We start from the raw sequence: 56,614 nt of genomic DNA on the forward strand, positions 1-56,614 counted from the left end.
CGTCACTTTCGACACGCCCGCCTCGGCCGCGATCGCGTCCATGCCGACGCCGAACCCGTCCCGCAGGAACAGGGTCCTGGCCGCCGCCACGATGGCCTGGCGCTTAGCGGCCGCCCGGGGGCCGCTGGGCGGCCGCTTGCCGCCGTCCGCGCTCCCGTCGCGGTCGGCGTTCGTGTCGCCCTCGTGCTCGGTCTCCGCGCTCATGGGGCCGAGGTTAGCAGGACAACTGAACAGTTGAGTTCATGTGAACTGCACCGTACAGTTCAGTTCATGGCTCATGCTCCCGCACACCCCCAGCCCCAGGGCGGCCACGGCGCCGCGCACGGCACGCACCACGGCCACGGCGGCCACGACGCGCACCACGGCCACGGCGGCCACGACGCGCACCACGGCCACGACGCGCACCACGGCCACGGCGGCCGCCCCGACGCGGCCGCCCCCCGCCGCTGGTGGGCGCTCGCCCTCATCTGCGCCGCCCAGTTCATGCTGGTCCTGGACGTGACCGTGGTGAACGTGGCGCTCCCCGACATGGCCGCCGACCTGCGGCTCGACCGCGCCACCCTCACCTGGGTCGTCACCGCGTACACCCTCTGCTTCGGCGGCCTCATGCTGCTCGGCGGACGGCTCGCGGACGCGCTCGGCGCCCGCCGCACCCTGCTCGCCGGGCTCGCCCTGTTCACCGCCGCGTCGCTGGTCGCCGGGCTCGCCGACAGCGCGCCGACCCTGCTCGGCGGCCGCGTCGCCCAGGGCGTCGGCGCCGCCCTGCTGTCGCCGAGCGCCCTCGCCCTCGTCACCACCGCGTTCCACGGGCCCGAGCGCAACAAGGCGCTCGGCGTCTGGGCCGCCATCGGCGGCACCGGGGCCGCGGCCGGGGTGCTCATCGGCGGCGCCCTCACCGCCGGGCCCGGCTGGCCCTGGGTGTTCTACGTCAACGTCCCCGTCGGCCTCGCCCTGCTCGTCGCCCTGCCTGCGGTCGTACCGGCCCGCGCGCCGCGCCCGGCCCGGCTCGACGTCCCCGGCGCGCTGCTGGTCACCGCCGGCACCGGCGCCCTCATCTACGGCCTGGTCCGGGCCGGCGACTCCGGCTGGACGTCACCGGCCGCGCTGCTCCCGCTGCTCGGCGCGCTCGCGCTGTACGCCGTGTTCGCCACCGTCGAGCGGGCGAGCCGCGCCCCGCTGATGGACCCGCGCGTGTTCACCCGGCGGCCGGTCGTCGCGGGCGCCTTCCTGATGCTGGTCGCCACGGCCCTGCTGATCGCGTTCTTCTTCCTCGGGTCCGTGTACCTCCAGCACGTGCGGGGCTTCAGCGCGCTGCGCACCGGCCTGGTGTTCCTGCCGGTCGCCGTCACCACCGGTCTCGGCGCGCACCTGGGCTCCCGGCTCGTCGGGCGGCTCGGCAGCCGGCCGACCGCCGTGGCGGGCATGGCGGTCGCCGCGGCCGGCTGCGTACCGCTGACCGGGCTCGCGGGCGGGTCGGGGGTGTACACGAGCCTCATGCCCGGTCTGGCCGCCGCGGCGCTCGGGCTCGGGGCGGTGTTCGTCACGGCCACCACGACGGCCCTGGCGCTGGTCGGTCACGAGGAGGCGGGGGTCGCCTCCGGAGTCGTCAACACGTTCCACGAGGTGGGCGGTTCGATCGGAGTGGCGGTCATGTCCACGGTGGCCGCCGCCGGGATCGAGCGGGGCACGGCCGGCGGGTTCGCGGACGCGTTCACCGTCTGCGCGGTCGCGTCGGCGGCGAGCGCGGTCGTGGCCATCGGCCTCGTACCGTCCGTGAAGCCGGAGTCCACGGGCGGCCCGCACGTGCACTGACACGCGACTCCGCCCGAACCGGGTTGACTTGACGTGCGCTCCAACGCACAGACTGCCCCGTACCGCCCGCCGCGCCCGGCGGGCCGTACGAGGGGAACCCGCATGCGCTACCGCACCATCGGCACCACTCCCGCGACGCGCCGCGAGGTCAGCGTGATCAGCCTCGGTGCCATGCTGTTCGGCACCGCCGTCGACGAGGCGACGTCCTTCGCGATCCTCGACCGGTACGTCGAGGCGGGCGGCACGTTCATCGACACGGCCGACAACTACGCGTTCTGGGTCGGCGGCAGCCGGGGCGGCGAGAGCGAGCAGCTGCTCGGCCGGTGGCGGCGCAGCCGAGGCATCGGCGACGAGGTCGTCATCGCCACCAAGCTGGGCGGCCGGCCGCTCACCCCGAGCACCCGGTTCAGCCGCGACATCGAGGGGCTCTCCGCCACGACGATCCGCGCGTCCGCCGATGCCAGCCGCGAACGCCTCGGCATGGAACGGCTCGACCTGCTGTACGCGCACGTCCAGGACGTGCGCGTACCGCTCCAGGAGACCGTCGAGGCATTCGCCGGGCTCGTCGCCGACGGCGCCGTGGGCCTGCTCGGCGCCAGCAACCACTGGGCGTGGGCGGTCGAGCGGGCCCGCGGCTTCGCCCGCGCCGCCGGGCTGCCCGGCTATGACGTCCTCCAGTACCACCACACCTATCTGCGCCGCCGCACCGACGCACCGGGGCTGCGCTCCCCGGACGGGGAGATCGGTGTGGCCGACGGCCATGTGCTGAGCTATGTGCGCGCCGAACCGGAACTGGCGCTCGTCGCCTACAGCCCTCTGCTGGCGGGCGGTTACGTGCGCGACGACAAGCCGCTGGACCGTGCTCTGGACCACGCGGGCACGCCCGTCCGCCTCGCCGCGCTGCGTGCGGTGGCCGCCGAGACCGGCGCGACGGTCAACCAGGTGGTGCTGGCCTGGCTGATCGGCGCGGACGTCCCGTCCATCCCGCTGATCGGCGCCTCCTCGGTGGCACAGCTCGACGAGAGCCTGGCGGCGGCCGACCTCGACCTGACGGTGGATCAAAGAGCCCGGCTGGACGCGGCGGTGTGAGGGACGCGGGAGCGGCGATGACAACAGTCACAGAGAAACCGGCGCGTGCGGAGGCAACTGCGCCGATTGCCCTTTTTCGGAGGGTGGTGGAGGGGGAGATTCCGCTGGTTCGCCGAGTAACCGGTGCAAAAGCCCCTTCACTGTGCTTCCGCAGCGCTTTACGATCACGTGCATCTCTGACTTGACATCTTCCGCTCCCAGAAAAGGGCACTTGTGAAGATCCGCCGTACTCTCGCAACGGCAGTCGCCGTTGCTCTCACCTCTCCCGTCGTCCTGCTCGCCGCCGCCCCCGCGATGGCCGCCCCCGCGCTGCTGCCCGCGTCGGCGCTCGCGTCGGCGCCGGCCTCCCCGCTGGCGGACAAGCCCACGGACGCCGAGATCGAGAAGCTCGCGCAGGCCGTCGCCGATGCCAAGAAGGCGTTCGAGGCCGCCGTCCTCGCCAAGGCCGCCGCCGAGGCCGCCGTGGAGGCCGCCGTCTCCGACACCGCCCCGCACGCCCTGGCCGTCGCCGCCGCCAAGAAGGAGGCGGAGGCCGCCGGGACCGCCAGGACCGCCGCCGACAAGGCCCTCGCCGACGCGAAGGCCGCGCTGGAGGCCCTGGACGAGACCGCCACGGAACAGCAGAAGGCCGACGCCGAGAAGGCCGTCGCCGAGGCGGCCACGGCCGCCGACGCCGCCGCCACCGCCAAGACCGAGGCCGACGACAAGCTGGCCAAGGCCGCGCAGGCCGCCGCCGACATCCGCGTCGCGGCGTTCCGGGAGCTGCACCGGGCCACCGAGGCGCACAAGACGGCGTACGCCGCCCTGGTAGCCGCCGAGAAGGCCCTCGCCGACGCCAAGAAGGCAGCCGACGGCGACGGCGGCGACGAGGGCACCTGCGTCGACGCCGACATCAGCACCGCCGTCATCGGTATGCCGACCAAGGTCGCCGCCGGGTCGACCGTGAACTTCTCGCTGCGCCTGACCAACGACTCCAAGGAGACGATGGACAAGGTGCACGCGTTCGCGACGGTCTACGCGTCCGACAAGAACGGTGACAAGGACCTGGACCACCTGCTGAAGCTCCAGTGGTCCACCGCCGCCTCCCCGAAGTGGCAGAACTTCGACCGGGACGGGCGCACGGCCTCCCTCGGCTCCCTGGCGAACGGCAAGCACACCGACGTGAAGCTGCGGCTCACCGTCGACGCGAAGGCCCCGGCCGGTGAGGGCGTCGCCCTCGCCGCGGGCGACTTCGTCAACGACGACGGCACGTGCGGCGAGGCGCCGGGCCTGGAGGTCGAGGAGTTCGAGATCACCGCGGCGCCGGGCAAGCCCGGCGGGGGTACCAAGCCGGGCACGACCGTGCCCGTCACCTCGAACCCCACGCCGCAGGGCGGTACGTCCACCCAGGTCGTGACCACGACCGCGAAGGGGCAGCTCGCCTCGACCGGTTCGGACTCCGCGCTGCCGCAGCTCGCCCTCGCCGGCGGTGCCGCCGTGGCCCTCGGCGCGGGTGCGATGTTCGTCGTACGCCGCCGCGCGGCGGGCTCCGGCGCCTGACGCGTCCATGAGCACGAGGTGAGGCCCCGGCCGGGTTCCCGGCCGGGGCCTCATCCGTCGCCGTGCGGACCGGTCAGTCGGCGACCGCGAGGACCCGGGTGAACGTACGACCCGCGTCCTTCGACTCGTACACACCGCTCCCGGTCGCCGCGAGGACGCGGTCGGCCGTCACCGCGGTGAGCGCCTGCGGCCGCCCGCCCGGTACGGAGCCCGTGCGCTGCCAGGTCGCGCCGCCGTCGTCGCTGCGGTGCACCGTGCCGGACAGGTCGACGCCGAAGAGGGCGTCGGGCTCCGCCCAGGACAGGTACGCCAGGACCGGTCCCGTCCCGGGAGCGAACGTCCTGCCGCCGTCGGACGACCGGGCGACGCCCCGCTCCGTCGTCGCCAGGATGGTGTCCGGGTCCTTGGGGCCGACCGCGATGTCGAGGGCGCCGATCTCGGCGCGGTCGTCCCAGTCGACCCGGTTCTCGCTGACCCGGAGGCGGCCGTTGGTGCTGTCGTAGCCGTACACGGTCCCGTCCACGTGGTCGAGGGCGTGGAAGTCGACGCCCGCGAGGGACCTGACCTTCCAGGTCTTGCCCGCGTCGGTGGACTCGACGAGCCCCCGGTTGGCCGGCTCGTCGTCGTTGCCGTGCCCGGGGTGACCGCTCGCGACGAAGGTGTTCGGACCGGCGACGGTGAAGCCCATGAAGTCGTCGTGACTGTCGCCGACGCGCTGCGCTGCACCGTTCTCGCCGGGCGTGACGATGCCCTCGTGGGTGGCGACGTAGAGCCGCCCGTCGGCCGGGTCGATGCCCAGGCCGTGGACGTGGCTGACGGAGACGCCGCCGGTCGCGGCGCCCGCGTCGGTCGCCTTGTCCGTGTCGGCGCCGCAGGCCCCGAGGACCAGGGCCAGGGCGAGGGAGCCGGCGGCGGCCGCCGCCGCGTGCCGCTTCCGGTCGTGCCGCTTCCGGTTGTGCTGCTGGTGGTTCATGTGTCCGTCCTGATGGGTCGCTGCTGTGGTGCGGGCCGGTGCGCGGGGGCGCGCGCGTCGGCCTAGATCCGCAGGACGGACAGCCTGGCCAGGTCGGGGCGCGGGGGCGGCGGCGCTTCGGCGTGGGGTACGGCGGCGTCCGGGGCGCGCGGCCGGCCGGACCGGGCGGGGCGGCGGGTGGCCGCTCTGACGAGCGCGGCCAGCACCCACGTACCGAGGAACACGGCGACGCACAGGGTGGTCGCGTCGGCCGGAGCGAAAGGCTCGGGGTCCGCCGCGGCCTGACCGTGCCCGGCGGCGGGATCGTGCGCGGCGGGCCGAGTGAGAGGGGAGCTGAGCTGCGCGGCGGTGGACTGCGCGGCGGTGGACTGCGCGGTGTAGGGCTGCGCGGTGACGGACCGCGCGGCGTGCGAGCCGTGGGCCGGAGCGATCGCGTGTGCCTCGTCCGGGTGCCCGACGGTGTGCATCGCGAACACGCCGAGCGCGAGCACGGCGACGAGCAGCAGGTACCCGACGGCCCCTGCCGCCCGTAGGTGTCCACGCGCGGTCACTGGTGCTCCTTCCGCTTCGAGCCTAGCGAAGGGGGCGGACGAGCCGTTCCGCTGTCCGTGACGCGCGCTGACGTATGCGCGACGTTCGCGCTGGCGCTGGCGCTGGCGCTGGCGCGGGCCGGGTGCGCCGGCCCTCATGCCCGGACCGGACGGGGACGGGCTCCGCCGGGGCGGGCGCACCTGGCCGCGACGACAGGACATCACTCCGTACCGCCGCCTACCCAGAGGCCGACGGACCCCTGAGCCGGGGCCGTTCGGCCCCTGCCTCGGCCGCGACCGCGCGTGTTCACTTCGCTACCGGGCCCGCCCGCGCGACACCGGGCGGGCCCTCACGTTCAGCAGTGCGCAGACCACGGACGGAGGCGCCGTATGGCGGGGAATCGAGCGGAACGGTGATCGCGGCGGTGGGCCACGCCGACCTGACCCCGGACACCCTGAGGCTCGTGCAGCACGAGCTGCGCGGACGGCTCGAGCGCCTGACCGAGGGCGCGACCGGCCTCGTACGGGTCGGGGCCGGCCTTCCGGTCGCGTTCGGCCGTGCCGTTCGGGAGGCGGGGCGGCGGCTGGTGGTGCTGCTGCCCGCGCAGGGTTCCGTGCCCGCGACCCTGCCCGGCCAGGATCGGGCGGCGGCCGGCGAACTGCTGCTGCTGGCCGAGCACATGCGGCTGCTGGCGTACGACCCGCGGGGCCGCGACGCCTGCGTCGGCGCCGACGAGCGCCTGATCGACGGCAGCCGCCGGGTGCTGGCCGTCTGGGACGGCTCGCCGACCGACGGCCGGGACGCCACGGCCCACCTGGTGGCGTACGCACGGGCGCGCGGCATCCCGGTGGAGGTCGTGTGGCCCACCGGCGCGGCCCGTGCCGCCCGTGCCTCCCGCGCGGACGGTGCCGCCCACGCCCCGGGGGGCGCTCGCACCGGGCGTGACGCCGGTGGCGCTCGCACCGGGCGTGACGCCGGTGGCGCCGACCGGCCGAGCGGTACGGCCGGTTCACGGTGACCGCGCGGACCCGGAAGGCGGGGGCCAAGAGGACCGGGGGGACCAGGGGGGCCGGGGGGACCGGAGCCCGAGGGGTGGGGGTCGGGCCCGGTGTGGAGGGGGACGACGGGGCCGGGGGTGCCGGGCCGGGGGGTGACGGGGGCGGCGGTATCGCGGCCGGGCGGGCTTTCGCCTGGCTGCTGGTCGTCACCGGCGCGCTCGGCACCCTCGCCTCGTTCGTCATCACGCTCGACAAGTTCACGCTGCTCCAGGACCCCGACTTCGTCCCCGCGTGCAACCTCAACCCCGTGCTGTCGTGCGCCAGCGTGATGAGCAGCGACCAGGCGTCGTTCCTCGGCGTCCCGAACCCGCTGTTCGGCCTGCCGGCGTACGCCATGGTCGTGGCCATCGGCTTCGGGGCGCTCGCCGGGGGCCGGTACCGCCGCTGGTTCTGGCTCGGGTTGAACCTCGGGACGGGTGTCGGCGTCGTGGTCTCGATGTGGCTGATGACGCAGGCGCTGTACGCGATCGGATCGCTGTGCCTGTGGTGCTCACTGGCGTGGGTGGCCACGATCTTCATGTTCTGGTACACGACCGTGCACAACCTCCGGCACGGTGTCGTCCGGGCGCCGCGCGCCCTGGTCGGCGCGGTGCGGGAGTTCCACTGGGTGGTGCCGGTGGTGTGGTGCCTGAGCATCGCGCTGCTGATCGCGACCCGCTTCTGGTCGTACTGGCAGACCCTGCTGCCCTGACGGGAAGCACCAGACCGGAAGCCCCTGACGGGAAGCACCTGACAGGAACCACCTGAGGGGAAGCACTTGACCGGAACCACCTGATGGGAAGCGCTTGACCGGAATCTCCTGACGGGAATCTCCGGTGCGGAACCTCCGGGCCGGGAAGCCGGGGCCGGGACCTTCGGGCCGGGACCCTGGGCCCGGCCCGGGACTGTTCGGCCCTATTCGGCCCCTACACCCCCGCGCCGATCATTGGGCGGCGGCCCGGGAGGCGCGTCGCTGTGCCCCGTACACATCACTCACGATCCGTCTCCCGGCTCGTCGCCGATCAACCGATGACGTCGATGTTGGGGAGGGCACCGTCCGGTGGACGAGGCAGAGGAAACGAAGCAGTCGGAGGCCGGCGGTCGGCAGGCCGCACGGCCCTCGTGGGTGGAGTGGCTGACCACCACCGATCACAAGCGGATCGGCACGATGTATCTGGTCTCCGCCTTCGTCTTCTTCATCGTGGGCGGTGTGCTGGCGCTGCTGATGCGCGCCGAACTGGCCAGGCCCGGCACGCAGATCATGTCGAACGAGCAGTTCAACCAGGCGTTCACCATGCACGGCTCCATCATGCTGCTGCTGTTCGCCATGCCGCTGTTCACCGGGTTCGCCAACTGGCTCATGCCGATCCAGATCGGCGCCCCCGACGTGGCGTTCCCCCGGCTGAACATGCTGTCGTTCTGGCTGTTCCTGTTCGGTTCGCTGATCGCGGCGGCCGGGTTCCTGACGCCCGGCGGCGCCGCCGACTTCGGGTGGTTCCTGTACGCGCCGCTGTCGGACGCGGTGCACTCGCCGCAGCTCGGCGCCGACCTGTGGATCATGGGCGTGGCGCTGTCCGGGTTCGGGTCGATCCTGGGCGCGGTCAACTTCATCACCACGATCATCTGCATGCGCGCCCCCGGTATGACGATGTTCCGGATGCCGATCTTCACCTGGAACGTGCTGCTGACCGGTGTGCTGATCCTGATCGTCTTCCCGGTCCTCGCGGCGGCGCTCTTCGCCCTCGAAATGGACCGGAAGTTCGGCTCGCACGTCTTCGACCCCGCCAACGGCGGCGCCCTGCTGTGGCAGCACCTGTTCTGGTTCTTCGGCCACCCCGAGGTGTACGTCCTGGCACTGCCCTTCTTCGGCATCGTGTCGGAGATCGTCCCCGTTTTCGCGCGCAAGCCGATGTTCGGCTACATCGGTCTGATCGCCGCGACCATCGCCATCGCGGGTCTTTCGGTGACGGTGTGGGCGCACCACATGTATGTCACGGGCGGTGTCCTGCTGCCGTTCTTCTCCTTCATGACCTTCCTGATCGCCGTGCCGACCGGAGTGAAGTTCTTCAACTGGATCGGCACCATGTGGAAGGGCTCCCTGTCCTTCGAGACGCCGATGCTGTGGGTCGTCGGCTTCCTGATGACGTTCACGTTCGGTGGCCTGACCGGCGTGATCCTGGCGTCGCCGCCGATGGACTTCCACGTCTCCGACTCGTACTTCGTCGTCGCGCACTTCCACTACACGCTGTTCGGCACGGTCGTGTACGCCATGTTCGCCGGGTTCCACTTCTGGTGGCCCAAGTTCACCGGCAAGATGCTGGACGAACGGCTGGGCAAGATCACCTTCTGGACGCTCACGGCCGGCTTCCACCTGACGTTCCTGGTCCAGCACTGGCTTGGCGCCGAAGGCATGCCCCGCCGGTACGCGGACTACCTGGCCGCCGACGGCTTCACCCTCCTCAACACCCTGTCGTCCGTGGGGTCGTTCCTGCTCGGCATGTCGTTCCTGCCGTTCTTCTACAACATCTGGAAGACGGCCAAGTACGGCGAGCGGGTCGAGGCCGACGACCCGTGGGGCTACGGCCGCTCACTGGAGTGGGCGACGTCCTGCCCGCCGCCGCGCCACAACTTCCTGGTGCTGCCGCGCATCCGCAGCGAATCCCCCGCGTTCGATCTGCATCACCCGGAGATCGTCGCGCTGGAAGCCGGCTCCGGCTCCTCGCTTCTGACCCCGGCCCTGGCGTCCGCCTCGGTAAACGCGGGTCCGGGCTCTGCGGGTCCGGGCTCGGGTTCGGCGGGTCCGGGCTCTGCGGGTCCGGGCTCGGGTTCGGCGGGTCCGGGCTCTGCGGGTTCGGGCTCGGGTTCGGGTTCGGGCTCTGCGGGTTCGGGCTCGGGTTCGGGTTCGGGCACGAAGGCCGCGGGCGCCTGACGAGGCCGGGAAGGAGCATCACGATGGCCCATCTCGTACCGGCCCTCGGTGTCGGCGTGCTGACGGTGTCGGGCTGCGTCTGGTACCTGCCGGCGCTGGCCGACCTCCGGGCGGGCGACGACCGGCCGGTCTCGCGCCGCACCGCCGCCACCGCGTGCCTGACCGGCTGGACCGGCTGCGCCGCCGTCGCCCTGCTCCTCCTCGTGGGCGGCCCGTGGTGGCTGCCCGTCGGTGCCGCGACGACCGGGGGCGCCGCCACGGCGACCCTCCGCGTCCGTGCGGCGGTGCAGCGGCGGCGGGAGGCGGCGGAGGAGGCCCACCGCTGGGCGGCGCTGCACCGCGTCACCGGCGAGGCGGACGCCTGGGGTCGGGCGGGCGTCGCTGGGCGCGGCATGTGGGCGCCGTACCGGTTCGCCGCCTGGGCGGGGGCGGGGCTGGTCGCCGCGACCGCGCTGGCGGCGGTGCTGATGTCCGGCGCGGCCGGCCGGCTCGCGCCGGTGGCGATCGGCGGGCCGCCGGTCCTGGTGGCGGCGGCGTTCCTGGCCGTCGCCGGTGTGGCCGCGACCCGGGGCCGGTGAAGGGCTCGCCCCAGGGGGCGGCGGCCGGAAACGCGGACCGGTCGGGCGGTCAGCCGAGGTTGCGGGCCAGCGCGGTGACGTAGTTCCGCATGAAGTGGTCCCGCACCCCGTCGCCCGCGGGGGCGAACGGGTCGCCGGTCAGGCCCTTCGCGCGGTCGGTGAGGGCGCCGATCAGCGGCATGGAGTCGCGGAGCTTGCCGGCGGAGTCGATGTAGCGCAGCGTCTCGACGTGGGTGTAGACGGGCTCGGGCGGCAGCTGCGGCACGATGTCGTTGTTGTTGACGAAGCGGTGCACCCGGTCCCTGAACTCCTTGTTGCAGGCGGCCGCGAGGAGCCGGTCGCAGGTGCGCGGCTGGCCGTAGGTGTACACCCCGTCCGCCCGGAGCCTCGGCTCCTCCAGGTACAGGCGGCAGCCCGCGAGCATGGCGAGGGCCCCGCCGAGGCTGTGACCGGCGAACCACACGGTCTGCCCGTTGTCCCGGAGCTCGGCGAGGCTGTCCCGTACGGACGGGAAGACCGAGTCCAGGGCCTTGCCGAAGCCGTAGTGCACGTACCCCGTCTCGCCGGGTCCCGGCCAGGGCGGGGTGGTGGCGTCCGAGAGCCAGTCGCGGATCCGTGCCGGCTCGGTGCCCCGGAACGCCGTGATGATCATGCGGTCGCTGGCCAGCGTGTACGCCTGGGTGTCCTCCAGCGGGAACGGCGGCGTGAACCGGGTGTGGTGGTGGCGCACCTTGTTGAAGCCCCACTGACGGGCCTGCCGTTCGATGGTGGCCTCGTCCTTGTAGGTGAGGTCGGCGGCCTGCGCCATCCAGTAGGCATGGGTGAGGCTGTATCCGGTGGCGCGGTGGTCGATCGTGGACGGTACGGGCACGGTCGCTTCCTTCCGGGCGGTGACGGCATCGGTGTGTTTCGGTTCGTTTCCACCGATACGGCCCCGCAGACGGGGACCCGCCCGCCTTCACCCGGAAGAGGCCGCCCCCGGCGGGTCGCCGACCTGGTCGTCGTCCTGTATGAACGGCTCCGCGCGCCGTACGCCCTGCTCGGAGCGGAGCCGCACGCCCGGGGCCGCGAGCGGTCGTACGAGCCGCTCCACCAGGTCGTACCAGCCGGCTTCCAGCCGCTCGACGGGCATGCCGCGCTGGGTGAGCAGATGCTGCACGACGGCGGTGTCGAGGTAGCCGAGCAGGGTCTGCGCGAGGAGCGCGGTGTCGCCGCCCGCGTCGGTCTGGCGCAGCAGCACGCTGAGGTGGGTGTGGCGGACGCGGTACGGGGGGATCGTGTAGCGCCGTAGGGCGTCGGGTTCCGACGCCACGTACAGGTCACGGTGGAGCGACTCGTGGCGGATGACCGCGGGCCCGAACGCCCGCAGGCGTTCGACCGGCCCGGCGCCGGGGCCCAGCGGCGGCGGCCCGCTGAGGAACGCGGCCTGGAGCTGCTGCTCCACATGGTCGAGCAGGGCGAGGAGCAGCCCGGTGCGGTCGCCGAAGCGCCGGAAGACGGTGCCCTTGCCGACCTGGGCCGCGCAGGCGACGGCCTCCATGGTCAGGTTTCCCGCGCCGTGCTCGGCGGCGAGCCGGGCGGCGGCCTCCAGGAGCCGCGCCCGGTTGCGTTCCGCGTCGGCCCTGACCGGCGTGGCCTCACCGACAGGTGTCAGCGGCAGGGAGGCCCGGCCGCCGACGGGGTCTGCCGGGTGGGGGGTGGGCGGCGGAGCAGGGGTCATGCCTTCCAGCGTAGCCCCCTCGGGAATCAAAGTGGACCGTGGTCCGTTTGGGTGGTAAGAATGAAAACGGACCACGGTCCGGTTGCCTTCATCCGCTCTTCCTGTCCCTTCCTGCCTTCTTCCTGCCAAGGAGTTCCGTCCATGTCTGTTCGCATCCTCGCGCTCGTCGGCAGCCTCCGCGCTGGTTCCCACAACCGTCAGCTGGCCGAGGCCGCTGTCAAGCTCGCCCCCGAGAACGTCGAGGTCAGCGTGTACGAGGGCCTTGCCGACGTGCCCTTCTACAACGAGGACATCGACGTCGAGGGCGGCGCCCCCGCGGCCGCCGTCCGGCTGCGCGAGGCCGCCACCGATGCCGACGCGTTCCTGCTGTTCTCGCCCGAGTACAACGGCACGATGCCGGCCGTCCTGAAGAACTCCATCGACTGGCTGTCCCGCCCGTACGGCGCCGGGGCCCTGGTCGGCAAGCCGGTCGTCGTGGTCGGCACCGCCTTCGGCCAGTACGGCGGCGTGTGGGCGCAGGACGACGCGCGCAAGGCCGCGGGTGTCGCGGGCGGCGCCGTGCTGGAGGACGTCAAGCTCGCCATCCCGGGCTCCATGACGCGCTTCGCCGAGACCCACCCGGTGGAGGACGCCGAGGTCGCCGCCGAGCTCGCCGCCGTCATCCAGCGCCTGGCCGACCGCGCCGCCACGCCGGTCGCCTGACCCCGGCCACCGGCCATCGGCCCCCGGGGCTGCCGGCCGGCGGGTGGACGCTGACACGATGGGCACATGAGTGCTCCACGTCCTCGAAGTCTTCGAAGTCCTCGGAGTGTGAGGGAGCTGCTGGCCGAGGCCGAGCGGCTGCGTGAACAGGGACGTCTTGAGGAAGCCGCGGAACACCTGCTGACGGTGTCCGCGGCTTTCCCCGATGACGCCGAGGTGGCCTATCTGACGGCGTCGGCCCATGACCGCCTGGGCCGCGAGGCCGAGGCCGTCCCCTTCTACGAGCGCTCCCTGCGGCCCACCGGAGGGCTGTCGGACGAGGACCGCCGCGGCGCCTTCCTCGGCCTGGGGAGCACCTACCGGGTCCTCGGCCGGTACGAGGACGCCGTCGACACGCTCCGCCGGGGCGTCGCCCGGTACCCGGACGACGGTGCTCTCCGGACGTTCCTCGCCATGGCCCTGTACAACACCGGGCGGCATCACGAGGCGATGCGGACCCTGCTGACCCTGCTCGCCGCCACCAGCCGCGACCCCGGCGTCCAGGAGTACCGACGTGCCGTCGAGCACTACGCCGACGACCTGGACGGCACCGTCTGAGCACCTCAGGGGCGAGAGACGGACAGGCCGCACGGGTGGGACGATGACGACCCGCTACCGGGTTCCGGCGGAGGCGAGGCGACCGAGGGCGGCGGCGCTGCGCCGCGCGTCCCGGAGCCGTACGTGTGCGAGCCGAGCCGAGCCGCCCGCGTCCCGCTGACCGCGTCCCGCGATCAGCTCGGACCGGAACCGGGGCCGTGGCGCGCTTCGCTCGCGGCGCGGCGGTACTCGGCGTTGATGCGCTGAGCATCCTCGAGCTGGTCCTCGAGGATGACGATGCGGCAAGCGGCCTCGATCGGGGTTCCCCTGTCCACGAGCTCGCGGGCGCGGGCGGCGATCCGCAGCTGGTAGCGGGAGTACCGGCGGTGTCCGCCCTCGGAGCGCAGCGGAGTGATCAGCCGAGCCTCACCGATGGCTCGGAGGAAACCGGGGGTGGTGCCGAGCATCTCGGCTGCCCTGCCCATGGTGTACGCGGGGTAGTCGTCGTCGTCCAGACGACTACCGAGTGGGGTATCTGCTGCCATGTCACCTCGTTGTACAACGCGTCGAGGGGCCCTGGTGCCGTACGGCACCAGGGCCCCGAAGGAAATTCAACACCATCTGTCGGCCCTCATGCTGTGCCGACCTTCTGTTTCCACTACCCGGCCCGCAGAGGGGAGGGGTGTGGGGATCGCGGCTGCGTGACCGGGGACCACCATCCATTCCGGGGTCTTGCGGTACCCGAACCGAGGGCTTCCCCGGGCCGGGCGATCCTGATGGCGTCTGCTCCTCCGTCCTTCCTCTGAACCAACCGATGGGTGAACGGGTACTGCGTACTGCGGTTCTGCTACCCGCCAGTTCGTCTCTGCCGGGTCTCACTTGACCGTGTTGACGAGAAAAAGATTAACGACGCGAGGAGCCGATGTCTACTCTGACAAGAGGAGATTTTGGTGCTCGGAAGCCAGAGGTATCCCTGAGGCCCCCGGATAGCCGACGACAGGGTCCCGCACCCACAGGAGGACGACAGTGAGGCCCTGCCGACGCGCGTCGGCAGGGCCTCACTGGTCTCTGGTGGCGGTGTTGTTCCGCCTGTGTCTCACGCCGCGCTGGAAGCAGGGCCTCCGAGCAGCGCGGACGCGGTCTGGAGCGCGGTGGGAACACGCGCCGGCGCCGCCTCGGGGTGGTCGTGGCAGGTGAAGCCGAGGCGGGTCATGGCCCGGACGACCTCGCCGGTGGTGAAGTCGCGGCGGTTCTGACGAGTGATGACCTGGCCCACCTGCTTGACCGGGTAGCGGCGGCGGCCGATGGTCACGGACTCACCCGCGACGAGCTCGGGCCTGACGCCCTTCATCGAGGCCAGCACCCCGCTCTTGGTCAGCTCGAACGGGTAACGGGCGATGACACAGCGCATGATGCCTCACAGACGGAAGAGAGGGGACGGGCCGGCCGCGCGGGTGGATCGGCGGCCGAGATGGATCAGCGGGCGGGACGGATCAGCCGCTGAGGGTGAGGACGCCCGTGGCGCGGCCATGCTGCCCGACGGTGCTGGGCCGCGTGCCGGAGGAGGCGAACGGTACGGCGAGGACGTCCCGCAGCCGGATCCGGTCCGTATAGGCGGGGCTGTCGCGGAGAACGGCGAGCCGGTTCCGAGTGATCATGCCCGTGCTCTGGTCGTCCTCGTCGCAGAGGACCAGATGGTCGACGCGGGCACCGGCCATGAGGGACAGGGCCACCTCGACCGTCATGTCGTCACGGACCCGGGGTCCGGACGCGTGCCCGTCGAGCTGGTCGTCGGTCACGTCCCGGGAGCGGTGCCCCCGTGCGTGGTGCTGCTGCGTTCGAGCCGGCGTCATAGGTCTCCAACGGAAGGGGGCGGGCGGGCTGGTGATCACACGCTCGGGGCTCGGGGCTCGGGGCTCGGGGCTCAGGGCGACAGGCTGCGGCCCCGGCTTCCGGGCTGCGGACTCCTGGCTCCCAGCTTCCGGGCCCCGGGCACCCCGGCTTTCGGGTTCCGGGCCCCGGGCACCCCGGCTTTCGGGCTCCGGGCCCCGGGCACTCCGGCTTTCGGGCTCCGGGCCTCGGGCACTCCGGCTTTCGGGCTCCGGGCCTCGGGCACTCCGGCTTTCGGGCTCCGGGCACCCCGGGTTCCGGGCCCCGGCTTCCGCTAGGCGGCCGAACCGACGCCCGGCCGCCGCCGGGCACCGCGGCGCGCCGCTTCCCCGACGGGCCGGCTCTGGCCGGTGTGCGCCCGGCGGCGCCGCCGGCCCTGGGAGGGGGAGGACGCGCCACGCGGGCGCTCTGCGGCCGGCGTGGTGATGACGACCGGGACTCCTGAGGGGGCCTGGGCTCCTGTGATGCGGTTCAGCTCCGCCTCCCCCGAACGTACCTGGGTGATCCGGGGGGTGATGCCCGCCGTGGCCATCAGCCGGCTCATACCGCGACGCTGGGCGGGGGTCACCAGCGTGACCACGCTGCCGGACTCGCCCGCGCGGGCCGTACGACCGCCGCGGTGCAGGTAGTCCTTGTGGTCGCTGGGCGGGTCCACATTGACGACCAGGTCGAGGTTGTCGACGTGGATCCCGCGCGCCGCGACGTTGGTCGCGACCAGGACCGCCACGTGCCCGCTCTTGAACTGCGCCAGGGTCCGGGTGCGCTGCGGCTGGGACTTGCCGCCGTGCAGGGCCGCGGCGCGTACACCGTTGCTCAGCAGGTGCGTGGTCAGCCGGTCCACCGCGTGCTTGGTGTCGAGGAACATGATCACTCGGCCGTCCCGCGCCGCGATCTCGGTGGTCGTGCGGTGCTTGTCCGCGTCGTGCACATGGAGCAGGTGGTGCTCCATCGTGGTGACCGCGCCGGCCGACGGGTCGACGGAGTGGACGACCGGGTCGTGCAGGTAGCGGCGGACCAGCAGGTCGACGTTGCGGTCCAGGGTGGCCGAGAACAGCATGCGCTGCCCGCCGGGACGCACCTGGTCGAGCAGGGCGGTGACCTGCGGCATGAAGCCCATGTCGGCCATCTGGTCGGCCTCGTCGAGCACCGTGACGCCGACCTCGTCCAGCCGGCACTCGCCCCGGTCGATGAGGTCCTTGAGCCGTCCGGGTGTCGCCACGATCACCTCGGTACCGGCGCGCAGCGCACCGGCCTGCCTGCCGATGGACATTCCGCCCACGACGGTGGTCAGCCGCAGACTCACGGAGCGGGCGTACGGGGCGAGCGCGTCGGTGACCTGCTGGGCGAGCTCGCGGGTGGGTACGAGGACGAGCGCGAGCGGCTGCCACGGCTCGGCACGCCGCCCCGCTGTACGGGCCAGGAGGGCGAGACCGAAGGCCAGGGTCTTGCCCGAGCCGGTGCGGCCGCGGCCGAGTACGTCACGACCGGCCAGGGAGTTCGGCAGGGTCGCCGCCTGGATCGGAAACGGCACGGTCACGCCTTCGCGGCCGAGTGTGGCCAGCAGTTGCGCGGGCATCGTGAGGTCGCCGAACGCCTCGACGGCGGGTAGCGCGGGCGTGATGGTCTTCGGGGGCGCGAATTCGCCCTGTACGGTCCGTCCGGCCTGTCGGTTTCCGTAGCCCTTGGAACGGCGCGGACCGCCGGAGCGGGCGGCGCCGCCGCCTCCCGCGAAGCGGTCATATGTTCGGGATGTGTGGGCACGCTTCATGCGGGACCTTCCTTGTTGGGCGCGTGGCAAGGAATTCCCGCAGCAGTTGAGCGGCGCAGAGAATCGCGAGACGAGCCGAAGTCGTTGGGCCTGGTCGGCCCGGTCGGGAAATACGTCGCACGTCACCTGTCGGTGACGCGGTGGGCCGTCCCGTCGCGCCCTGAAAATGCGGCGAGCCGGGGCCCGCACCCCCAGAGGTGCGGGCCCCGGCTGCGAAGTACGCGTGCGCCGGTGCGTCAGGCGGGAACGATGTTCTCGGCCGTCGGGCCCTTCTGGCCCTGCGCGATGTCGAACGACACCTTCTGGCCCTCGAGGAGCTCGCGGAAGCCCTGGGCGGCGATGTTCGAGTAGTGGGCGAAGACGTCGGCGCCGCCGCCGTCCTGCTCGATGAAGCCGAAGCCCTTTTCCGCGTTGAACCACTTCACGGTGCCAGTAGCCATGTCATTTCTCCTTCGGAGACGGTGTCAGGAATTCACCCTGTGTGAATTCCGTGTCGCCGTGATGATTACCCCGTCGGAAATGAACCCTCTGGCAACCACACCTGCAACTGAGATCGACAGTAGCACGGTGGGATCGGCCCTGCGCGGCAGATAATTCCATCCTGTTCGGCGGCCGAGGAATACTCGCGGTGCCCCGCGCCTATTTCTCATTTGGCGGGCACAGATATTGCGGTGCGCGGGGCGTGCTCTTCCTGCTGTGGGTGTCCGCCCGCAGCCCTGTGACCTCCGCCTACGGACGATGCGCCGCTGCCCCCGCCGTCACCGGACGGCACGGCGGCGATCGCGCCGGGACTCCGTCGGCGCGATGGAGGTCACATACTCCGGAAGGGTGCGGCCGGTGTGGCTGGAGGGGCCGGAGTCACCGCTGCGGCCGGTGTGGCGGTGCCGCCGGAGTAGCCACCGCAGCCGGAGCGCCGGCCGATGTCCCGCTCACACGGGCGCGGACGCGGACGCGGACGCGGGGGCGGATGCCGGCGCGGGCGAGGGGACGGACGCGGGCGAGGGGACGGACGCGGGCGCGGGCGAGGGGACGGACGCGGGCGCCGTCTCCGTCAACCCGGTGGCCAGCCACCGCACCACCGTCTCGGCGCTGTACCGCCCGCCGTCCGGAGCGATGTGCCGCAGGAACTCCAGATCCTGTCCGATGGTGACGATGGGCGGTTCGACCACGCCACGAGGGCGGCGCTGGCCCAGCCCGACGGCGGCGAGCAGACCGTTGCACAGGCACTGCCGTCCCTCCGTCTGCTCGGGGGCTCCGCCCTTGCGGACGTACGCCGCCGCGGGCTCCGCCGGGCAGCGATAGCCGATGGTGCCGCGATCGGTCCGGTACGGCGTACGGAGATAGCCGAGGTCGCAGACGCGGGCGCGGTGGGCGCTCGTATCGGGGTCGGCCAGCGTGCCGGGCAGGTCGGCGACCTTGAACGGGAAGGCGGTCGGTGAGGCCGCCGGATCGTTGTGCACCGTCAACTCGCCCGCGAGCTCGCGCTCGACCAGGTCCCGCCGCAGCCCCTCGTCCAGGCCCGACTCCTCGCAGAGCGCGAAGACACTGCCGAGCTGGACGCCGGCCGCGCCCATCGCCCTGGCCCGGCGGAGCTGGTCGGGTCCGCACTGGCCGCCGGCGATCCAGAACGGCAGGCCGAGGGCGGTCATCTTCGTGAAGTCGGGGGTGTCCCGGGGTCCGTAGACGGGATCGCCGTGCTCGTCCAGGCGCAGGGGCCCGCGCGGCGGGGCGCTGTGGCCGCCCGCGCTGTGGCCTTCGATGACGAATCCGTCCGGCCTGGTCTCCTCGTCGCGGTTCAGGTACGCGGCCAGGGCCGGCAACGAGACGATGGCCAGGACGCGAGGGCGGCGCAGCGGGCCCGGCCCGGCTCCCCGCAGTACGGCGGCCGGGTCGAAGCGCAAGGTGAGGGGCTGCTCGTCGCCCTCCACGGTCGCCCGCGCGGTGACCGGCTCGCACCGGGTGAGCTCGTCGGCGATGCGGGGGATCTGCGCGGGAATGCCCGCCCCGACCAGGACGTAGTCGACGCCCGCCAGGATCGCCCCGAACATGGCCGGGAGGGTGGCGAGTTGGATCTTCTCCAGGTAGTTGACGCCGACCACACCGTCGTGTCCCTGCTTGGCGAGCCACACCTCGCAGAAGTTGGCGACGACGGTCAGCGACCGGGCCGGACACGCCTCGTCGGCCGTCAGCCGGGGAGTGGCCGCGAACCGCTCACCGGAGCGGACCCCGCCCTCGACGAAGTAGCGCTCCCTCACGGCGTCGGCGACTTCCGGTACGGGGAAGGCGGCCAGCGCCCGCCGCAGGTGACCGCCAGGGTCGCCGGTCTGCAGCACGCGGATCAGCAGAGTGTCGAGAGCGGTACCTGAGACCACCCCCAGCTGGCCGGTGCGCGCGACGGCCCGAGCGAGCCGCCACCCGGACACCCCCACACCCATTCCGCCCTGGATGAGCCAGGGCAGTTCGGTAGTCGTCCGGGATGTGCTCATGGGTCCTCGCAAACGTCGATGCCGTGCCGCGGAGGCAAACCTTCGGTTCCGTAACTTACGGTACCGTAGGTCAGGGGGCGCAATCGGACGAGTGTGCGCATTCCCCCAGGCTCGTACGGCGGTCCAGCGCGCGTTCACAGGTGCCCTGCACCGTGGCGGAGCTTCGACGTCCGCTCGGCTGACGGGGCACCGTCCTGCCGGACTCGGCTCCCGCATCGCTCGGCGGGGCGGGGCGGCAGCAGGCCGCCCGGGGCGCACGGTCCGCAGCAGACCGGCCGAGGAGCAAGGGCCGCAACAGGCCGGCCGGGGCGTACGAGTCGGAGGCGGCCGACTGCCACGAGCCACGACTGGAAGCGGCTGCTCCGAGACGCCGGGGTTCGGGGCGGCTCGGCTGCACGACGCCCGGCACGCGGCCGCCACGGTGCTCATGCTGCTCGGTGTCCCGGCCCGCGTCATCGACCAGATCATGGGCCGGGAGCCTGGCACCTCCGCGAGCATGCGGGCCCGGTACCTTCCGCGAGGGGACAACGTCGAAGGGCCCCACCTTGCGGTGGGGCCCTTCGACATCGTGCCCGGTGAGGCACTGGCGGAGGATGCGAGATTCGAACTCGTGAGGGGTTGCCCCAACACGTTTTCCAAATGTTCGTACGGGGGTCCGGCGGAGGTCGTGGGCGTCCTGACCTGCGGCGGCTCGTCCTGGGTGGCCTTGTCCGGACGGCCCCGGACGGAGGTGAACGCAACCAGAACCGCAACTACTGTTCGGCTACTTACGGCCCTCCGGGCCGTACCATTGGACGGGCTGGCCGGTCACTGCGGCGATGCAGTCGAAGTCGTGGTCACAGTGCAGGAGGGTGAGCCCCTGCAGCTCGGCAGTCGCTGCGACGACGAGGTCGACCGCACCTGCGCTGCGGTGCTTGCCTTGCTTGGTGAGGGCCTCCTGGACCTGCCAGGCGCGGTCGTAGGCGCGGTCGTCGACAGGAACCCAGCCGAAGAGCAGTCTCATGTCCTCGATGCCGCGCGCCCGGTCGGCTGCCGACCGGGCGCTGTAGAAGAACTCCAGCTCCGTGATGGGGCACGTGGCGATCAGGCCGGCGGCTGCCGCCTGGTCCCAGCCGTACTGCTCCGCGTCGCCCCGCATGAAGCGGGCGAGGGCGCTGGTGTCGATCAGGTAGAGCGCTGCGTTCACCGTCGGTAGTTCCGCTTGTCCTCGAAGAGCGACAGATCGAATGCGCCGTCGTCGGCTGCGGCGCGCAGGCGGGTCAGGGCCAGCGCGCGCCGCCTGCTCTCCAGCACCTCGCGCAGGGCGGTGTTGACCGTCTCCTTCTTGGTGCTGGTCCCCAGAGCCTTGGCCACGTCCGCGACCAGCTCGTCATCGAGATCGATCACCGTACGACTCATGGTGCACCTCCTTGATATCAAGTATGGAGAAAACTATACCTCCGATAGTTCATCGCTGTGCTGCGTCCTCTTCCTCGCGGCTGTCGGGTACCCGCAGCGGGCTCGGGTGGAGGTTCGGAGGCGTGAACGGGCCGCGCCCTGTCCGGGTGGGGGCGGTGTCGGAGTCCGTTCGGTGCGGAAGGGTGGAGCCTCCGGGTGTTCGTCGGTCGGGCGTGAGTCGCGGCCGGCTGGCTGCCTTCTGGTCCGCGGCTCCATGGGATGCGACGCCCCTCGTGCCGCGAGCGCCTGTTCCGGGCTCGTATCGGCATCGCGTGTGTGGAGTGCTCTCGACTTAGCGCGAGACTGTCGGCATGCACCTTATGCCGGATGTAAATGCAACCGGAACTGCGGCCAAGACCGCAGTCGCACACGTCGAAGGGCCCCACCTTGCGGTGGGGCCCTTCGACATCGTGCCCGGTGAGGCACTGGCGGAGGATACGAGATTCGAACTCGTGAGGGGTTGCCCCCAACACGCTTTCCAAATGTTCGTACGGGGGTCCGGCGGGGGTCGTACCCGTCCTGACCTGCGGCGGAGCGTCCGGGGTGGCCCCGTCCGGACGGGGCCGGACGGGGGTGAATGCAACCAGAACTGCAACCACGCGGCCGCCGCCGTGGATCACAGCGAACCGCTCTCCAGCAGGTCGCGGATCGCGTCTTCCTTCCGACGGACAACGATGCGCCCATCTCCGTCGCTGTACACGACGACGGCCGCTCCTGGCGACAGACCAGCCTCCGCGAGTACCCCCAAGGGGAGCTTGACGGTGCCGGCTTCGGAGACGGTGGTCTCGGCTGGTTCCCTGATCATTCCGTCAGTGTGGCACCGGCACTTTCGTGACATACGCCCGCCGACGGACGGGAATGAGGTTGATCGCGATCAGATCGCTCCGGGCGGTCGCCCCGCCGCGCTCGTCGGAGGCTTGGCGTGCAGCTTCAGGTGCTCGCGGATGGCCTCCCGGAGCGGCTCGGGCCCCGACGGCTGGGGTCGCATCCCGTCGGCCCATGGAACGCCGACGTGCACCTCATGCCACTTCGGCCGCATCTGTTCGGCCTGGCGCGGCCCTCCCTGGGGATTCACGCCGAAGCCCTCGAGTATCACGTTCCAAACAGGCTGGAGGTCCCTGATCATCAAGCGCTCGGCCATCGGCGTGAAGAGATCGTCGGCCGGGAGGTAGCGAATGTAGAAGTCCTCCACCTCCAGATCAGCAGCCGCTTTGAGCTTCCGCCGGTGGGTCGAGATCCGATTCCAGAGTGGGGTCCCTTCCCAGGCTTCCGCGACCTCCACACCCTTGCGGCCACCCTGAGGATCCGACTTGCCCACGTAGACCGGTACGTCGAAAGAGTCGGAGATCGGAGCGTAGAGCTCGTGGTCACCCCTGTAGTAGATCGCGTAGATCCCACAGCCATTGAACGACTGGACCCTGTCCATCCGAACAGGATCCCCAGAGGTGAGTGCCCAGAGCACACTGCGCCCGAGGTTCTCCCGGCGAAGCGGGTCGTAGATGCCGTCGGCACCTGACTTCGGCGGCTCCTCCACGGTGCCATCGAGCGGAAGTTGAGCGGTCACGGTGTCTTCTTCGCCTCTTGTTCGGGATGGTCGGCTATCGGCTATGGGCTATCGGCTGCGGTCTGGGTTGACTCTGCCTGGGGTGGCGCCCAGGAGTGGGCCAGGGGCGGGTGTCGGAAGCGCCTCACCGCCCGTCGCCTCACCGCCCGTCGCCTCATCGATCGGCCTGACGGCCACGCACTCGCGTGAAGGGGCCTCAGTCATCTGTTCCGTCATCCACTGAGGGTTGTTCGGCTTCGACATCCTCCGCCGGCTCTGCCTCGGGCACGGCGAAGATGCGCTGACCGTCGCGGTAATACCGCCACGCGCTCCTGTACGTATCGGGGCTGTCGTCATACATGATCACGTAGCCCATGAGAGCGGTGATCTGCCACCTGGCTGGTATCTCCGCGGAGACCAACCGAAAGACCTCGTCGGCTGTCATGTCAGCCGACGGCACATGGACGCTTCGGGTTTTGAACTCCGCCGACTTCCCGTACCGGAAGTTGTACGGAAGGCCGGTCTTGGTCGTCTCCAGGAGTTCGTGCAGCGTCGTCTCGCCGGGCGACAGCCCCTCGATGGGCCGGTCCAGGTCGATGGGGAACACGACGTCGAAGTGGTTCTGCTTCAGGACGGTGCTGTCCCGCTGGCGACCGGGGTCCTTGTTGCCGAAGCCGTTGTTGTTCCAGGGGATGTTCCCCATGCCCTTGTGGTGGCTGATAAGCAGTTGTTCCGGGGCGAGCGCGGAGAAGTCCTCGGCTACGTACAGGCACGAGAAGGTCATCTGGCCCAGGGAGATGTTGCGCCGCCCCGAGATCTTGCGGAGGTGGTTGCGGAGCCGGGTCGGAAGCGACTTGTCGGCCTTGCCGACGTAGACGAAGTCGTCGTTCAGGTACAGCTGGTAGACCCCGGGCTTCTCCTTGAGTCTCGCGATGTTCTCCTCCGCGAGTGGAGCCCTGTCGAGCCCATCGAGGGCGGCGGACAACTGGTCACCGAGCGCCTTGGTGATGCTCAGGGTGAAGTCCTTGTGGTACTGCGTACCGTCTTCGGGGCCCACCACCGGCGCCATCCGCCCCCACTCCCTTGGTCGACGTGATCCTAAAACCCTATCGGTGACCTGTGCGGACGGACGTACCTTCGCCGAGAAACGCCTTGATGATCTACAAGTCCGCGGTATGCTTTTGGAATGGCTGAACTGCGAGAAGAACCAAAGAAGGACCGCACGGGCGTCGAACTCTTCGCCGGCGCTGGCGGTCTGGCCATGGCCGTCCACCGCGCCGGATTCCGTCCCCTGCTCTTCAACGAGTTCGCCAAGCGGGCGTGCGAGACCCTGGAGGCCAACGGGGCTCAGCGACTGCCCGAGGGCCAGAAGCCGACTCGAGCCCCCGGACCTGACGAGAAGGTGCCCCTCGTCGCGGGCGATGTCCAGGGCCTCGACATGGACTACCTGGCGGGCCAGGTGGACGTGCTCGCCGGCGGTCCTCCCTGCCAGCCGTTCAGCCTCGGCGGCGTCGCCAAGGGTGACGAGGATAAGCGGAACATGTTCCCGCAGATGTTCAAGGCCGTCCGGCAGATCCAGCCGAAGGCCGTGATCTGCGAGAACGTCCGCGGCCTGCTCAGGCCCTCGTTCCGCCGCTACTTCGACTACATCCAGCGCGAGCTGGAACTGCCCTTCGAGGAGCGAGCCGAAGGCACCCAGTGGGAACAGCACTACGAGTATCTGTTGGAGCGGCGCGAAAAGGAGCCGGACGACCCCAGGAAGCGGTACGACATCGTCATGATGCCGGTGAACGCCGCAGACTACGGGGTGCCCCAGATCCGCAACCGCGTGATCATCGTTGCTTTCCGTCGCGACTTGAACGTCGACCGTGAGCTGTTCAAGGAGCTCGTGAAGCCGACGCACTCCGAGACCGCCCTTTTGCGATCCATGGAGGACGGGAGCTACTGGGAGCGGCACTCGAATGTGCCCGATCACGTGCGCGAGTGGGTCATGGCCCGCCTCCCGAAGACCATGCCGCTGGACGATGGCCTGCTCCCCTGGTACACCCTGCGCGACGCGATCGTCGGCATCGGTGACAACAAGCCGTTGCCGGACGTGCCGGACGAGTGGCTGGACCGCACCGAGCACTTCCTCGGCGGGTTCACGGACCACATCGGCTGGCCCGGTGCCCGCGTCTACGACGGGCACACCCCCAACGAACTCGACCGCCCAGCTAAGACGGTCAAGGCCGGTGTGCACGGTGTGCCCGGTGGTGAGTCGGTCATGCTCCTGGATGAGTTGGTGGCCGACAAGGCCGCTCAGGGAGGCCGCCGGTACAAATACAGATACATGACGGTCCGCGAAACGGCCCGCGTCATGACCTTCCCTGACACGTGGGAGCTCAAGGGGCCGCGAGGCGAGAAGATGCGCCAGCTCGGCAACGCTGTCCCCGTTGCTCTGGGCGAGGTCTTCGCCAAGGCCGTCGCCACCGTCCTGGACGAGGCGGAGGAGCGTCAGAAGTGACCGGGCCCACCAGCAGGGCGCAGAGCGGTTGGAAGCACGACTCACCGCCGGAACGGTCGTGGAAAGGGCGGCCCGGTAGAACCCGGGCAGCCATCGCGGCCGAACAGGACCGGGCCGCCGGTGGTCGCCACAGACGCTCTGTGGATCTCGGCGAGGGGCGGTTCGCCCGGGCGTCGGTGGAGCTGAAGGTACTTCCCGACACGCGACGCATCCGTGCGTACCTGCGCTGGTCCGACGGTGGAAAGTCTCCAGCCCGCTACCTCGGACAGGTTGAGCACGAGACCCGGGCCGCGAACCTTGCCGAGGGTTGGAAGATGGCCTGGGAGAAGGGCCTTCTCAGCGAAGAACCGCCGACGGAGGGCTCCTGGGCTTCCTCGCCGTCGGTACGCGCGGTGATGCGGGCCAATCGGAGTAAGGACACACGTCCCGAGCTGAGGCTCCGCTCCCTGCTGCACAAGCAGGGGCTCCGCTATCGCGTGACGGCGCGGCCGCTGCCCGACCTGCGGCGAACCGCCGACCTTGTCTTTCCTAAGCTCAAGGTCGCGGTCTTCGTCGACGGATGCTTCTGGCATGGCTGTCCAGAACACCTTCGCGAGTCGCACAAGAACGCTGAGTTCTGGCGCGCCAAGATTGAGGGTAATCAGGCGAGAGACGGGGAGACGGATCGCCTGCTGCACGAGGCTGGCTGGACGGTCGTTCGTGTCTGGGAGCACGAGGACCCTGACATGGCAGCCGCCCGAGTGATAAGTGCTGTGCGAGGTTCGCCAACGAACAACAAGCGTGAATCGGCCGAGACCGGGCCTCATGTGAAGAGCTAGCCGGTCTTTCATCCTGGCTGCCTGTGGATGCCCGGCCTTCGAGGAGACAGCCCCCGCGCGGCGGGTATGTGCCATGGGCTTGCGTGCGCCGCAGACCAAGGAGCTGTGGTCCACGGCGCACAGGGGCCCATACGGCCTCGTCAGCGAAGAATCGCTCGTCTCCGACGAACTCCGGGCGCGGGATCCCCCGTTCCCCGGCACAGGCGCGATCCAGCCTCGAGTTGGGCGGCCAGATCTGCGGGGCCGGTGTTCACCGTCGTCTCGTGGGGCGTCCAGCGCCGTGTACTCGCCGTGAATCCGGTAGTCCGCTTGGAGCGCTGCCGCTACCTGACCAGCCGCGTCCTCAAGGGCCGCCGCAGGGCGTCGGCCTCGTGTGGGGAATGGACCAGACCGAGGGGAGGGCCGCGCCGGAGGCCGGCCAGAGCCCCGTGCCCGCCGAGCTGGTGGTACACGTCACCCACCTCGGAGAGTGGCTGCCTTTGTCGAGGCTTGTGCACAGGCTGTGGGCCGCGCTCAGAACTCGCGGAAGTGCCGAGCCGCAGGTCGACCGTACCTGCTGGGCGGGAAAGGAGGGCTGGACCGTTAGCGACGGCCGGCCTCTCCGCGATCTTGACCAGCCGACCGGTGGCTTCATCCCGCCCCGCATGCCGGTCCAGCGATCCGGGGACCCGAGCTCGGGGTGTGCGTCGGCTGCGGCCGGCCACGCGGCGGTACGGGCGGAACGCCCCATGTACCGCAACGTGTGCGGGGCCGTCCTCAACGGTCGGTAGCCCGGAACTGCGGCCAAGACCGCATCCCCACACGTCGAAGGGCCCCACCTTGCGGTGGGGCCCTTCGACATCGTGCCCGGTGAGGCACTGGCGGAGGATACGAGATTCGAACTCGTGAGGGGTTGCCCCCAACACGCTTTCCAAGCGTGCGCCCTAGGCCTCTAGGCGAATCCTCCGCCGCAAACAATACAAGACGTTGAGGAGTGCTCGCGAACTCGTTCCCCACCCCGGGGATCAGGTACTCTGTGCGGAGCCCCTCACGTGGCGCTATCTGACTGAACTCCCCCAGGGCCGGAAGGCAGCAAGGGTAGGTCGGCTCTGGCGGGTGCGTGGGGGGCGCTTGCGTTGTGCGGACGGTCAGCCGGTCCGTACGGGTGGGGGCGGGTGCGACCGGCGGGGTCGGGGTCGACCGGCGGGGGCCTTGGTGCGGTCGTGGCGCCGGGTGTGGGCCGCGTGGCGCCGGGTGTGGGCCGCGTGGCGCCGGGTGTGGTCGGCGGGCCACGGGTGTGGCCGGGCGGGGCCCGGGGCGGCCGGGGTCGGGGGTGATCGCGGGCGGTGGTCCGGGGGTCTCGGGCCGGATCGTTTGTCGGTGGGGCCCGATATCGTCGTAAGCGTGTCGTCCCTTGCGCTGTACCGCCGCTATCGTCCCGAGTCCTTCGCCGAGGTCATCGGGCAGGAGCATGTCACCGACCCGTTGCAGCAGGCCCTGCGGAACAACCGGGTCAACCACGCGTACCTGTTCAGCGGGCCGCGCGGATGCGGAAAGACGACCAGCGCGCGGATCCTCGCCCGGTGTCTGAACTGTGAGCAGGGCCCCACACCGACGCCGTGCGGCGAGTGCCAGTCGTGCCGGGACCTGGCCAGGAACGGGCCGGGGTCGATCGATGTCATCGAGATCGACGCAGCTTCGCACGGTGGTGTGGACGACGCCCGTGACCTGCGCGAGAAGGCGTTCTTCGGGCCGGCGGGCAGCCGGTACAAGATCTACATCATCGACGAGGCCCACATGGTCACGTCGGCGGGCTTCAACGCCCTGCTGAAGGTGGTCGAGGAGCCGCCGGAGCATCTGAAGTTCATCTTCGCGACGACCGAGCCCGAGAAGGTCATCGGGACGATCCGTTCGCGGACCCATCACTACCCGTTCCGGCTCGTGCCTCCCGGCACGCTGCGGGACTACCTCTCCGAGGTGTGCGGCAAAGAGGGCATTCCCATCGAGGACGGGGTGCTGCCGCTCGTCGTGCGCGCGGGCGCCGGTTCGGTGCGTGACTCGATGTCCGTCATGGACCAGCTGCTGGCCGGTGCGGGCGAGGCGGGTGTGACGTACGCCATGGCGACATCGCTGCTCGGCTACACCGACGGGTCGCTGCTGGACTCCGTGGTCGACGCCTTCGCCGCCGGGGACGGGGCCGCCGCGTTCGAGGTCGTGGACCGGGTCATCGAGGGCGGCAACGACCCGCGGCGGTTCGTTGCCGATCTTCTGGAGCGGCTGCGCGACCTTGTGATTCTCGCCGCCGTACCCGACGCCGCCGAGAAGGGGCTCATCGACGGGCCGTCCGACGTGGTGGAGCGGATGCAGGCGCAGGCGTCGGTGTTCGGGGCGGCCGAGCTCAGCCGGGCCGCCGACCTCGTGAACACCGGCCTCACGGAGATGCGCGGTGCCACGTCGCCGCGCCTCCAGCTGGAGCTGATCTGCGCGCGCGTGCTGCTGCCGGCCGCGTTCGACGACGAGCGTTCCCTGTTGGCCCGCCTCGACCGGCTGGAGCGGGGTGCGCACTTCCAGGCCGCCGGGCCCGGCCCCGCCATGGGGTACGTGCCGGGGCCCGAGGCGCACGCGCCGCTCCAGGCAGACGGGCCCGCCGCCGCCCGCGCGGCGGTACGTGGACCGGGCGCCGCCGCCCCGGCCGCCGCTCCCGCCCCTGCCCCCGTGCCCGCCCCCGCCGTCGCGTCTCCTCCGGTCGCGCAGCCCGATGCGCCGGTGGCCGCCGCGCCCGCCGAGTCCCGCCCCGGGGCCTGGCCCGGTGCCGCCGCCCCCGCGTCGGCCGCCGCCCCCGCCGCTCCTCCGGCGCCCGCCACTCCGGCGCCCGCTCCTCCTGAGGCCCCCGCTCCGGACACCGGCGCCCGCCCGGGGGCCTGGCCCACCGGGGGCGCCGCCCGCCAGCCCGGCGGCTGGCCGACCGCGGCCGCGCCCGGCCAGGCACCGCAGGCCCCGCAAGCCCCGGCCCCGGCCGCCGCCCAGCCCGCCGCCCCGCCCGCATCGCCGCAGCCCGCCGCGCCCGCCCAGCCGTCCGCCGCGCCGGGCGGGGCCGCCATGGCCCAGGGCGCCGGTCAGGTGCGCAACATGTGGCCGGACATCCTGGAGGCCGTCAAGAACCGCCGCCGCTTCACCTGGATCCTGCTGAGCCAGAACGCGCAGGTGGCGGGCTTCGACGGGACCACCCTCCAACTCGGTTTCCTCAACGCGGGCGCCCGCGACAACTTCGCGAGCAGCGGCAGCGAGGACGTGCTGAAGCAGGCGCTCGCCGAGCAGTTCAACCTCCATTGGAAGATCGAGGCGATCGTCGACCCGTCGGGCGGCGCCGGCGCGCCCCCGGCCCCGCAGGGCGGCGGCTTCGGCGGCCGGCCGGCCGGGGCTCCGGCGCCCGCGGCGCACGCCGCGCCCCACTCCGTACAGCAGTCGCCGCAGGGCGCGCACGGGACGCAGGCATCGCCGGGAGCGCCGTACGCCTCAACCCCGCAGGGGCAGGGCGGCCGGCCGCACCAGGCCCCCGGCGCGGCGGCCTCCGGCATGGCGGCCACCGGCCCAGGTGCCGGCTCGAGCGCGCACGGCCAGAGTGGTCACGGCCAGGGCGGTCACGGGCAGGGCGGCCAGGGTCCGGGCGCCGGGGCGGGCTCGTCGTCGGGCTCGTCCTCGTACGAGTCGTCCCGGGGCGGCGGACACCAGCAGGTCGCCCCGGAGGACGACGTACCGGAGGAGGACGATCCGGACCTGGTCGACTCGGCGCTGTCCGGTCACGACCTGATCGTGCGGGAGCTCGGCGCGACCGTGGTGGAGGAATATACGAACGAGTAGCGGCGGCGGCCTCGGTGGCCCGCACAAAGATCACCCCACGCAGCGGGCTACCCTGGCTGGCGTGAAGGTCCTCGTCATCGGCGGCGGCGCCCGCGAACACGCCCTGTGCCGCTCTCTCTCCCTCGATCCCGACGTCACCGCTCTGCACTGCGCGCCCGGCAACGCCGGAATCGCGGAGGTCGCCGAGCTGCACCCGGTGGACGCCCTCGACGGCGCCGCCGTGGCCCGCCTCGCGGGTGACCTCCAGGCCGACCTGGTCGTCATCGGCCCGGAGGCGCCGCTCGTCGCCGGTGTCGCCGACGCCGTGCGCGCGGCCGGCATCCCCTGCTTCGGCCCCTCCGGGGAGGCCGCGCAGCTGGAGGGCTCCAAGGCGTTCGCCAAGGACGTCATGGCGTCGGCCGGTGTTCCCACGGCCCGCAGCTACGTCTGCGCCACCCCCGACGAGATCGACGCGGCCCTCGACGCCTTCGGCGCCCCGTACGTCGTCAAGGACGACGGTCTCGCGGCCGGCAAGGGCGTCGTCGTGACCGACGACATCGAGCAGGCCAGGGCGCACGCCCGCTCCTGCGACCGCGTGGTCATCGAGGAGTACCTCGACGGTCCCGAGGTCTCCCTCTTCGCGATCACCGACGGGACCACCGTCCTGCCGCTGACGCCCGCCCAGGACTTCAAGCGCGCTCTCGACGGCGACGAGGGCCCGAACACCGGTGGCATGGGCGCCTATTCGCCGCTGCCGTGGGCCGACCCCAAGCTGGTCGACGAGGTCATGGCGAGCGTCCTCCAGCCGACTGTGGACGAGCTGCGCCGCCGTGGCACGCCGTTCTCCGGTCTGCTGTACGCGGGCCTCGCGATCACCTCGCGCGGGGTGCGGGTCATCGAGTTCAACGCCCGTTTCGGCGACCCGGAGACGCAGGTCGTCCTGGCGCGCCTGAAGACCCCGCTGGCGAGCGTCCTGCTGAACGCCGCCAACGGCACGCTGGACGCGGAGCCTCCGCTGAACTGGCGCGACGACGCCGCCGTCACCGTGGTCGTCGCCTCGCACAACTACCCCGGCACGCCCCGCACGGGCGACCCGATCACCGGCCTGGACGAGGTCGCGGAGCTGGACGCGCCGCACGCGTACGTCCTGCACGCCGGGACCAGGCGGGACGGCGACGCGATCGTCAGCGCGGGTGGCCGCGTCCTGTCGGTCACGGCGACCGGCAAGGACCTCGCGCAGGCCCGGGAGCGGGCGTACACGGCGGTGGAGCGCATCCGTCTCGACGGTTCGCAGCACCGTACGGACATCGCCCGCAAGGCCGCCGGGGAGTAGGCGCCCGGAAGGCCGGGGAGCACACGCCCGCAAGGCCGCCGGGAAGTAACCGCCCGTAAGGCCGGGGAGCACACGCCCGCAAGGCCCAGGAGCACACGCCGGCAGGCCGGGGAGTACACGCCCGCAAGGCCGCGGGGAGTAAACCCGCAGCCCCCGGAAATCGTCCTCACCTTTACCCAAAGCCATTCCATCGAGTGACGGCTCACCCATCCGGATGACGCCTGCCGACGCCCCAACTAGGGTGCCGCGCAGGCGTTCCGGCACTTGGCCCACCGGCATTGCGATGTCAGTGGTGGATGCCACAGTGGGGGAGTGAGCAACACCGCCGCAGGGGACCCGAAGCGGGGTCGCCCGCCACTGGGCAGAAGGGGGTGAGGTAGGGCCGTGTCCGGTTCCGGATCCCACAGGGACAGCAGAGGCGCCACGGGCTCGCTGGGCTCGACGAGTTCGACGGGGCCGTCGGGGTCCCTGGGCGACGAGCGGGGCGCCCGGGTCGCGCGCGCCCGTGCCCTGGCCGTGCTGCGGGTGCGCAGCAGGGCCCTCGCCGTCGCGCTGCTCCCGGCCGCCGTCGCCGTCGTGCTCCTGGCCGGAGGCGCCATGGGCCGGCTCACGGGCCCCGGGTGGGACGCCGCGCGCTGGGTGGCGACGGTGCTCGCACTGATCGTGGCGCTGGTGGCCGCGGCCGTCGCGGCCGTGATCGCGCGCGCCAGGCCCGCGCTGACACCGACGGTGGAGATCGCCGAGGCCTCGGCGCCCGACCTGTACCGGATGGTCGAGGACCTGGCGGTGCGGCTCGCGGTGCCCGCGCCGTCGGCGATAGCCCTGACGCCCGACTGCGACAGCTGGCTGGAGGACCGTACGCACCCGGCGCACGGGATATCCGGCGGCATAGCCGAGCGGAGCGGGCGCGGGACCGCCGCCCCGGGCCGACGCGGCCGCTCGGACGCCGCTCCCGTGCTGGTCATCGGTTCGCCGTTCCTGTGGTGGATGCGGATCGGTGAACTGCGGGCGGTGCTGGCCCCGGTCGTCGCCGGTACGGGACCGTCCGCCCACCCCGACATAGCCGCCGCGCGCCGGTTCGTCCGGGGGCTGGACGCGGCTGTCGCCGTCCCCGGCCGGCCGGGCCTCGATCCGGTACGGCGCCTGGGCGCGCGGTTCGTGGGCCTGTTCGCCCGGGTGCTGCTGAGGGCGAGCGGCGAGCACGCCACGGAGATGGAGCGGGGCGTCGCCGCCGCCGCGTCGGAGCGGGCGCAGAGCGTCGACTACGGCCTGCGGATCGTCGCGCAGGAACAGGTCGGGCTCGCGTACGCGGGCTGGGACCGGCTGCTGACGCGGGTCGCCCTGCCCGCCTGGCGGATGGGCCGCTGGCCGTCCCGGCTGGACGCGGGCGTCGTCTCGGCGCTCACCGAGCTGTCCCGGCGCGACCGGCTCGCGGAGGGCTTCGCCTCCAGGCTCGGCGAGCGGCCCGCGTGCGACCTGCTCGAAGAGCCCGGGCTCGTGGACGAGGCCGCTTCGCTGCTCGCCGCCCGGCTGTTCCACGGCGGCCCCGCGGACTGCGGGCCCGGCTGGGCGCCGGTGGAGTGGCAGCGGTATCCGGAGGAGGTCGTCGACCGGAAGTGGCGCTCCGAGGCAGCCCGTCTGCACCGGGTCCTCGACCGCATGGGCGTTCCCTACGACACTGGTGCGGACACCGGGACCGGGCGCACGACCGGCGCGCACGAGGGCCCGACACTCGCCCGGGTCATGGACCATCTGCTCGCCGAGCGCAGCGGCGACACCCTGGCGGCCGCGATCACGGCGGAGATGGCCCGCGAGGAGGCCACGACGGCCACCCCGGGCCCGTCCGGTACGCCGAACCTTCCCCGTACGCCGAACCCGTCCGGTACGCCGGGCATATCGGCCACGTCGGCCACGTCGGCCCCGTCGGGGGCGGCCACCCCGTCCAGCACCTCGGCGTCCGGTGACGCGACCTCCGCTCCCGCCGAGGGCTCCGCTCCCGCCGAGGGCTCCGCTCCCGCCGTGGGCCGCACCGGTGCGGCCCACGACGCCGCGGCGGACCCTGTCGGCGGGGCCGTGCGAGGGACCGGGGGCGGGTGCGCGGCCGGGGCGGATCCGGTCGGAGTACCGGGTCCGGAGCCGGACTCCGGTGGCTCACCCGGCCAGGAGGCCGGCTCAGGTGGCGGTGGTGTGCCGCCGGTCGGCTCGTGGGGCAGTGAGCAGCTGCCGCTGTTCCCGCTGCAGCCGCCGCGCACCGGGCGGGAGCTGCTCGCCGACCATGTCACGGCCATGGTGTGCTGCGCCGCCGTCGACAGCGCGGGGGCCGCGCCCGGCCTGGACTGGCTGGACGGTCCGACGCTGCTGGTCGAGGGCGACGACGGCAACAAGCACCGTGCCGATGTGGCGGCCGGGGTGCTCGCGCTGATCGAGGACGCCGACCCGGGGCCGTTGCGCCACTGGCTGGCGACGGTCGGCGTACGCCCCGAGAAGCCGGTCCGCCTCGTCTGACCGCTTCCCGCCGCCTCCGACCCGTCTCTGACCCGTCTGCCACCGGTCCCCGACCCGTCCCTGACGGGCCTCCACCCGCCCCGACCCCACAAGGCCGCGTCCGACCCGACAAGACCGTCTCCGACCCGACGAGGCACCTCGGCCCCCACGAGGCCGCGTCCGGTCCCACGAGGCCACCTCCCCCAAGCCCCCTGACCCGCCTCCCCCCGCCCCTTGACGTGCCTCCGACCCGCCCCGACCCCCACAAGGCCGCCTCCGGCCGTCTCCGGCCCGCCCCCGGCCGCCTCCGGCCCCCACAAGGCCCCCTTGACCCGCCTCCGGCCGCCTCCCCCGCCTCCTGACGGGCCTCCGGCCGCCTCCGGCCGCCTCCCCCGCCTCCTGACGGGCCTCCGGCCGCCTCCGGCCGCCTCCGACCCCCACAAGGCCCCCTGACCCGCCTCCGGCCGCCTCCCCCGCCCCCTGACGGGCCTCCGATCCGCCCCTGGTGGGCCTCCGGCCGCCTCCCCCACCTCGGAATGCCTCATTCCGTTCACATCGATCGGCGACGAGCGGTGACGGAACGCATGCGTCATGTGATGTGCTGTGGACCGGCGCCGACCGACGGACGGGGGCGAGGGCCGAGGAACCGAGCGCCGGATCGCGTAGACGCATCGGGGGATCGAGGGAGGGGGCACAGGCATGGGGGCGGAACGGATGCGACGGTGGGAGTCGGGGGCGCTCGCCCACGCGGTGAACGATCCGTTCGGTCAGGGACCGCTGCCCTGGCTGCGCGGCAGGGAGCACTACGTCGACGAGACGGGCCGGCTCGTCCCCTGGTACGTGGAGCCCGCGCTCCCGGCGCAGGAGCGCACCCACGGCGGCGGGCCACGGCCCGCCGATGACGTGCGCCTCCAGATCAAGGGCTTCGCGTCGACCGGCGCGGTGGCGCCCGGCGAGGCGATCGACTTCCACGTCACCGTGGACCCGCCGCAGCAGTTCGCCGTCGACATCTACCGGATCGGTCACTACGCCGGGGACGGCGCCGCCAAGATCACCACCAGTCCGCGGCTCTCCGGCATCGTCCAGCCGCCGCCGCTGACCGCCGACCGGACCGTCTCGTGCCACCACTGGTGGCTCTCGTGGCGGCTCCAGATCCCGTCGTACTGGTCGATAGGCGCGTACGTCGCCGTGCTCACGACGCCGGACGGCTACCGCTCCCACATCCCGTTCACGGTCCGCGACAGCCACCCGGCCGATCTGCTGCTGGTGCTGCCCGATGTGACCTGGCAGGCGTACAACCTGTACCCGGAGGACGGCCGTACCGGGGCCAGCCTCTACCACGCGTGGGACGCTGACGGCCGGCTGCTCGGCGAGCGGGACGCGGCGGTCACGATCTCCTTCGACCGGCCGTACGCGGGCGCGGGCCTGCCCCTGCACATCGGGCACGCGTACGACTTCATCCGCTGGGCCGAGCGGTACGGCTACGACCTCGCCTACGCGGACGCCGCCGACCTGCACTCGGGCCGCGTGGACCCGACCCGCTACCGGGGCCTGGTGTTCCCGGGCCATGACGAGTACTGGTCCGTGCCGATGCGCCGCGCCGTCGAGCGCGCCCGGGACACCGGAACGTCGCTGGTGTTCCTCTCCGCCAACACCCTGTACTGGCAGGTTGAGCTGTCGCCGTCGCCGTCCGGGGTCCCGAACCGGCTGCTGACGTGCCGCAAGCGGCAGGGCCCCGGAAAGGCGGTGCTGTGGCGGGAGGTCGACCGCCCGGAGCAGCAGCTGCTGGGCATCCAGTACGCGGGGCGGGTCCCCGAGCCGTATCCGCTGATCGTGCGGAACGCCGACCACTGGCTCTGGGAGGCCACCGGCGCCGGGGACGGGGACGCCCTCGACGGCCTGGTCGCCGGTGAGGCCGACCGGTACTTCCCGCGCACCGCGCTGCCCGATCACCAGGGCCGCATCCTGCTCGCCCACTCGCCCTACCGGGACGCCGACGGCGCGGCGCGCCACCAGGAGACGTCCCTGTACCGCGCTCCGTCCGGGGCCCTGGTCTTCGCGTCCGGCACCTTCGCCTGGTCGCCCGCCCTTGACCGGCCGGGCCATGTGGACGCGCGGGTCCAGCGGGCCACGGCCAACCTCCTGGACCGGATCTGCAAGCGCGACTAGGACGCTCCCGGACCCTGGCCGCTACCGGTCCCCGCCGTGCGGGAGAATCGGAGCTGTTGGGACAGAACCACGGGGAGGAACCGTGTCCGGATTCGTAGAAAAGCCCGAGCCGCTTCAGGTGCCGGGCCTGGTACATCTGCACACCGGCAAGGTGCGCGATCTGTACCAGAACGAGGCGGGCGACCTCGTGATGGTCGCCAGTGACCGTATCTCCGCGTACGACTGGGTGCTGCCGACCGGCATCCCCGACAAGGGCCGGGTGCTGACGCAGCTGTCGCTGTGGTGGTTCGACCAGCTCGCCGATCTCATCCCGAACCATGTGATCTCCGCCGAACTGCCGGCCGGCGCACCCGCCGACTGGGCGGGCCGCACCCTGGTGTGCCGGTCCCTGCGGATGATCCCGGTGGAGTGCGTCGCCCGTGGCTACCTGACGGGTTCCGGCCTCGCCGAGTACCGGGAGACGCGTACGGTCTGCGGCCTCGCCCTCCCCGAGGGCCTGACCGACGGATCCGAGCTCCCGGCGCCGATCTTCACGCCCGCCACCAAGGCGGCCGTCGGCGATCACGACGAGAACGTGTCGTACGAGGAGGTGGCCCGCCAGGTCGGCGCGGAGACCGCCGCCCAGCTGCGCCAGACGACCCTGGCCGTGTACAGCAGGGCCCGTGACATCGCGCGGGACCGGGGCATCATCCTCGCGGACACGAAGTTCGAGTTCGGGTTCGACGGTGACCGCCTGGTCATCGCCGACGAGGTGCTGACGCCGGACTCCTCGCGCTTCTGGCCGGCCGCCTCGTGGGAGCCGGGCCACGCCCAGCCGTCCTACGACAAGCAGTACGTACGGGACTGGTTGACGTCGCCGGCGTCCGGCTGGGACCGCAAGAGCGAGCAGCCGCCGCCCGCGCTCCCGCAGGAGGTCGTGGACGCTACCCGCGCCAAGTACATCGAGGCGTACGAGCTGCTGACCGGCACCGCCTGGCAGTAGCGCCAGCGGGCGCGAGCAGCAGGAGCAGGAGTAGGACCAGCAGCAGGAGCAGGAGCAGGAGCAGGAGCAGGAGCAGGAGTAGGCGCGGGTGCCGGACCGGCGGGCTGTCCCCCGACGGTCCGGCACCCGGCCGGCCCGGCGAGCACAGTCCGCCCGGCGGGCGCAGTCGGCGCGGCGCGGCGTGGCGTACGGCCGCTCGACACGAAGAAGCCCCCGGTCGGATCGACCGGGGGCTTCTGCTGGAGCGGACGACGAGATTCGAACTCGCGACCCTCACCTTGGCAAGGTGATGCTCTACCAACTGAGCCACGTCCGCATGCGCCGTAGCGCGGGAACCACTATACCCAACCTCGCGCGCGGGCGAGACGCACCGCGGCGTGCCGGTTCTCCGCGCCGAGTTTGGAGACGGCCGACGACAGGTAGTTCCGGACGGTTCCCGGCGACAGCGAAGCGCGCCTGGCGATCTCGGCGACCGGCGCCCCGTCCGCCGCGAGTTCCAGTACTTCGGCCTCCCTCGCGGTCAGCGGGGAGTCCCCGGCGGAGATCGCGTCGGCGGCCAACTCCGGATCCACGTAACGGTTTCCGGCGTGGACGGTACGGATGATCTCGGCGAGCCGCTGGGCGCTGACGGTTTTCGGGACGAAGCCGCGCACGCCCGCCGCGAGGGCCCGCTTGAGGTGTCCGGGGCGGCCGTGGCCGGTGACGATCAGGGTCTGGCAGCCGGGTAGTTCGGCGCGCAGGGATGTGGCGACCCTCACACCGTCGGCGCCGGGCATCTGGAGGTCGAGTACCGCGACGTCGGGCCGGTGCGCCAGCGCCATGGCGATCGCCTCGGGCCCGGTCGCCGCCTCGGCGACGACGACGAGGTCGTCCTCCAGGCCCAGCAGGGCGGCGAGCGCGCCCCGGATCAGATGCTCGTCGTCGGCGAGCAGTACGCGTACGGTCACGCCACTCCTTCTTCCTCCCGTACGGGGATCCTGGCCGTCACCCGGAAGCGTCCACCGCTCAGCGGCCCGGCCTCCAGGGTTCCGTCGAGGGCGGCCAACCGCTCCCGGAGCCCGGCGAGCCCGGACCCTCCGCCGGTCGCGCCCCGGCCTTCGCCGCTGCCCGCGGCGGTGCCACCGCCGGTGTCCGGGGCGGCTCCGTCGTTCACGACCTCCAGCACGGCGTGCCCGTCCGCCACCCGGACGGACACGGTGCAGTTCCGGGCGTCGCCGTGCCGCAGGACGTTCGTCGTGGCCTCGCGGACGACCCATCCGAGAGCCGACTGCACCCGCGCGGGCAACACGGCCGTGTCCGCCGCCGGACCGGACCCCGCCGTACCCGCCGCCGGACCGGACCCCGCTGTGCCCGCCGCCGGACGAGACACCGCCGCGCCTGGCGCTGTGCCCGCTGTGCCCGCCGCCCCGCCGTCGCGCATGGTGCAGGTGATCCCGGCGGCCGTCAGCACGCCGCGCGCACCCTCCAGTTCGGTGGGCAGGTCCGCCTCCCGGTAGCCGCGGACGACGTCCCGTACCTCCCGCTGGGACTCCTGGGCGATCCGCTGCACCTCGGCCATCTGGTCCACGGCCCCGTCGACGGAGCCGCGCCGGCCGAGCTGTACGGCCAGCTCGCTCTTCAGCGCGATCACGGACAGGTTGCGACCCAGCACATCGTGCAGGTCCCGTCCGAAGCGGAGCCGTTCCTCGGCGACGGCGAGCCGGCCCTGCAGCTCGCGGGCCGCGTCCAACTGCCACACGGCCCGGAGCAGCCAGCCCGAGAAGCCGCTCGTGAAGGAGAAGACGAGTCCGCCGATGAGCGTGGCGGCCGCGAGCCCGGTGACGTCCACGGGCGCCAGGCCCAGCAGGGCCGCGAAGAGCCCGGTGCCCGCGGCCGCGGCGAGCGTCAGGTACAGCATGTGCCGTACGGCGGGCAGGCAGAGCACCAGCGCGCTGATCCCGAAGGAGAGGAAACCGGGCACCAGGATCACCCCGGCGTCGGTGACGTCTCTGTGCGGCTGGCCCGGCGGGTCCAGCGCGCCCAGCCTGCCGAGGAGGATCACGCCGATGGCGCTTCCGGCGGAGAGCGCGGCCACCGTGGCGATGAGCCGGTAAGGACGGCGTCGCCGCCCCAGGCCCCAGTCGAGGGCGCGCGACGCCAGCGCGGCGACGAGCAGGGCGTGGACGCACACCAGCAGGAACAGCCAGCCGTTCAGCGGCGCGGGGATCTCGCGGGGCGAGGCGAAGCCGACGGCGAGGATCTCGATGAAGACGAAGCCGTGGAACGTCCAGCGGGTGTAGAGCTCGACCTTCGCCGCGTGGCTCCGACGGCTCCACCACCCCGTGAGCCTCACCGTTCCGTCCCCTCCCCGGCGGTCTGCCGCCCGATCAGCGGCGCGGCTCCCAGCGGAACCACCGTCGCACAGCAAACACCGAGATCACCGTCCAGGCCAGTGCGGTCACGGCCGCGATCGCCAGGTCCTCGGTGTCGTCGCCGGAGAAGCCGAGCCATCCGGCCCGTACGAGGGTCATCACCCCGGTCAGCGGCAGCACTTCGCCGACCTGGGCCACCCGCTCCGGCAGCATCTGGAGCGGGATGAAGAGCCCCGACCCGAAGGCGGAGACCAGGAACAGGGGCATGGTGGTGAGTTGCGCGCTCTCCACGGTCCGGGTGATCGCCGCCGTCAGCGCGGCGAGCGCCGTCAGCAGCACCGTTCCCACCAGGACGCCGGCGACGAACACCTCGGGCCTGCGGGGCGCGGTCATGTCCAGGAAGAGCACCGCGGCCGCCACCATCAGCACGCACTGCGCGAGCGCCACCGCACTCGACGGGAGGGCGGTGCCGGCGAGGATCTCGCGGTCGGTCGCCTCGCCGGTACGCAGCCGCTTCAGCACGAGTTCCTCACGCCGTCCGACGTACGCGGAGACGAGGTTGAGGTAGACGACGAGGATCAGGATCATGCCGATGCCGCCGGTCATGACCCCTTCGGTGACGCTCATGCCCGTCTCGTCGGCCCCGATGCGGTCGAGCGACCCGCGCAGTGAGGCGATCATCAGCAGGGGCATCAGCAGGGCCACGAACAGCGCGGTCCTGTTCCGTATGAGGAGGGTGAACTCGGCCCGTCCGAGGGAGGCCATGCGGCCGATCGCCGTCGTGGTCTCCGGGCCGGCGGAGCCTTCCGTCTCCGGCCGGGCGGAGCCCTTCGCGGCTCGTGTCCGTGTCGTCATGCCGGTCACACCCCCACCGTCGTCGCCGTGCCGTTGTCCGTCCGGGTCTGCGCGATGTCCAGGAACGCCTCTTCGAGGGAGGCGGACCGGGCGTCGAGACCTGCCAGCCGTACGTCGTGGGCCGCGGCCCAGGCCAGCAGCTCACCCAGCACGTCCTGGAGGGCGTGCGTACGGATCTCGATCCGCCGCCCGGTCGGCGCCGCGCCGCGCAGTGCAGGCGGCAGCAGGCTCGCGTCGGCGCCGTCCGGCAGGGTGAAGCGGATGCGGGCCGGCCGCTCGGCCGTGACCTGCGCCGGAGTACCGGTGACCACGACCCGGCCGCCGTGCATGATGGCCAGCCGGTCGGCGAGCGACTCGGCCTCCTCCAGGTAGTGGGTGGTCAGCAGCACGGTCGTGCCGCTGTCCCGCAGCTCCCGTACGAGTTCCCAGGTGTCGCGCCGCCCTTCCGCGTCGAGCCCGGTGGACGGTTCGTCGAGGAACAGCACCTCGGGCCGCCCGAGCAGGGCCAGCGCCAGGTCCAGCCGCCGCCGCTCGCCACCGGACAGCTGCTTGACGCGTACGGAGGAGCGGGCGCCCAGGCCCACCATGTCCAGGGCTTCACCGGTCGGCCGGGCACCGCTGGTGCAGCCGGCCCACATCCGCAGTGTCTCGGTGACCGTCAGGTCGGACGGGAAGCCGCCCTCCTGGAGCATGACGCCGATCCGTGGCCGCACGACGGCCCGCTGCCGGTACGGATCGTGGCCGAGCACCCGGACGCGTCCGCCGCTGGGCACGGCGAGCCCCTCCAGCAGCTCCACGGTGGAGGTCTTGCCCGCGCCGTTGGTGCCGAGAAGGGCGAAGATCTCGCCCCGGGCGACGGAGAAGGTGATTCCGCTCACGGCTTCGAAGCCGCCGGCATAGCTGCGGCGCACGTCGGACGCCTCGATCACGAGCTCGCCGTCCGCGTGCTCATGGCTGTTGTAGCTGGTCATGCCTCCAGCGTTCCGGCGGAGCGGGCCGGTCGGCAGTGCGTGCTGTCACCGGGGCCGATGACAAATGTCATGGGGCCCTCGGAGACGCGGCGCACGGACGGGAAAGACCCGCTGGAAATCGCGGAGGGACGGGTGAAAGACGGAACCCGGAAGAAGTCCACGAAACGAGCAGAACGCAGAAGAACCCGGAAGCCAGTGAAGCCAGAGAAGCCGGGAGCCAGAGAAGCCGGGAGCCAGTGAAGCCGGGAGCCAGAGAAGCCGGGCAGGCCGGGGAGAATCCAGAAGAACCCTGGCAAGCGCTGGCAAACGCTGACAAGTGCTGGGAAACGCGGAAGCCCCCGGTCGGATCGACCGGGGGCTTCTCTCTGAGCGGACGACGAGATTCGAACTCGCGACCCTCACCTTGGCAAGGTGATGCTCTACCAACTGAGCCACGTCCGCAGTGCTGCCACTCGGCGGCTTCCTCGTGAGAGGCGCCCCCGGGCGGTGCGAACACCACTGTACCTGATCCACCGGGGTGGTCGGTAAGTGATGAAGAGCGGGTGACAGGAATCGCACACTGCGCCTTCCCCCTGGAAGGGGGATGTTCTACTACTGAACTACACCCGCACGCTCCGTGAAGCGGGCCTTTCGGCCTTGCCCCTCGGCGTGATCCAGACTCTAGCCGATCAAGGGGGGTGCCGTGCAACTCGCCGCCCGCCAGCCCGCCACCGCCCGCGCCTCGGCCCACCGCCCGCTGGTGGGGGCCCGTGGGCTTCCGGTCGCCTCGCCCCACCGCCCGCAAGTCCGCCGCCCCCAGCCCACCACCGCCAGCCCGCCGACAGGGCACCCGCCAGCCCGCCGCCAGTCAGCCCGCCGTCAGGTCACCCGTCAGCCGTCGGGCGCGGCGCCCGCCAGTCAGCCCCCTGCCCACCGCCCGTCAGCCCGCCGCTCGCCGGGCGGGCCCGCCTGGGCGGTCTCAGCTCGCCGCGCGGAACGCCTCGTACACGCGCTTCGGGATCCGGCCGCGCGCGGGCACGTCCATCTTGTTGGACTGGGCCCAGGCGCGGACGGCCGCCGGGTCGGGCTCCAGGGAGGTGTGCCGGTACGAGGTGCGCGGCCGGCCGGGCTGCGCCTGCCTGGCACCGGCAGCGGCACCGGCCCCGGTGCCGCCCCCCGTGCCGGACTGCTTGCGGCCCGCCGCCATGTAGGGGGCGAGCGCCTTGCGCAGTTTCTTTGCATTGGCTGCATTGAGGTCGATCTCGTACAACTTACCGTCGAGGCCGAACGTGACCGTTTCCGCCGCTTCTCCGCCGTCGATGTCGTCGGAGAGCGTGACTACTACGCGCTGCGCCACGGATATCGGTCCTTTCGCGCGGAGCGCCGGACGTCGACGCCCGTGTGTCGACTTGCGTGAAGCGCGGGCTGACGTGCGGCGATACCGTCTATACGGCTGACGAGGGGCAATGCTGCTTTCCTCTGTATTCCTTTGTACAGCGGAAGGTGTCGCATTGTGAAGCCCAGGCAATTGCGTCCGCGTGTCCGCCGGCAAAGGCGGAGTGTTTCTTTTCCGGGATTTTCCCGGGCCGTTCCTGCCGTGTTCTCGGGTGCTTTTGTAGGGTCCTCCAGAGATCTACTCGCGTAGATTTTGGAGACAGGTACGCTGAGGGAACCGCCCACGCAACACACCACCGGGAGTGCCAGTGGCACGCGTCGTAGTCGACGTCATGCTCAAGCCGGAGATCCTCGACCCGCAGGGACAGGCGGTGCAGCGTGCACTGCCCCGTCTCGGCTTCGAGGGGATCGCGGACGTCCGTCAGGGAAAGCGCTTCGAGCTCGATGTGGAGGGGCCGGTCGATGACGCCGCCCTCGCCCGCATCCACGAGATGGCCGAAACCTTTCTCGCCAACACCGTCATCGAGGACTTCGTCGTCAAGGTGGAAGAGTCGTGACCGCTCGCATCGGCGTCGTCACCTTCCCCGGGACGCTCGACGACCAGGACGCGCTGCGCGCGGCCCGGCTCGCGGGCGCCGAGCCCGTCTCGCTCTGGCACCGTGACAAGGACCTGAAGCAGGTCGACGCGGTCGTCCTCGCGGGCGGCTTCTCCTACGGCGACTACCTGCGCGCCGGGGCCATCTCCCGGTTCTCGCCGGTGATGGAGACCATCATCGAGCAGGCCAGGGCCGGTATGCCGGTCCTCGGTATCTGCAACGGCTTCCAGATCCTCACCGAGGCGCACCTGCTGCCCGGCGCGATGCTGCGCAACAACCATCTGCACTTCATCTGCCGTGACCAGAGGCTGCGGGTGGAGAACGCGGACACCGCGTGGACCGCCGACTACGAGCAGGGCCAGGAGATCTCCGTCCCGCTCAAGAACATGGACGGCCGGTACACCGCCGACGAGCGCACGCTCGACGAGCTGGAGGCCGAGGGCCGGGTCGCGTTCCGGTACCTCGACATGAACCCCAACGGCTCGCTGCGCGACATCGCCGGCATCACCAACGCCGCCGGAAACATCGTCGGTCTCATGCCGCACCCCGAGCACGCCGTCGAGCCGCTCGTCGGCACGGGGCGTACGGACGGGCTCGGATTCTTCACCTCGATCCTCAAGAAGCTGGTCAACGCATGACTCTCGACACCGTCAAGCACGCGGCCGAGACGCCCGACGTCGAGCAGCCGTGGGCCGAACTCGGCCTCAAGAAGGACGAGTACGAGCGCATCCGCGAGATCCTCGGCCGCCGCCCGACCGGCGCCGAGCTCGCCATGTACTCCGTCATGTGGTCCGAGCACTGCTCGTACAAGAGCAGCAAGGTCCACCTGAAGCAGTTCAGCGAGAAGAAGCCGCAGTCCGACGCCATGCTCGTCGGCATCGGTGAGAACGCGGGCGTCGTGGACGTCGGCCAGGGGTATGCGGTGACCTTCAAGGTCGAGTCGCACAACCACCCCTCGTACATCGAGCCCTACCAGGGCGCGGCCACCGGCGTCGGCGGCATCGTCCGCGACATCCTCGCGATGGGCGCCCGCCCGGTGGCGGTGGTGGACCCACTGCGGTTCGGCGCGGCCGACCACCCCGACACCAAGCGCGTCCTGCCGGGCGTCGTCGCCGGTATCGGCGGCTACGGCAACTGCCTGGGCCTGCCCAACATCGGCGGCGAGGCCGTCTTCGACTCCTGCTACCAGGGCAACCCGCTGGTCAACGCCGGCTGCATCGGCGTGATGAAGCACGAGGACATCCATCTCGCCAAGGCGTCGGGCCCCGGCAACAAGGTCATCCTGTACGGCGCCCGCACCGGCGGCGACGGCATCGGCGGCGTCTCGGTCCTCGCGTCCGAGACCTTCGACGACACGAAGCCCACCAAGCGGCCCGCCGTCCAGGTCGGCGACCCGTTCCAGGAGAAGCTCCTCATCGAGTGCACCCTGGAGATCTTCGGCGAGAAGCTGGTCGCCGGTATCCAGGACCTCGGCGGCGCCGGTCTGTCCTGCGCGACCTCCGAGCTGGCCTCGGCCGGCACGGGCGGTATGCGCGTCGAGCTCGACACCGTCCCGCTGCGTGACGCGACGCTCTCGCCCGAGGAGATCCTCATGAGCGAGTCGCAGGAGCGCATGTGCGCGATCGTCGAGCCGCGGCACGTCGACCGGTTCATGGAGATCTGCGAGAAGTGGGACGTCATCGCCACCGTGATCGGTGAGGTGACGGACGGCGAGCGCCTTGAGATCTTCTGGCACGGCCAGCAGATCGTGGACGTGCCCCCGGGCACCGTCGCCCACGAGGGCCCGACCTACCACCGGCCGTACGAGCGCCCCGAGTGGCAGGACGCCCTCCAGGCCGACGACGCGAACGGACTGCCCCGCCCGCAGTCGTCGCAGGAGCTGAGGGACCAGGTCCTGAAGCTGGTCGCGCACCCGAACCAGGCGTCCAAGGCGTGGATCACCGACCAGTACGACCGGTTCGTGCAGGGCAACACGGTCCTGGCCCAGCCCGAGGACTCGGGCATGATCCGGATCGACGAGGAGACCAACCTCGGCGTGGCCATCGCCACGGACGGCAACGGCCGGTACGCGAAGCTCGACCCGTACGCGGGCGCGCAGCTCGCGCTGGCCGAGGCGTACCGGAACGTCGCCGCGTCCGGCGCCAAGCCGCTGGCCGTGTCGGACTGCCTGAACTTCGGCTCGCCCGAGGACCCCGCGGTCATGTGGCAGTTCGCCGAGGCCACGCGCGGTCTCGCGGACGCCTGCCTGGAGCTCGGCACGCCGGTCACGGGCGGCAACGTGTCGCTGTACAACCAGACCGGTGACGTCGCCATCCACCCGACGCCGGTCGTGGCCGTGCTCGGTGTCATCGACGACGTGACGCGGCGTACGCCGATCGCGTTCGCGCACGAGGGCCAGCTGCTCTACCTGCTCGGTGACACCCGCGAGGAGTTCGGCGGCTCGGCGTGGTCGCAGGTCGTCCACGACCACCTCGGCGGCCTGCCGCCCGAGGTCGACCTGGACCGGGAGCGGCTGCTCGGCGAGATCCTGATCGCCGGGTCCCGCGACGGCATGATCGACGCGGCGCACGACCTGTCCGACGGCGGCCTGGTCCAGGCGGTCGTGGAGTCCTGCCTGCGCGGTGGGAAGGGGGCGCGGCTGGTCGTCCCGGAGGGGCTCGACGCGTTCACGTTCCTCTTCAGCGAGTCGGCCGGCCGCGCGGTCGTGTCCGTCCCGCGCAGCGAGGAGCTGCGCTTCACCGACATGTGCGGCGCGCGGGGTCTCCCGGCGACGCGCATCGGTGTCGTGGACGGCGACGAGATCGACGTCCAGGGCGAGTTCGGCATCGCGCTGAGCGAGCTGCGGACGGCGTACGAGGCGACCATCCCGGCGCTGCTGTCCTGATCCCGGTACGTCGTACGAAGGGCCGGTCCGTCCGTACGGGCCGGCCCTTCGGCGTGCGTGGAAGCCGACCGTTCGGCATGTGTGCGGATCGGCCCTCGGCCTGTGTGCGGGCCGGCCCTTCGGCATGCGTGGAGGCCGGCCGTTCGGCATGTGTGCGGGCCGGCCCTCGGCCTGTGTGCGGGCCGGCCTTCGGCATGCCGGCGTGGCGCCGGGAGGGCCCGGCGCGCTGGTGGGAAACCGTTCCCACTGCTGCGATAACCTCGGCGAACTGGCATGCAGGACAAGGAATTCGGGGGGTTCCGTGTCGGATCAGAGTCGTTCGCCGTCCCATGCGCTGCGGCAGACGGGGGCGGTACCGCCGACGCCGTCGGACCCGCCGGTGATCGGTCCGTACGTGCCGCTCGGCGTGCTCGGCAGCGGGGGGATGGGCCGGGTGTATCTCGCGCGCCCGGCCGAGCGCGGCGGTGCCGGGCCACGGGACGGCGCCGGGCACGGGGCCGTGGCCGGAGACAGGGCCGGGGCCGGGCTGGTCGCGGTCAAGGTGATCCGGCCGGAGTACGCGGGGGACGCCGAGTTCCGGCGCCGGTTCGAGCGTGAGGCGGCCGTACAGGCCCAGGTCGACACCCCGCACGCGCCCCGGCTGCGCGGCACCGGCTTCCACGACGAACTGCTGTGGATGGCCACGGAGTACGTCCCCGGGCTCAGCCTCGGCGACGCCGTCCAGCAGCACGGAGTGCTCGGCCCCGACGCCGTGTGGCGGCTGGTGGGCGAGCTCGGCCGGGGGCTGCTCGCGCTCGCCGCCGCCGGGATCGTGCACCGCGACCTGAAGCCGTCCAACGTGCTGCTGTCCGCCCGTGGCGCGCACGTGATCGACTTCGGTATCTCCAAGGCCACGGGCGCCAGCATGCTCACCATGACCGGCCAGCGGGTCGGCACGCCCGCGTTCATGGCCCCCGAGTACCTGAAGAGCGGTCACTCGGACACGGCGTCCGACGTGTTCTCGCTGGGCGGCACCCTGGTCTACGCGGCGACCGGCGACGGCCCCTTCGGCCTGGGCACCGGTCTGGACGTCATGCACCGGGTGGCGTACGAGGATCCGAACCAGGAGGTCATAGGGCAGGTGTCGGCGGCCGATCCGGCGCTGGGCGCGCTGCTCGTCGCCTGCCTCGCCAAGGACCCGGCTGCCCGGCCGGCCCCGATGGCGCTCGTCGAGGCCGCCGATGCCCGACAGGCGGCCGGCGTGCCGGGACCGGGCGGGAGCGGACCCGTCGTGCCCGGAGCCGTCGGGCCGGGTGCCGTCGGGCCGGGTGCCGTCGGGCCGGGTGCCGTCGGGCCGGGTGCCGTCGGGCCGGGTGCCGTCGGGCCGGTGTGGCCGGAGCCGCTCGGGTCCCGGCTGGCGGGCCTCCAGGACGCGTACGAGATGCTGAGCCGACGCCCGGCGCACCCCGCGACGGAGCGCGTCGCCCCGCCGTCGCCGCCCGGTTTCGGCCCCCCGTCCCAGCAGTACGGCGCCCCAGCGCCCGGCTACGCCGCCGCCCCCGGGTACGGCGCCGCCCCGGGGACCTGGCCCACACCGCCACCCGCGCCCGCGCCCGCCACCACGTTCCCACCCACGCCCGCGCCCGGGCCCGCGCCCGTACCCGCGCCCATGCCCGCACCGACGCCCGCGTCCGTCGGCGCCGGGCGGCGGAGCAAGGGCCCGTACGTCGCCGTCGCCGCGGTCGTCGCCGTGTGCGTCGTGGCCGTCACCGCCTTCCTGTTCACCCGGCCCGACTCCAACTCCACCCGGGAGGCCGGCGCCGCCCGGCCCGCCACACCCTCCGCCGAGGCGTCCGGCGGCGCGGTCCCCGACGGGATCGGCGCATCGCCGCTCTCGCCCGGCGGCTCACCCGACGCGTCCGCCGGCGCGTCCCCCTCGCCGTCGGCGGAGCCGGACCGGGACGGCGCCGCCGACCCGGCCGTACCCTCGTCCCGCCCCGAGCCGGTCGCCTCGGCGCCCGGCGGCGCCGGAGCCGAGCCCGCCCCGGTGGTCACGGTGACCGCGACCCGGAGCGCCGCCCCCGCGCCGCGCCCCACACCCACCGCGTCGCCGACGCCGCCGTGGCTGTCCCAGTGCGCGTTCTACGACGGCACCCAGCTCACCCGGTACGGCGACAAGGGCGTCCGGGTCACGCAGGTCCAGTGCATGCTGACCCGACGCGGCTACAGCGTGGGCGGCGCGGGCGTCGACGGGCAGTTCGGCACCGACACCAAGAACGCCGTCGTGGCCTTCCAGAAGGCCAAGGGCCTGTCCGTCGACGGCGAGGTGGGCACGCAGACCTGGGCCGCCCTCCGCCGCACCACCTGACACCGCCGCCCTCCGCGCCGGTAGCCTCAGCCCATGCCACCGGCCAGGAAACGCTCCCGCAGTTACGACTCCGCCAAGATCCGGGCGGCCCTGCTCGCGCAGTTCGCGGAGGTCCGTACGGCAGTGCTCACGCTGACGCCCGAGCAGCTCGCGCTGCCCACGCGGCTCGGCGCGTGGACGGTACGGGAACTCGCGGCGCACATCGCCCTGGTGCTGAGGTCCGTCGTGGGCGGTGTGGCGGCCCCCGAGCCGGCCGCCCGGGACGTCGGGCTGCTCGACTGGCCGCTCGCCACCCGGCGGTTCGCCGGGCAGGTGGACGAGGACACCCGGGAGCTCGCCGGCGCGGCCGAAGGACCGGAGGGCCTCGCCGAGCTGTACGCGCGGATGGCCGAAGGGTTCGCCGACGCCCTAGCGGGCGCGTCCGACGAACGGCTGATCACGACGCGGTTCGGCGGCATGCGGCTCGGCGACTTCCTGGTGACCCGTACGGTCGAGCTGATCACGCACACCGACGACCTGAACGACGCGACCGGCCTCGGCGTCCCGTACGACCGCCAGGCGCTGGCCGCCTGCACCCGGCTCCTCGCGGACGCGCTCGCCGTGAAGGCGCCCGGCGGGTCGGTGGAGGTCCGGATTCCGCCGTTCGCGGTCGTGCAGTGCGTCGAGGGCCCCCGGCACACCCGGGGGACGCCGCCGAACGTCGTGGAGACGGACCCGCTGACCTGGGTGCGGCTCGCCACGGGGCGGACGACCTGGGCGGCGGAGCTGGACGCCGCGCGGGTCGGCGCGAGCGGCGACCGCGCGAACATCTCGGAGCTGCTGCCCGTACTCGGCTGAGCCCGCCGCCCGTACGGGCCCGGCCCGCTGCCGTTCCGGGCCGCGCCGAGGGAGGGGTGGGGAAGCCGGAACCGGAGCGTCATCCGTTCCGTCCCATCGGCATGCGGACCACGAAGAAGCAGCACCTCGCCACCGCCGCCGTCCTGGCCGCGCTGCTCGCCCTCACCGCCTGCGGTACGGAGGGCGGTGGCGCGGGTCCGGGCGACGGAGCCGGCACGGTACGGCCCGACCTGCCCGTGACCGGTGCCCACTGGATCGTCGGCAGCGTCACCGTCGACGGCAGGAAGACGGCGTCGCCGACCCCGAGCGCCCATGTCGAGTTCGGCGAGAAGGACGCCAAGGGCAACTTCGGCTGCAACCACTTCACCGCCGAAGCGGACATCGAGGGGGACACCGTCACCGTCGGTACGACCACGATGACGGAGATGGCCTGCGACGGGCCGGTCCAGAACTTCGAGGACGCCCTCCGCGAGACCTTCAGCGGCAGGCTCACGGGGGCCGTGAAGGACGGCGTGCTCACGCTCACCGCGGCCGACGGCGACACCATCACCCTGTCCGAGCAGCCCCCGGCGCCGCTGGTCGGCACCGTCTGGTCGATCGACTCCCTCCTGTCGGGCGAGACCGCGATGTCCCTGCCGGCCGGAACGGAGGGCAGGGCCTACCTCACGATCGGTGACGACGGCAGTGCGCGCGGCAACCTCGGCTGCAACACCTTCACGTCGACCGTGAAGACGAAGGGCGACACGATGACGCTGGGTCGTCTCGCGACCACACGGAAAATGTGCGAGGGCCCGGGGATGGAGCTGGAGCGCAGCCTGCTGAAGACGCTGAACGCAGGCACGGTCACATACGACCTGGATCACCGGCAGCTGACCGTCACCGCCCCCGACGGCAGCGGCTTCGCGGCCCACGCGGCCCTGAAGTAGCCCACCGCACGCCCCACGCGGCCCTGCAGCAGCCCACCGCGCGGCCCACGGGGCCCTGAAGCATCCCACCGCGCGGCCCGCGACCACCCGCGACCACCCGCCCCTACCACCCGCGACCACCCGCCCCTACCGCCCGCGAGCACCCTGCCCCTACCGCCCGGGACCGCCCCGCCTCCGCCGACCCGCCGTCGGTCCGCTGCGAGGTCCGTCACACCGCGCAGCGGCGGCGGCAGGGGCCCGGGGCGGCCCGGAGGGGGCCAAAAGGCCCCTGGTCAGCGGCGCGAGCCAGGATCGGGCCGGGCCGGGGCGCGGGCCGCGGTGGTATCCCCAATTCGGACCAGTGGTCGATCTCGCCTACACTCGGTGGCGTGCCACGTGGTGACGGTCGACTCAATCACGATCTGCTTCCCGGCGAGAAGGGCCCCCAGGACGCTTGTGGCGTCTTCGGTGTCTGGGCGCCGGGTGAAGAGGTCGCAAAGCTCACGTACTTCGGGCTCTACGCCCTCCAGCATCGGGGCCAGGAATCCGCGGGTATCGCGGTCAGCAACGGCTCCCAGATCCTCGTCTTCAAGGACATGGGCCTGGTGTCCCAGGTCTTCGACGAGACCTCTCTCGGTTCCCTCCAGGGTCATATCGCGGTCGGTCACGCCCGCTACTCGACCACCGGTGCCTCCGTGTGGGAGAACGCGCAGCCGACCTTCCGGGCGACCGCCCACGGGTCCATCGCGCTCGGCCACAACGGCAACCTGGTCAACACGGCGGAGCTCGCCGAGATGGTCGCCGACCTCCCCAAGGAGAACGGCCGTGCCACCCAGGTGGCCGCGACCAACGACACCGACCTCGTCACCGCGCTCCTCGCGGGCCAGACCGACGACGACGGCAAGCCGCTGACCGTCGAGCAGGCGGCCGCCAAGGTCCTGCCCGACGTCAAGGGCGCCTTCTCCCTCGTCTTCATGGACGAGCACACCCTCTACGCAGGCCGTGACCCGCAGGGCATCCGCCCGCTGGTCCTCGGCCGCCTGGAGCGGGGCTGGGTCGTCGCGTCCGAGACCGCCGCCCTCGACATCTGCGGCGCCAGCTTCGTCCGCGAGATCGAGCCGGGCGAGCTCATCGCCATCGACGAGAACGGCCTGCGCACCTCCCGATTCGCGGAAGCGAAGCCCAAGGGCTGTGTGTTCGAGTACGTCTACCTGGCGCGTCCCGACACCGACATCGCCGGGCGGAACGTGTACCTGTCCCGGGTCGAGATGGGCCGCAGGCTCGCCAAGGAAGCGCCGGTCGACGCCGACCTCGTCATAGCGACGCCCGAATCGGGCACGCCCGCCGCGATCGGGTACGCGGAGGCCAGCGGCATCCCCTTCGGCGCGGGCCTCGTCAAGAACGCCTACGTCGGCCGGACCTTCATCCAGCCGTCGCAGACCATCCGCCAGCTGGGCATCCGCCTCAAGCTGAACCCCCTCAAGGAAGTCATCAAGGGCAAGCGCCTGGTGGTCGTGGACGACTCGATCGTCCGCGGCAACACCCAGCGCGCCCTGGTCCGGATGCTCCGTGAGGCCGGCGCCGCCGAGGTGCACATCCGGATCTCGTCCCCGCCGGTGAAGTGGCCCTGCTTCTTCGGCATCGACTTCGCCACCCGCGCCGAGCTGATCGCCAACGGCATGACGGTCGACGAGATCGGCAAGTCGCTGGGTGCGGACTCCCTCTCCTACATCTCCCTCGACGGCATGATCGAGGCCACGGCCATCGACAAGCCGAAGCTGTGCCGCGCCTGCTTCGACGGCGAGTACCCGATGGAGCTCCCCGACCCCGAGTTGCTCGGCAAGCAGCTCCTGGAGACGGAGCTGGCCGCCGGCCCGGCCGCCACCGCGGCCGCCGACGCGCTCCGCCGCCCGTAAGACCCCGCAGCACACCCAGCTGTACGACACGAAAGCTCTGAACCCATGTCTCAGACCACTGGTGCCAGCTACGCGAGCGCGGGCGTCGACATCGAGGCGGGCGACCGCGCCGTCGAACTGATGAAGGAGTGGGTGAAGAAGACGCGGCGTGCGGAGGTCGAGGGCCTCGGCGGCCTCGGCGGCTTCGCCGGTCTCTTCGACGCCTCCGCCTTCAAGCGCTACGAGCGTCCCCTGCTGGCCTCCGCCACCGACGGTGTCGGGACGAAGGTCGACATCGCCCGCCGGCTCGGCGTGTACGACACCATCGGCCACGACCTGGTCGCGATGGTGATGGACGACATCGTCGTCTGCGGCGCCGAGCCGCTGTTCATGACCGACTACATCTGCGTCGGCAAGGTGCACCCCGAGCGGGTCGCCGCCATCGTCAAGGGCATCGCCGAGGGCTGTGTCCTGGCCGGTTGCGCGCTGGTCGGCGGCGAGACCGCCGAGCACCCCGGGCTGCTGGGCCCGGACGACTTCGACGTCGCCGGTGCCGGCACGGGCGTGGTCGAGGCGGACCGGCTGCTCGGCGCGGATCGTATCCGGACGGGTGACGCGGTCATCGCCATGGCGGCGTCCGGCCTTCACTCCAACGGGTACTCGCTGGTGCGGCACGTGCTCTTCGACCGGGCGGGCATGAGCCTCGACCAGCGGGTCGAGGAGCTGGGCCGGACGCTCGGCGAGGAGCTGCTGGAGCCCACCAAGATCTACTCGCTGGACTGCCTCGCGCTCACCCGCACCACCGAGGTGCACGCGTTCAGCCACATCACCGGAGGCGGTCTCGCCGCGAACCTGGCGCGGGTGATCCCGGACGGGATGCACGCCAGGGTCGACCGGTCCACCTGGGCGCCGGGCGCGATCTTCGACCTGGTCGGCACGGCCGGTCAGGTGGAGCGGCTGGAGCTGGAGAAGACGCTGAACATGGGTGTCGGCATGATGGCCGTCGTTCCCGCCGAGTCCGTCGACGTGGCGCTGACCACGCTGGCGGACCGGGGCGTCGACGCCTGGGTCGCGGGTGAGATCACCGAGCGCGGTGACCACGCGACGGGTGCCGAGCTGATCGGCGACTACGCGAGCTGACGCCGGACCCCGGGCTGGACAGCGCAGAACCCGGTCCGGGGCTGGACCCCGGACCGGGCTCGGAAAACGCGGGCGTCAAGCGCCGCGACGCTGTGGCGACGGACCGGACTCCTCGTCCTCGTCGTCGTCATCGTTGTACAACTCCGCGTAGCGGGCGTACGGGTCGTCTTCCTCGTCGTCGTCCTCGAAAGGCTCGCCGTTCGGCGGCTGGTTCGAGAGCGGACTCGAAGTCGATGCGCCCAGCTCGCTGGCCAGGCGCGACAGGTCAGTCCCGCCGCTGTTGTACTTCAGCTGGCGGGCGACCTTTGTCTGCTTGGCCTTGGCCCGGCCGCGCCCCATGGCTCGACCCCCTCGGTGACGGGGCTCGACGGCCCCAGAGTCTTGACACGCGTTCATGATTCGGGACGGACTCTCCGTGGAGAGACCGGCCCGTAGGGCTTTAACGGTACCTGCTTCCGCGGCCATACGGTACGCCGCCCGCATGACGCGCCTCGGAGCCGAACCTTCAAGGCGCCCTGTCCTCGCTGGTCAGCTGCGATTTTAACCTCTTCCGGAGGGCGACCCGCCGACTGGCGTGAGTCTTGTCTCGCTCTCGGCGAACGCATGTGTGTACGAACACACAAGGGAGCGAAGCGGACCCACGCCTTCCGACGGATCGTTTCCGTATCGACTCTCCTACCGTACGTGACGATAAGTGATCGTAAGTGACATCGGCGGGTGTCAGGGACGGCGAGCTTCGGCCATCCGCTGCTCGGCGATGCGGTCGGCCGCCGCGGCGGGCGGAATCCCGTCACTCTTCGCACGTGCGAATATCGCCAGCGTGGTGTCGAAGATCTTCGTCGCCTTCGTCTTGCACCGGTCGAAGTCGAAGCCGTGCAGCTCGTCGGCGACCTGGATCACCCCGCCCGCGTTGACGACGTAGTCGGGCGCGTAGAGGATCCCCCGGTCCGAGAGGTCCTTCTCCACACCCGGGTGCGCGAGCTGGTTGTTGGCCGCGCCGCACACCACCTTCGCCGTCAGGACGGGCACGGTGTCGTCGTTGAGGGCGCCGCCCAGCGCGCACGGCGCATAGACGTCCAGGCCCTCGGTACGGATCAGCGCGTCGGTGTCCGCGACCACCGTGACCTGCGGGAACCTGTCCGTGATGCGGCGGATCGACTCCTCGCGGACATCCGTGATGACGACCTCGGCGCCGTCCTGCAGCAGATGCTCGACCAGGTAGTGGCCCACCTTGCCGACACCGGCGACACCGACCTTGCGGCCGCGCAGCGTCGGGTCGCCCCACTGGTGCTGGGCGGAGGCGCGCATGCCCTGGAAGACACCGAAGGCGGTGAGCACGGAGGAGTCGCCGGCGCCGCCGTTCTCGGGGGAGCGGCCGGTGGTCCAGCGGTTCGTCCGCGCGACGACGTCCATGTCCGCGACGTACGTGCCGACGTCGCAGGCCGTGACGTAGCGGCCCCCGAGGGAGGCCACGAACCGGCCGTAGGCCAGCAGCAGTTCCTCCGTCTTGATCAGCTCCGGATCCCCGATGATCACGGCCTTGCCGCCGCCGTGCTCCAGACCGGCCAGGGCGTTCTTGTACGACATCCCCCGGGAGAGGTTCAGCGCGTCCATGACGGCTTCTTCCTCGGAGGCGTACGGGTAGAAACGGGTGCCGCCGAGGGCGGGGCCCAGGGCGGTCGAGTGGATGGCGATGACGGCCTTGAGGCCGGAGGCGCGGTCCTGGCACAGCACGACTTGCTCGTGGCCTCCCTGCTCCGAGCGGAACAGGGTGTGCAGGACGCCGTCGGTCACATCGGTCACGGTGGTGACTCCCAAGTACGAAGCGGCGATTGAGGACCCCCCTGCGGGTGGGGAGGGACCTTGTTCGGCAAGAGAGTAAGTCCTACCTGGGCGTAGATCCGACGCAGTGCTCAGGATCACCCCCTGGCGGAGTACGGGCGTGGAAGGATTCCGGCATGCCTGCGGTCTCCTCCGTCCTCGTGCCGTACGCCTCCTACCTGCGGGTGTACGAGCCGCTGGCGGCCTTTCCCGAGCCCGAGCGCGGCCACTGGACCCGCTACGCGCGGCTCGCGGCGCAGCGCGGGGCGCCGACGGCGCAGGACGAGCTGCGCCGCGCGCTCGCCGATCTGGTGCCCACGCCCCCGGTGCCCGTGCCGGTGCACGAGAGTGGCGACGCGTTCGTGACGGAGGTGGACGGGGTGGTCTGCGTCTGCCCGTGGCGCACCCGGCTGCGGGGCTGGCTGGCCCTGGAGGAACTGCCCGAGCTGCTGCCGCCGAACGTGCTGGACCTGGTGCTGCCGCCGGTGGTGCGGGAGCAGGCGGCGGCGGACCACGAGCGGTGGCGTGAGGCGAACCCGGACGCGCGGCCGTGGATCAGGACCGCGGTGTGGCAGGTGCCGGTCCGGTGGTTCGTGCTCTTCGCCGACGACGAGCGCGAGTACGAGGAGCCGGTGCCGGCGCCGGCGCCAGAGTCCGAGTCGGAGCCCGGGTCGCGGGCCGGGTCGGGGCCTGGCGGCCGGCCGGCGGTCCTGCGCTACCGGACGCCGATGGTGCAGGCCAGGCGCCGGGTGGCGCGGGCGCTGAAGGTGCTGCGCGAGTCGGTGGACCAGGGGCCGCTGGTCGAGGGCCTGGTGGATGTGGGGCGGTGGCTGGAGGAGTTCCATCCGCGGTCGCTGGTCGAGCTGGACTACGGCGGCCTCGTGCACGCCCTGCCCGCCAAGGACCTTGCCGATGACCGGTCGGCCGCGGACGTGGCGGAGGGCATCGCGGCGCTGAGGGCCGGTGACGGCGAGGGCGCGGCGGCGGCGTACGAGCGGTTGGTGGAGCGGTGGCGTGCGGTGCGGAATCTGCAGTTCGCCAACTGAGGTGCGCGTGGGGTCGCTGGGGCCACAGGTCGTAGGTCCCGATACGGGCCTTTGGGCCCAAGCGTGATGGATCGCACTAACGGGGCTCTTGCGCCCATCGCCCAACCTCATGCCAAAATAGGACAAGGAGTCCGGGGAGGGCTCCATCCGTCCAACTATGGGTGGAAGGCTCAGCATTGCACGCTATGGGGGGTCTGGTGGCTCCTGATCGCTCTGTGACTGATCGTTACTGTGACGTGACTGTCCGCTATGGCATGGTCCATCGGCTTCCGCCGCTGATGAACACCTGAGAGGGCAATTCCATCGGTTTGGCCGAAGGTGGCTGGACAGATGGTGTAGTTGTAGTGCCGAGGACAAGCCGTTCGTCCTATAACCGACTCGGCTCGCGTCCGCCATTTCGGGCAACGCGGGTCAAGGTGCAGAATTTAGAGGAAAGAACCGAGAAGGTTCGGTTCTCCCGAGGAGGCCGCTCATGACCGCTCGCACCCCTGATGCCGAGCCGCTGCTGACCCCCGCTGAGGTTGCCACGATGTTCCGCGTGGACCCGAAGACGGTGACCCGTTGGGCCAAAGCAGGCAAGCTCACGTCCATTCGCACGCTGGGTGGACACCGCCGCTACCGCGAGGCAGAGGTCCGTGCTCTGCTGGCGGGTATTCCCCAGCAGCGCAGCGAGGCCTGAACAACCCTGATGAACCGGGCTTTTCCGGGTCCCCCAACCTGGTTCGCCCACCCTTGGCTCCACCGATGACGCCCGCCCCAACGGGCTTCATTCTCGGTCGCGCCGGACTCCGCCGGGTCCGGTGCGATCTTTTTTTGTGCCCTGGGACCGGTCCGGTCGCCGCCGACCGGACCTGCCCCGGCGGGCGATAGCGGG

The 56,614-nt window shown here is 71.9% G+C and carries 48 protein-coding genes, 4 tRNA genes, 1 other RNA gene and 2 pseudogenes (1 of these 55 cut by a window edge); 28 read left to right on the top strand and 27 right to left on the bottom strand.

What is annotated here, in order from left to right:
* Positions 1–204, bottom strand: the 5' end (the start) of a protein-coding gene (locus tag ACGF5U_RS14655) for a TetR/AcrR family transcriptional regulator (RefSeq protein ID WP_392710583.1). It extends 495 nt beyond the left edge of the window; only the first 204 of its 699 coding nucleotides appear in the window; the start codon lies at positions 202–204; its stop codon lies beyond the left edge, outside the window.
* 66 nt (positions 205–270) lie between these two features.
* Between ACGF5U_RS14655 and ACGF5U_RS14660 the strand changes: the two genes are divergently transcribed.
* The 3 genes from ACGF5U_RS14660 to ACGF5U_RS14670 all read left to right on the top strand — a co-directional run bounded on the left by ACGF5U_RS14660 (position 271) and on the right by ACGF5U_RS14670 (position 4,440).
* On the top strand, positions 271–1,812 hold the full coding sequence (locus ACGF5U_RS14660) for an MFS transporter (RefSeq protein WP_392710585.1): 1,542 nt from the start codon (positions 271–273) through the stop codon (positions 1,810–1,812).
* 102 nt (positions 1,813–1,914) lie between these two features.
* A complete protein-coding gene (locus ACGF5U_RS14665) occupies positions 1,915–2,901 on the top strand; it encodes an aldo/keto reductase (RefSeq protein WP_392710586.1) in 987 nt (328 codons plus the stop codon).
* Between the two features lie 213 nt (positions 2,902–3,114).
* Positions 3,115–4,440 carry a peptidase gene (locus ACGF5U_RS14670; RefSeq protein ID WP_392710587.1) on the top strand — a complete coding sequence of 442 codons (1,326 nt, stop codon included), beginning with the start codon at positions 3,115–3,117 and terminating at the stop codon, positions 4,438–4,440.
* 73 nt (positions 4,441–4,513) lie between these two features.
* On the opposite strand, the gene ACGF5U_RS14675 is transcribed toward ACGF5U_RS14670, so the two are convergent.
* Together ACGF5U_RS14675 and ACGF5U_RS14680 are read right to left on the bottom strand one after the other, a co-directional pair.
* Positions 4,514–5,413, bottom strand: a complete 900-nt coding sequence (locus ACGF5U_RS14675; protein ID WP_392710588.1) for a F510_1955 family glycosylhydrolase — start codon at positions 5,411–5,413, stop codon at positions 4,514–4,516.
* A gap of 62 nt (positions 5,414–5,475) precedes the next feature.
* Complete coding sequence (locus ACGF5U_RS14680; RefSeq protein ID WP_392710589.1) at positions 5,476–5,964, bottom strand: hypothetical protein; 489 nt, start codon at positions 5,962–5,964, stop codon at positions 5,476–5,478.
* 392 nt (positions 5,965–6,356) lie between these two features.
* Between ACGF5U_RS14680 and ACGF5U_RS14685 the strand changes: the two are divergent.
* The 4 genes and pseudogenes from ACGF5U_RS14685 to ACGF5U_RS14700 form a co-directional block, all read left to right on the top strand.
* Positions 6,357–6,824: pseudogene (locus tag ACGF5U_RS14685) on the top strand (hypothetical protein); the annotation flags it as partial.
* A 230-nt stretch (positions 6,825–7,054) separates the two neighbouring features.
* On the top strand, positions 7,055–7,693 hold the full coding sequence (locus tag ACGF5U_RS14690; protein ID WP_392710678.1) for a vitamin K epoxide reductase family protein: 639 nt from the start codon (positions 7,055–7,057) through the stop codon (positions 7,691–7,693).
* Between the two features lie 456 nt (positions 7,694–8,149).
* A complete protein-coding gene (gene ctaD, locus ACGF5U_RS14695) occupies positions 8,150–9,910 on the top strand; it encodes a cytochrome c oxidase subunit I (protein ID WP_392710680.1) in 1,761 nt (586 codons plus the stop codon).
* Positions 9,911–9,933: 23 nt separating this feature from the next.
* A complete protein-coding gene (locus ACGF5U_RS14700; RefSeq protein WP_392710590.1) occupies positions 9,934–10,488 on the top strand; it encodes a hypothetical protein in 555 nt (184 codons plus the stop codon).
* 49 nt (positions 10,489–10,537) lie between these two features.
* Here ACGF5U_RS14700 and ACGF5U_RS14705 read toward each other — a convergent pair whose 3' ends face one another.
* Together ACGF5U_RS14705 and ACGF5U_RS14710 are read right to left on the bottom strand one after the other, a co-directional pair.
* Complete coding sequence (locus tag ACGF5U_RS14705) at positions 10,538–11,296, bottom strand: lipase family protein (protein WP_392710681.1); 759 nt, start codon at positions 11,294–11,296, stop codon at positions 10,538–10,540.
* A 150-nt stretch (positions 11,297–11,446) separates the two neighbouring features.
* Positions 11,447–12,208: a TetR/AcrR family transcriptional regulator gene (locus tag ACGF5U_RS14710; RefSeq protein WP_392710591.1), complete on the bottom strand. Its 762-nt coding sequence runs from the start codon at positions 12,206–12,208 to the stop codon at positions 11,447–11,449.
* Positions 12,209–12,349: 141 nt separating this feature from the next.
* On the opposite strand from ACGF5U_RS14710, the gene ACGF5U_RS14715 reads away from it, so the two are divergent.
* Both ACGF5U_RS14715 and ACGF5U_RS14720 read left to right on the top strand, forming a co-directional pair.
* Positions 12,350–12,910: an NAD(P)H-dependent oxidoreductase gene (locus ACGF5U_RS14715; protein WP_392710592.1), complete on the top strand. Its 561-nt coding sequence runs from the start codon at positions 12,350–12,352 to the stop codon at positions 12,908–12,910.
* Between the two features lie 66 nt (positions 12,911–12,976).
* Complete coding sequence (locus ACGF5U_RS14720; RefSeq protein WP_392710594.1) at positions 12,977–13,507, top strand: tetratricopeptide repeat protein; 531 nt, start codon at positions 12,977–12,979, stop codon at positions 13,505–13,507.
* Positions 13,508–13,680: 173 nt separating this feature from the next.
* Here ACGF5U_RS14720 and ACGF5U_RS14725 read toward each other — a convergent pair whose 3' ends face one another.
* The 6 genes from ACGF5U_RS14725 to ACGF5U_RS14750 form a co-directional block, all read right to left on the bottom strand.
* On the bottom strand, positions 13,681–14,031 hold the full coding sequence (locus tag ACGF5U_RS14725) for a MerR family transcriptional regulator (RefSeq protein WP_392710596.1): 351 nt from the start codon (positions 14,029–14,031) through the stop codon (positions 13,681–13,683).
* A 551-nt stretch (positions 14,032–14,582) separates the two neighbouring features.
* A complete protein-coding gene (locus ACGF5U_RS14730; RefSeq protein ID WP_392710597.1) occupies positions 14,583–14,897 on the bottom strand; it encodes an SCO5918 family protein in 315 nt (104 codons plus the stop codon).
* Between the two features lie 82 nt (positions 14,898–14,979).
* Positions 14,980–15,339 carry a CBS domain-containing protein gene (locus tag ACGF5U_RS14735; RefSeq protein ID WP_392710598.1) on the bottom strand — a complete coding sequence of 120 codons (360 nt, stop codon included), beginning with the start codon at positions 15,337–15,339 and terminating at the stop codon, positions 14,980–14,982.
* Positions 15,340–15,650: 311 nt separating this feature from the next.
* Complete coding sequence (locus ACGF5U_RS14740; RefSeq protein ID WP_392710599.1) at positions 15,651–17,144, bottom strand: DEAD/DEAH box helicase; 1,494 nt, start codon at positions 17,142–17,144, stop codon at positions 15,651–15,653.
* A gap of 236 nt (positions 17,145–17,380) precedes the next feature.
* A complete protein-coding gene (locus ACGF5U_RS14745; protein WP_004986771.1) occupies positions 17,381–17,584 on the bottom strand; it encodes a cold-shock protein in 204 nt (67 codons plus the stop codon).
* A gap of 489 nt (positions 17,585–18,073) precedes the next feature.
* Positions 18,074–19,630 (bottom strand): nitronate monooxygenase, encoded by a 1,557-nt coding sequence (locus tag ACGF5U_RS14750; RefSeq protein ID WP_392710601.1) that lies wholly within the window; start codon positions 19,628–19,630, stop codon positions 18,074–18,076.
* A gap of 327 nt (positions 19,631–19,957) precedes the next feature.
* On the opposite strand from ACGF5U_RS14750, the pseudogene ACGF5U_RS14755 reads away from it, so the two are divergent.
* A pseudogene (locus ACGF5U_RS14755) lies at positions 19,958–20,144 on the top strand (site-specific integrase); the annotation flags it as partial.
* 249 nt (positions 20,145–20,393) lie between these two features.
* Here ACGF5U_RS14755 and ACGF5U_RS14760 read toward each other — a convergent pair.
* The 5 genes from ACGF5U_RS14760 to ACGF5U_RS14780 all read right to left on the bottom strand — a co-directional run bounded on the left by ACGF5U_RS14760 (position 20,394) and on the right by ACGF5U_RS14780 (position 23,679).
* Entirely contained in the window at positions 20,394–20,816 is a 423-nt protein-coding gene (locus ACGF5U_RS14760; protein WP_384873992.1) for a PIN domain nuclease, read from the bottom strand.
* Positions 20,813–21,028 carry a type II toxin-antitoxin system VapB family antitoxin gene (locus ACGF5U_RS14765; protein ID WP_392710603.1) on the bottom strand — a complete coding sequence of 72 codons (216 nt, stop codon included), beginning with the start codon at positions 21,026–21,028 and terminating at the stop codon, positions 20,813–20,815. The genes ACGF5U_RS14760 and ACGF5U_RS14765 overlap by 4 nt, the downstream gene beginning before the upstream one ends.
* Before the next feature lie 655 nt (positions 21,029–21,683).
* Entirely contained in the window at positions 21,684–21,872 is a 189-nt protein-coding gene (locus ACGF5U_RS14770; RefSeq protein WP_392710604.1) for a hypothetical protein, read from the bottom strand.
* A gap of 69 nt (positions 21,873–21,941) precedes the next feature.
* Entirely contained in the window at positions 21,942–22,631 is a 690-nt protein-coding gene (locus ACGF5U_RS14775; protein WP_392710606.1) for an Eco29kI family restriction endonuclease, read from the bottom strand.
* A 196-nt stretch (positions 22,632–22,827) separates the two neighbouring features.
* Positions 22,828–23,679: a GIY-YIG nuclease family protein gene (locus ACGF5U_RS14780; protein WP_392710607.1), complete on the bottom strand. Its 852-nt coding sequence runs from the start codon at positions 23,677–23,679 to the stop codon at positions 22,828–22,830.
* A 117-nt stretch (positions 23,680–23,796) separates the two neighbouring features.
* Here ACGF5U_RS14780 and ACGF5U_RS14785 point away from each other — a divergent pair, with 117 nt between their 5' ends.
* Both ACGF5U_RS14785 and ACGF5U_RS14790 read left to right on the top strand, forming a co-directional pair.
* Complete coding sequence (locus tag ACGF5U_RS14785) at positions 23,797–25,113, top strand: DNA cytosine methyltransferase (RefSeq protein WP_392710608.1); 1,317 nt, start codon at positions 23,797–23,799, stop codon at positions 25,111–25,113.
* A 140-nt stretch (positions 25,114–25,253) separates the two neighbouring features.
* Positions 25,254–25,931 (top strand): very short patch repair endonuclease, encoded by a 678-nt coding sequence (locus tag ACGF5U_RS14790; protein ID WP_392710609.1) that lies wholly within the window; start codon positions 25,254–25,256, stop codon positions 25,929–25,931.
* 858 nt (positions 25,932–26,789) lie between these two features.
* On the opposite strand, the gene ACGF5U_RS14795 is transcribed toward ACGF5U_RS14790, so the two are convergent.
* Positions 26,790–26,877, bottom strand: a tRNA-Ser gene (locus ACGF5U_RS14795).
* A gap of 72 nt (positions 26,878–26,949) precedes the next feature.
* Between ACGF5U_RS14795 and ffs the strand changes: the two genes are divergently transcribed.
* The 6 genes from ffs (at position 26,950) to ACGF5U_RS14825 (ending at position 36,718) form a co-directional block, all read left to right on the top strand.
* Positions 26,950–27,048, top strand: an RNA gene (gene ffs, locus ACGF5U_RS14800) — signal recognition particle sRNA small type.
* A 266-nt stretch (positions 27,049–27,314) separates the two neighbouring features.
* Positions 27,315–29,771 carry a DNA polymerase III subunit gamma and tau gene (locus tag ACGF5U_RS14805; RefSeq protein WP_392710610.1) on the top strand — a complete coding sequence of 819 codons (2,457 nt, stop codon included), beginning with the start codon at positions 27,315–27,317 and terminating at the stop codon, positions 29,769–29,771.
* 61 nt (positions 29,772–29,832) lie between these two features.
* Positions 29,833–31,083: a phosphoribosylamine--glycine ligase gene (gene purD, locus ACGF5U_RS14810; protein WP_392710612.1), complete on the top strand. Its 1,251-nt coding sequence runs from the start codon at positions 29,833–29,835 to the stop codon at positions 31,081–31,083.
* 468 nt (positions 31,084–31,551) lie between these two features.
* Positions 31,552–33,588, top strand: coding sequence for a hypothetical protein (locus ACGF5U_RS14815; protein ID WP_392818391.1), 2,037 nt, complete (start codon positions 31,552–31,554; stop codon positions 33,586–33,588).
* A gap of 678 nt (positions 33,589–34,266) precedes the next feature.
* Positions 34,267–35,736 carry a N,N-dimethylformamidase beta subunit family domain-containing protein gene (locus tag ACGF5U_RS14820; protein WP_392718273.1) on the top strand — a complete coding sequence of 490 codons (1,470 nt, stop codon included), beginning with the start codon at positions 34,267–34,269 and terminating at the stop codon, positions 35,734–35,736.
* 82 nt (positions 35,737–35,818) lie between these two features.
* Positions 35,819–36,718 (top strand): phosphoribosylaminoimidazolesuccinocarboxamide synthase, encoded by a 900-nt coding sequence (locus ACGF5U_RS14825; RefSeq protein ID WP_392718275.1) that lies wholly within the window; start codon positions 35,819–35,821, stop codon positions 36,716–36,718.
* Between the two features lie 240 nt (positions 36,719–36,958).
* On the opposite strand, the gene ACGF5U_RS14830 is transcribed toward ACGF5U_RS14825, so the two are convergent.
* The 8 genes from ACGF5U_RS14830 to ACGF5U_RS14865 form a co-directional block, all read right to left on the bottom strand.
* Positions 36,959–37,034, bottom strand: a tRNA-Gly gene (locus ACGF5U_RS14830).
* Between the two features lie 22 nt (positions 37,035–37,056).
* Positions 37,057–37,665 carry a response regulator gene (locus ACGF5U_RS14835; protein WP_392718277.1) on the bottom strand — a complete coding sequence of 203 codons (609 nt, stop codon included), beginning with the start codon at positions 37,663–37,665 and terminating at the stop codon, positions 37,057–37,059.
* Positions 37,662–39,050 (bottom strand): sensor histidine kinase, encoded by a 1,389-nt coding sequence (locus tag ACGF5U_RS14840; RefSeq protein ID WP_392718279.1) that lies wholly within the window; start codon positions 39,048–39,050, stop codon positions 37,662–37,664. The genes ACGF5U_RS14835 and ACGF5U_RS14840 overlap by 4 nt, the downstream gene beginning before the upstream one ends.
* A gap of 34 nt (positions 39,051–39,084) precedes the next feature.
* Positions 39,085–39,924 carry an ABC transporter permease gene (locus tag ACGF5U_RS14845; RefSeq protein WP_392718281.1) on the bottom strand — a complete coding sequence of 280 codons (840 nt, stop codon included), beginning with the start codon at positions 39,922–39,924 and terminating at the stop codon, positions 39,085–39,087.
* Positions 39,925–39,929: 5 nt separating this feature from the next.
* Entirely contained in the window at positions 39,930–40,895 is a 966-nt protein-coding gene (locus tag ACGF5U_RS14850) for an ABC transporter ATP-binding protein (protein WP_392718283.1), read from the bottom strand.
* Between the two features lie 368 nt (positions 40,896–41,263).
* Positions 41,264–41,336: transfer RNA gene (locus tag ACGF5U_RS14855), tRNA-Gly, on the bottom strand.
* Between the two features lie 96 nt (positions 41,337–41,432).
* Positions 41,433–41,504: transfer RNA gene (locus ACGF5U_RS14860), tRNA-Gly, on the bottom strand.
* Between the two features lie 349 nt (positions 41,505–41,853).
* On the bottom strand, positions 41,854–42,231 hold the full coding sequence (locus ACGF5U_RS14865) for an Lsr2 family protein (RefSeq protein WP_392718285.1): 378 nt from the start codon (positions 42,229–42,231) through the stop codon (positions 41,854–41,856).
* A gap of 346 nt (positions 42,232–42,577) precedes the next feature.
* Here ACGF5U_RS14865 and purS point away from each other — a divergent pair, with 346 nt between their 5' ends.
* The 8 genes from purS to purM all read left to right on the top strand — a co-directional run bounded on the left by purS (position 42,578) and on the right by purM (position 52,873).
* Positions 42,578–42,826, top strand: a complete 249-nt coding sequence (gene purS, locus ACGF5U_RS14870) for a phosphoribosylformylglycinamidine synthase subunit PurS (protein ID WP_392718287.1) — start codon at positions 42,578–42,580, stop codon at positions 42,824–42,826.
* Positions 42,823–43,503 carry a phosphoribosylformylglycinamidine synthase subunit PurQ gene (purQ, locus tag ACGF5U_RS14875; protein WP_392718289.1) on the top strand — a complete coding sequence of 227 codons (681 nt, stop codon included), beginning with the start codon at positions 42,823–42,825 and terminating at the stop codon, positions 43,501–43,503. The genes purS and purQ overlap by 4 nt, the downstream gene beginning before the upstream one ends.
* Complete coding sequence (purL, locus tag ACGF5U_RS14880) at positions 43,500–45,749, top strand: phosphoribosylformylglycinamidine synthase subunit PurL (RefSeq protein WP_392718291.1); 2,250 nt, start codon at positions 43,500–43,502, stop codon at positions 45,747–45,749. Before purQ ends, purL begins: the two co-directional genes overlap by 4 nt.
* Positions 45,750–46,050: 301 nt before the next feature.
* On the top strand, positions 46,051–48,096 hold the full coding sequence (locus tag ACGF5U_RS14885; protein ID WP_392718293.1) for a protein kinase: 2,046 nt from the start codon (positions 46,051–46,053) through the stop codon (positions 48,094–48,096).
* 33 nt (positions 48,097–48,129) lie between these two features.
* Positions 48,130–48,933, top strand: coding sequence for a sterol carrier family protein (locus ACGF5U_RS14890; RefSeq protein WP_392718295.1), 804 nt, complete (start codon positions 48,130–48,132; stop codon positions 48,931–48,933).
* 101 nt (positions 48,934–49,034) lie between these two features.
* Positions 49,035–49,859 carry an META domain-containing protein gene (locus ACGF5U_RS14895; RefSeq protein ID WP_392718297.1) on the top strand — a complete coding sequence of 275 codons (825 nt, stop codon included), beginning with the start codon at positions 49,035–49,037 and terminating at the stop codon, positions 49,857–49,859.
* 368 nt (positions 49,860–50,227) lie between these two features.
* Complete coding sequence (purF, locus tag ACGF5U_RS14900) at positions 50,228–51,754, top strand: amidophosphoribosyltransferase (protein ID WP_392718299.1); 1,527 nt, start codon at positions 50,228–50,230, stop codon at positions 51,752–51,754.
* Between the two features lie 45 nt (positions 51,755–51,799).
* Positions 51,800–52,873, top strand: coding sequence for a phosphoribosylformylglycinamidine cyclo-ligase (purM, locus tag ACGF5U_RS14905; protein ID WP_392718301.1), 1,074 nt, complete (start codon positions 51,800–51,802; stop codon positions 52,871–52,873).
* 75 nt (positions 52,874–52,948) lie between these two features.
* Here purM and ACGF5U_RS14910 read toward each other — a convergent pair whose 3' ends face one another.
* A complete protein-coding gene (locus ACGF5U_RS14910) occupies positions 52,949–53,212 on the bottom strand; it encodes a DUF3073 domain-containing protein (protein ID WP_392718303.1) in 264 nt (87 codons plus the stop codon).
* Positions 53,213–53,593: 381 nt separating this feature from the next.
* A complete protein-coding gene (locus ACGF5U_RS14915; RefSeq protein ID WP_392718306.1) occupies positions 53,594–54,676 on the bottom strand; it encodes a Leu/Phe/Val dehydrogenase in 1,083 nt (360 codons plus the stop codon).
* A gap of 155 nt (positions 54,677–54,831) precedes the next feature.
* On the opposite strand from ACGF5U_RS14915, the gene ACGF5U_RS14920 reads away from it, so the two are divergent.
* Complete coding sequence (locus ACGF5U_RS14920; protein ID WP_392718308.1) at positions 54,832–55,740, top strand: hypothetical protein; 909 nt, start codon at positions 54,832–54,834, stop codon at positions 55,738–55,740.
* 472 nt (positions 55,741–56,212) lie between these two features.
* The gene (bldC, locus tag ACGF5U_RS14925; protein WP_003949541.1) at positions 56,213–56,419 is read left to right on the top strand and encodes a developmental transcriptional regulator BldC; all 207 of its coding nucleotides are present in this window, start codon (positions 56,213–56,215) and stop codon (positions 56,417–56,419) included.
* Positions 56,420–56,614: the final 195 nt, after the last annotated feature.

The organism is Streptomyces sp. NPDC047886, assembly GCF_043204435.1.
Classification (GTDB): domain Bacteria; phylum Actinomycetota; class Actinomycetes; order Streptomycetales; family Streptomycetaceae; genus Streptomyces.

Coding starts and splice junctions, on each gene's coding strand:
- ACGF5U_RS14910 (WP_392718303.1), bottom strand. CDS start 53,212: ATGGGGCGCGGCCGGGCCAAGGCCAAGCAGACAAAGGTCGCCCGCCAG.
- ACGF5U_RS14785 (WP_392710608.1), top strand. CDS start 23,797: ATGGCTGAACTGCGAGAAGAACCAAAGAAGGACCGCACGGGCGTCGAA.
- ACGF5U_RS14720 (WP_392710594.1), top strand. CDS start 12,977: ATGAGTGCTCCACGTCCTCGAAGTCTTCGAAGTCCTCGGAGTGTGAGG.
- ACGF5U_RS14845 (WP_392718281.1), bottom strand. CDS start 39,924: ATGACGACACGGACACGAGCCGCGAAGGGCTCCGCCCGGCCGGAGACG.
- ACGF5U_RS14715 (WP_392710592.1), top strand. CDS start 12,350: ATGTCTGTTCGCATCCTCGCGCTCGTCGGCAGCCTCCGCGCTGGTTCC.
- purM (WP_392718301.1), top strand. CDS start 51,800: ATGTCTCAGACCACTGGTGCCAGCTACGCGAGCGCGGGCGTCGACATC.
- ctaD (WP_392710680.1), top strand. CDS start 8,150: ATGTATCTGGTCTCCGCCTTCGTCTTCTTCATCGTGGGCGGTGTGCTG.
- ACGF5U_RS14665 (WP_392710586.1), top strand. CDS start 1,915: ATGCGCTACCGCACCATCGGCACCACTCCCGCGACGCGCCGCGAGGTC.
- purL (WP_392718291.1), top strand. CDS start 43,500: ATGACTCTCGACACCGTCAAGCACGCGGCCGAGACGCCCGACGTCGAG.
- ACGF5U_RS14740 (WP_392710599.1), bottom strand. CDS start 17,144: ATGAAGCGTGCCCACACATCCCGAACATATGACCGCTTCGCGGGAGGC.
- ACGF5U_RS14765 (WP_392710603.1), bottom strand. CDS start 21,028: ATGAGTCGTACGGTGATCGATCTCGATGACGAGCTGGTCGCGGACGTG.
- ACGF5U_RS14735 (WP_392710598.1), bottom strand. CDS start 15,339: ATGACGCCGGCTCGAACGCAGCAGCACCACGCACGGGGGCACCGCTCC.
- ACGF5U_RS14850 (WP_392718283.1), bottom strand. CDS start 40,895: ATGACCAGCTACAACAGCCATGAGCACGCGGACGGCGAGCTCGTGATC.
- ACGF5U_RS14920 (WP_392718308.1), top strand. CDS start 54,832: ATGCCTGCGGTCTCCTCCGTCCTCGTGCCGTACGCCTCCTACCTGCGG.
- ACGF5U_RS14770 (WP_392710604.1), bottom strand. CDS start 21,872: ATGATCAGGGAACCAGCCGAGACCACCGTCTCCGAAGCCGGCACCGTC.
- ACGF5U_RS14745 (WP_004986771.1), bottom strand. CDS start 17,584: ATGGCTACTGGCACCGTGAAGTGGTTCAACGCGGAAAAGGGCTTCGGC.
- ACGF5U_RS14780 (WP_392710607.1), bottom strand. CDS start 23,679: ATGGCGCCGGTGGTGGGCCCCGAAGACGGTACGCAGTACCACAAGGAC.
- ACGF5U_RS14660 (WP_392710585.1), top strand. CDS start 271: ATGGCTCATGCTCCCGCACACCCCCAGCCCCAGGGCGGCCACGGCGCC.
- bldC (WP_003949541.1), top strand. CDS start 56,213: ATGACCGCTCGCACCCCTGATGCCGAGCCGCTGCTGACCCCCGCTGAG.
- ACGF5U_RS14890 (WP_392718295.1), top strand. CDS start 48,130: ATGCCACCGGCCAGGAAACGCTCCCGCAGTTACGACTCCGCCAAGATC.
- ACGF5U_RS14710 (WP_392710591.1), bottom strand. CDS start 12,208: ATGACCCCTGCTCCGCCGCCCACCCCCCACCCGGCAGACCCCGTCGGC.
- ACGF5U_RS14820 (WP_392718273.1), top strand. CDS start 34,267: ATGGGGGCGGAACGGATGCGACGGTGGGAGTCGGGGGCGCTCGCCCAC.
- ACGF5U_RS14895 (WP_392718297.1), top strand. CDS start 49,035: ATGCGGACCACGAAGAAGCAGCACCTCGCCACCGCCGCCGTCCTGGCC.
- ACGF5U_RS14700 (WP_392710590.1), top strand. CDS start 9,934: ATGGCCCATCTCGTACCGGCCCTCGGTGTCGGCGTGCTGACGGTGTCG.
- ACGF5U_RS14725 (WP_392710596.1), bottom strand. CDS start 14,031: ATGGCAGCAGATACCCCACTCGGTAGTCGTCTGGACGACGACGACTAC.
- ACGF5U_RS14675 (WP_392710588.1), bottom strand. CDS start 5,413: ATGAACCACCAGCAGCACAACCGGAAGCGGCACGACCGGAAGCGGCAC.
- ACGF5U_RS14705 (WP_392710681.1), bottom strand. CDS start 11,296: ATGGCGCAGGCCGCCGACCTCACCTACAAGGACGAGGCCACCATCGAA.
- ACGF5U_RS14730 (WP_392710597.1), bottom strand. CDS start 14,897: ATGCGCTGTGTCATCGCCCGTTACCCGTTCGAGCTGACCAAGAGCGGG.
- ACGF5U_RS14750 (WP_392710601.1), bottom strand. CDS start 19,630: ATGAGCACATCCCGGACGACTACCGAACTGCCCTGGCTCATCCAGGGC.